This window comes from Agrococcus jenensis, assembly GCF_003752465.1.
In the GTDB taxonomy this organism is placed as follows: domain Bacteria; phylum Actinomycetota; class Actinomycetes; order Actinomycetales; family Microbacteriaceae; genus Agrococcus; species Agrococcus jenensis.
The window spans coordinates 2,516,004-2,571,526 of record NZ_RKHJ01000001.1 but is presented as its reverse complement, the minus strand read 5'-3'; the positions used below and the strand labels follow the sequence as shown (position 1 = coordinate 2,571,526).

Here is a 55,523-nt window from a genome sequence, read left to right as displayed (position 1 = left end):
AGACGTCGTACTCGAGGTAGGTCCGCAGGTACACGATCGAGAACGTCACGACCAGGTAGTAGAGGACGTTCTCGGCGAAGCGCAGGCCCATGGCCGTCAGCACGCCCTTGGGGTAGCGCTTGAGCACCTCGAGCACGCCGTAGGACTGCGCCTGCGACTGCGCGACCTCGTCGCGGACGGCCTGGTAGATCGGTGCATCGGTGACGCGCGTGCGGATGTAGTAGCCCACCGCGACGATGACGACCGAGAGCCAGAACGCGACGCGCCAGCCCCAGCTGAGGAACGCCTCGTCGTCGAGCGTCCACTGCAGCACGAGCAGCACGACGGTGGCGATGAGGTTGCCGGCAGGCACGGCGGCCTGCGGGAACGACGACCAGAAGCCGCGCTCCTTGTTGGGGGAGTGCTCCGCGACGAGCAGCACGCCGCCGCCCCACTCGCCGCCGACCGCGAAGCCCTGCGCGAAGCGCAGCAGCACGAGCAGTGCGGGTGCCCAGTAGCCGATCTGCGCGAACGTGGGCAGGCAGCCCATGAGGAACGTGGCGACGCCGACCAGGATGATGGCGAACTGCAGCATCTTCTTGCGGCCGTACTTGTCGCCGAAGTGGCCGAAGACGATGCCGCCGAGCGGGCGTGCGATGAAGCCGACCGCGTAGGTCAGGAACGCGCTGATGATGGGGAAGTACGGATCGTCGTTCGCGGGGAACATGATCAGGTTGAAGACGATCGTGGACGCCGTGGCGTACAGGAAGAACTCGTACCACTCGACGACCGTGCCGGCCATGGCGGCGGTGACGACCCGGCCCAGGCCCTTGCGGTCGTTGTCGCGCGTGGTGTCGTGCGCGGATGCTGTCATGCCTACCTCCTTGTAGGTGCACGGGACTGTGCGCGGTGAATCTAACATGACGAAGCGTTCAGGTGGGACGCGAGTGCCCGCGACACGCCAGAGGGAGGGCGCCCATCGGGCGGCCCTCCCTCTGCACTGCGTGCGGTGCGGCTAGCGGTCGTCGTCCGTGCGGCTGCCGAACACGATCTCGTCCCAGCTCGGCATGGACGCGCGCGAGCCGCGCTTGCGGCCGCCGACGGGCCCGGTCGCCGCGGCGCGCTGCGGACGCTGCGCCTCGGGCTCGGGCTCTGCCGCCTGCTCGGCCTGCGCCGGCTCCGGCTCGTAGCGGACGGGCTCGCTCTCGGCCGTGCGCAGCGCGGCCTCGCGCTCGCTCCGGCGACGGCGCAACGCGTCCAGCAGCTCGGCCGTGTGGTTGGGCTGCGTCGAGGCAGCCGGCCGGTTGATGGCAGCGGCCTGCACGTTCTCGGGCTGGCTGCCGACCTCGCCGCCGCGACGGCGGAGCCACGGGTTGTCGGCCTTCGTCGGCTCGCGGCGCTCGTCGACCGAGCTCTCGACCGCGGCGGAGGAGGCGACGGCGTCCTCGAGGCCGATGCCGGGCTCGACCGGTGCGGGCGCCGACCGCGTCGCACCGCGCTGGATGCGGAAGGCATCCGAGTCGAAGCGGCCGGTGTCGGTCGCCGCGCGCTGCGAGATCGGGGGAGCGGGCTCGTCGGCCGGCGACGGCGCGGAGCCCGCTGCCGGCGCGGAGCCCGCAGCGGGTGCCGCCTCAGACGGCGCGGGTGCGCCTGCCGGTGCGGACGGACGGGACTGGCGGTCGATCGCGCGCAGCCGCGGCACGAGCACGCTCGACGCGTCGCCCGACTGGCTCAGCGAGATCGCCTCCTTGCTGCGCGGCGTGAGCGTGGCCTTCTTCGACTCGTAGCCCCACAGCGCCTCGTGCTGGATGCCCTCGGTCGTGAAGCGCAGGCGCACGGTCCAGGCGCCGCCCTCGGCGTCCTTCCACGACGCCCACGAGCGGTCGGAGGCGCGCAGGTCGTCGAGCCGCTCCTCGATCGCCGCGCCGAAGGTCGTCTCCTGCGCGAGCGGGTCGATGTCGCCGGAGGCGACCGGGATCGAGAGCGCGGAGTCGAGCACGTGCGCGCGCTCGGCGAGCACCGGGCCCTCGAACCGCTCGATGTAGGCGAGCTCCTCGCCGGTCGACGAGGCGACCTGCTCGGCCGTCATGCCGCCTCGGATGAGGGACTGGATGTCGCGGGGGGTGGCCTTACGCTCCCGGTGGGGGATCGCGCTCGGCTGCTTCCTGCGCTCGGGCAGTGCTTCGACGGGCACGCTGAAGCGCTCGCCGGAGTCGGACTCGAGGATGAGCACGTCGTCCTCGACGCCGATGACGCTCAGCTGCTGCATGATTCGTCGGTCCTTCCTGGCGGTGTCGGTATCGAGCCAGCATCCCACGCTGCAGGGGCGCCGCGCGGGAATGGAGCGGGCGCGCCGCGTGTTCTGGGTGGGGCACGGACGCATGACGGCGCTCATCGTCCGCGCGCCTCGGAACGGGATATCTGATTTGCCATGCGGTCCCGTTTCGTGCAGACTGTGCGCCGACGCCGCTCCAACCCCAAGCAAGGACACCTTCATGGCCACCGATTACGACGCCCCGCGCAAGACCGACGACACCGAGAACGAGTCGATCGAGGCGCTCAAGGAGCGCGTCCCCGCGAAGAGCGTCTCGACCGACGAGGATGCCGACAACCCGGGCAGCTTCGACCTCTCGGCGGCCGACCTCGCCGACGTCGAGCTCGACGTCGTGGTGCTGCCGGCGCAGGAGGACGAGTTCACCTGCGTCAACTGCTTCCTCGTGAAGCACCGCCTGCAGTTCGACCACGAGACGAAGCTCGGCCCGATCTGCCGCGAGTGCGCCCACTGACCTGATCCGATCGTCGCAACGCCCGTCGCCTGCTGGCGGCGGGCGTCGCTGCGTCCGGGGGCCTGCTGCGCAGGGGTCGGCGCTAGGCGGCCGCGGTGCCGCGAGGCGTGCTGCGCGCCGCCTCGATCGCCGCAGCGAGGCGTCGCGGGTCCCGCGAGCTCACGACCCACGCGCCGGTCGGATCGCTCGGGTCCTCCACGCTCGCCCGCACGACCGAGCGCGTCCACGGCGAGATGACGTGGTGGTCGGTGGGGTCCCAGCCGCCGCGCAACGCGGCCGTCGCGTCCGCGCCCTCGAGCGCATCCGCCGCGCCCAGGTGCACGACGTCGATCCGCGCCCGTCCCGCCCGCAGCACACCGCCCTGCACCTCGACGACGGGCGCCGCGAGCCAGAGGATGCCCAGCACGGCGACGTAGAGCCCGATCGCGACCGCGATCCCGACGTTGATGTCGACCGGCAGGAACACCAGCAGCGCGGCGGGCACGATGAGCAGCAGGAGCAGGGGCATCCACCACGGCGGCCCGAGCCGCTCGCGGTACGAGGGGGCGGAGGTCATGCCTCCATCATCCCGTGCCCGCGGTGCGCGTTTCCGCCCGGCGGCCCGCTCGGCTAGCCTCGACAGCGATGGAGCAGGTAGAAGTCCTCGTCACCGGATCGCCGGTGCCGTCCTACGCGCACCCTGGCGATGCCGGTGCCGACATCCACGCCGCCGAGGCGGTCACGCTCGAACCCGGCCAGCGCGCGCTCGTCGGCACGGGCGTCGCGATCGCGCTGCCGGACGGCTACGCCGCGTTCGTGCACCCGCGCAGCGGCCTCGCGGCCAAGCACGGCATCACGATCGTGAACGCGCCCGGCACCGTCGACGCGGGATACCGCGGCGAGATCAAGGTGAACCTGCTCAACACCGGCACCGAACCGCACCGCATCGAGCCCGGGGACCGCATCGCCCAGATCGTCGTGCAGCGCGTCGAGCGCGTGCGCTTCATCGAGGTCGAGCGGCTGCCGGGCTCCGATCGGGGCGAGCGCGGGCACGGATCGACCGGCCGAGGCGCCGTCCAAGAGGGGATCGCACGATGACCGACACCACCGAGGGCCAGGAGCAGCTGCCCGACGACGAGGCGCTCGTCGAGAAGAGCGCGCCGGACGACCGGGCCGAGATCGGCCCGCTCGACGAGTCCGAGGCGCCCGTGCGCCCCTACGTCGACCTCGGCGGGCTGCGCATCGTGCCCCGCCCGGGCATGCAGATGCGGCTCGAGGTCGAGGAGAAGTCGAAGCGCATCGTCGCGGTCACGCTCGAGCACGAGGGCTCCACGGTGCAGCTCCAGCCGTTCGCCGCGCCCCGCAGCGAGGGCATCTGGGCGCCCGTGCGCGAGGTGCTGCGCGCGCAGCTGGAGCGCCAGGGCGCGACGGTCGAGGACGCCGACGGCCAGCTCGGCCCAGAGCTGCTCGCGCGCCTGCAGTCCGGCCCCGACGGCGCGCCGCGCGCGGTGCGCATCATCGGCGTCGACGGCCCGCGCTGGATGCTCCAGGGCCTCATCGGCGGCAAGGCGGCGCTCGACGACGACGAGGCCGCGAAGGCGATCGAGCTGTTCCGCTCGACCGTCGTCTGCCGCGGCGTGCAGCCGATGCCGCCGCGCGAGCTCATCCCGCTCTCCGCCCCGAAGACCGTCTGATGGCGGACGAGCCCGGCCGGCCGGCATCGTCCGAGCCGGCGCGCGACCCTGCGAGCCAGCCGGAGCCCTCGTTCTCGGAGCAGGTCGGCGCCGCCATCCGCGGCTCGGCGCTCGGGCACCTCGACCCGAGCGCGCCCCCCTCCGGGAACGCCATGCTCGCCGCGATGGGCGGCGTCCGCGGCCTCGTCGAGTCGCTGCTGCCGGGCATCCTCTTCCTCGTGCTCTACGCCACGACGAAGGACGTCTGGCTCGCCGTGCTCGTGCCGCTCGCCGTCTCGGTGGGCTTCGTCGCCTGGCGCGTGCTGCAGAAGGGCCAGCCGGTGCTCGCGTTCGCCGGGCTCATCGGCGTCGGCATCTCGGCCGCGGTGGCGCTGCTCACCGGCCAGGGCGAGGACAACTTCCTCTGGGGCTTCGCCGTCAACGGCATGCTCATCGCCGTGCTCGTCGTGAGCATGCTGCTGCGCCGCCCGCTCGTCGGCGTCATCGCGGGCTCGCTCACGGGCACGCCCCACGCGTGGCGCACCCAGAGCGCGAAGCGCGCGGTGGCGTGGCGGGCGACCATCCTGTGGCTCGCCGTCATCGCGCTGCGCCTCGTCGTCCAGGTGCCGATGTACTTCGCGGCCGATGCCGGCACGCCGGGCGCGGTCGAGCTGCTCGCCGCGACGAAGCTCGCGATGGGGATGCCGCTCTACCTCGCGGCGCTCTGGGTCTCGTGGCTCATGGTGCGCGCCGTGCTGGACACGCCCGCAGATGCGGCGGAGGCCGACGCGCGATAAGATATCTTGACGTCAAGATATCTCGCCCTCAGGCCGACCGGAACGCCGGCACGAGGCATACACTCGAGGCGCAGTCAGCGCATCCCAGAGACCCCTGAGGAGTCATGATGGCGAACCCGAACAGCTTCGGCAGCAAGGACACGCTGTCGGTCGGCGGCACCGATTACACGGTGTACCGGATCGACACGGTGGAAGGCCACGAGCGGCTGCCGTTCAGCCTCAAGGTGCTGCTCGAGAACCTGCTCCGCACCGAGGACGGCGCGAACGTCACGCGCGAGCAGATCCAGGCCCTCGGCTCGTGGGACGCCGACGCCGACCCGAGCGTCGAGATCCAGTTCTCGCCGGCGCGCGTCGTCATGCAGGACTTCACCGGCGTGCCCTGCATCGTCGACCTCGCCACCATGCGCGAGGCCGTCGCAGAGCTGGGCGGCGACCCCAAGAAGATCAACCCGCTCGCGCCCGCCGAGCTCGTCATCGACCACTCCGTCATCGCCGACCTCTTCGGCACGCCCGACGCGTTCGAGCGCAACGTCGAGATCGAGTACCAGCGCAACGGCGAGCGCTACCAGTTCCTCCGCTGGGGCCAGACGGCGTTCGACGACTTCAAGGTCGTCCCCCCGGGCACCGGCATCGTGCACCAGGTGAACATCGAGAACCTCGCGAAGGTCACCTACTCGCGCACCTTCGGCGGCGAGCTCACCGCCTACCCCGACACCGTCGTCGGCACCGACTCGCACACCACGATGGTCAACGGCCTCGGCGTGCTCGGCTGGGGCGTCGGCGGCATCGAGGCAGAGGCGGCCATGCTCGGCCAGCCCGTCTCGATGCTCATCCCGCGGGTCGTCGGCTTCAAGCTCACCGGCGCCATCCCCCCGGCCGTCACGGCCACGGATGTCGTGCTCACGATCACCGACATGCTCCGCAAGCACGGCGTGGTCGGCAAGTTCGTCGAGTTCTACGGCACGGGCGTCGCCTCGGTGCCGCTCGCGAACCGCGCCACGATCGGCAACATGAGCCCGGAGTTCGGCTCCACCGCCGCGATCTTCCCGGTCGACGACGTCACGCTCGACTACCTGCGCTTCACCGGCCGCACCGAGGAGCAGATCGCGCTCGTCGAGGCCTACTCGAAGCAGCAGGGCCTCTGGCACGACCCCGCGGTAGAGCCGACGTTCTCGGAGTACATGGAGCTCGACCTGTCCACGGTCGTGCCGTCGATCGCCGGCCCGAAGCGCCCGCAGGACCGCATCGAGCTGACGAACGCGAAGCAGCAGTTCTCCGCCGACCTGGTGAACTACGCCACGGCGCCCGAGCAGGCACCGGTCCCCGAGAAGGACGTCGTCGACGAGGCCGTGGAGGACACCTTCCCGGCATCCGACCCCGCCTCGTTCTCGGCCGACACCGACGAGGAGCTCGTCGCGCCGACGCCCGCCGTGCCGGTGGGGGCGCCGACGCCGTCGCGCATCTCGCAGCCCGTGCAGGTCGAGGTCGATGGCGAGACCTTCGAGCTCGACCACGGCCACGTGGCGATCGCGGCGATCACGTCGTGCACGAACACGTCGAACCCGTCGGTCATGCTCGCCGCGGGCCTGCTCGCGCGCAACGCGGTCGAGCGCGGCCTCAGCTCGAAGCCGTGGGTCAAGACGACGATGGCGCCGGGCTCGAAGGTGGTCACCGACTACTACGAGAAGGCCGGCCTGTGGGGCGACCTCGAGTCGCTCGGCTTCTACCTCGTCGGCTACGGCTGCACGACGTGCATCGGCAACTCGGGCCCGCTGAAGGAGGAGATCTCGGCGTCGGTGAACGACAACGACCTCGCCGTCACCGCCGTGCTCTCGGGCAACCGCAACTTCGAGGGCCGCATCAACCCCGACGTGAAGATGAACTACCTCGCGTCGCCGCCGCTGGTGATCGCCTACGCGCTCGCCGGCACGATGGACTTCGACTTCGACCACCAGCCGCTCGGCAAGGGCAAGGACGGCCAGGACGTGTTCCTCGCCGACATCTGGCCCTCCGCCGAGGAGGTGCAGGCGACGATCGACTCGTCGATCGACACCGAGATGTTCACGACCCAGTACGCCGCGGTCTTCGACGGCGACGAGCGGTGGCAGAACCTGCCGACGCCCGCTGGTGACGTGTTCGAGTGGGATGCGTCGTCGACGTACGTGCGGAAGCCCCCGTACTTCGACGGCATGACGATGGAGACGACCCCGGTCGCCGACATCACCGGCGCCCGCGTGCTCGCGAAGCTCGGCGACTCGGTCACGACCGACCACATCTCGCCGGCCGGCAGCATCAAGGCCGACAGCCCCGCGGGCCAGTACCTCACGGAGCACGGCGTCGCGCGCCCGGACTTCAACTCCTACGGCTCGCGCCGCGGCAACCACGAGGTCATGATCCGCGGCACGTTCGCGAACATCCGGCTGAAGAACCTGCTGCTCGACGGCGTGGAGGGCGGCTACACGCGCGACTTCACGACCGACGACGGCGCGCAGTCGTTCATCTACGACGCATCCGCGAACTACCAGGCGCAGAGCACCCCGCTCGTCGTGCTCGGCGGCAAGGAGTACGGCTCGGGCTCGAGCCGCGACTGGGCCGCCAAGGGCACGAGCCTGCTGGGCGTCAAGGCGGTCATCGTGGAGTCGTTCGAGCGCATCCACCGCTCCAACCTCATCGGCATGGGCGTCGTCCCGCTGCAGTTCCCCGCCGGCGAGACCTGGGAGTCGCTCGGCCTCGACGGCACCGAGGAGATCTCGATCACGGGCCTGACGCAGCTCAACGAGGGCGTCACCCCGAAGACGGTGCACGTGGTCGCCACCCCGACGGCGCACAGCCCCGAGGGCAAGCAGCCGGTCGAGTTCGACGCGGTCGTCCGCATCGACACGCCCGGAGAGGCGGACTACTACCGCAACGGCGGCATCCTCCAGTACGTGCTGCGCTCGCTCGTCTGAGCCGACGCGCACAGGAAGGCCCCCTCCCACGGAGGGGGCCTTCCTGGTTGCGGCGACTACGATGGTGGGCCTATGGCGATCCTCGAGCAGATCACGGGTCCGCGCGACCTCGACGGCCTCACCCGCGAGCAGCTGGTCGAGCTCGCGGCGGAGATCCGCGCGTTCCTCATCCGCGAGGTCTCGCGGACCGGCGGGCACCTGGGGCCCAACCTCGGCGTCGTCGAGCTGACGCTCGCCATGCACCGCGTCTTCGACTCGCCCCGCGACGCCTTCGTCTTCGACACCGGCCACCAGTCGTACGTGCACAAGCTGCTCACCGGCCGCCAGGACTTCTCGCGGCTGCGCCAGAAGGGCGGCCTCGCCGGCTACCCGCAGCGCGCCGAGAGCGAGCACGACATCGTCGAGTCGAGCCACGCCTCCTCGTCGCTGTCGTGGGCCGACGGCATCAGCCGCGCCTTCGACATCACGGGCCAGCACGACCGCACGGTCGTCGCGGTGGTCGGCGACGGCGCCCTCACCGGCGGCATGACGTGGGAGGCGCTCAACAACATCTCCGACGACAACCGGCGTCGCCTCGTGATCGTCGTGAACGACAACGGGCGCTCCTACGCGCCGACCATCGGCGGCATGGCGCGCTTCCTCAACGGCGTGCGCACCCAGCGCTCGTACACGAGCCTCCGCGGCACCTCCGAGCGGCTGTTCTCGCGCTTCGGGCACCCGGGCAGGGCCGTCTACCGCGGCGTCCGCGGCGCCACCCACGGCTTCCTCACCCGCTTCGTGAACAACGAGGTGCTCTACTCCAACCTCGACATCAAGTACCTCGGCCCCATCGACGGGCACGACCAGGAGGCGCTCGAGGAGGCGATGCAGCAGGCGCGCGACTTCGGCGCCCCCGTCATCGTGCACGTCATCACGCAGAAGGGGCAGGGCTTCGACCCGGCCATCAACGACGAGGCCGACCAGTTCCACGCGGTCGGGCAGATCGACCCCGAGACGGGGGAGTCGATCGCGAGCGCCGGTCGGCCGTCCTGGACCAGCGTGTTCGCCGACGAGCTCGTCTCGATCGCGCGCGAGGACGACCGGGTGGTCGGGATCACCGCCGCGATGCTGCGCCCGACGGGCCTCGACCGGCTCGCGGCGCTCGACGCCTCGCGCGTGCTCGACGTCGGCATCGCCGAGCAGCACGCCGTGACCACGGCGGCGGGGCTCGCGTTCGGCGGCCTGCACCCGGTCGTCGCGATCTACGCGACCTTCGTGAACCGCGCCTTCGACCAGGTGCTCATGGACGTGGCGCTCCACAAGGCGGGTGTGACGTTCGTGCTCGACCGCGCCGGCGTGACCGGCCCCGACGGCCCGAGCCACCACGGCATGTGGGACCTCGCGCTGCTGCAGTTCGTGCCCGGCATCCGCCTCGCCGCACCGCGCGACGCGGCCCGGCTCGAGGAGGCGCTGCGCGAGGCGGTCGCCGTCGACGACGCGCCCACCGTCATCCGCTACCCGAAGGGCTCGGTGCCCAACCAGCTCGACGCGGTCCGCCGCACCGACGACGGCGTCGACGTGCTGCTCGAGGCGCCGCACCGCGACGTGCTGCTCATCGCCATCGGCGCGTTCGCCCACCTCGCGATGGATGTCGCGCAGCGCGTGCAGGCGCAGGGCATCGGCGTCACCGTCGTCGACCCGCGCTGGGTCGTGCCGGTGCCCGCGTCGATCGTCGAGCTCTCGCGCGACCACCGGATCGTCATCACGCTCGAGGACGGCGTCCGCGTCGGCGGCATCGGCACGCGCGTGCGGCAGGACCTGCGTGCCGCCGGCGTCGACACCCCGGTCGACGAGCTCGGCCTGCCGGATGCGTTCATCGACCACGCGGAGCGCGGCGAGATCCTCGAGGACGCCGGGCTCTCGGCCCAGGTGATCGCTCGCAACATCATCCAGCAGGTGCTCGGCACCGGCCGCGTGCCGATCGCCCGTCCGCTGCCGGACGAGCAGGAGCTGCGGCTCGAGTCGGACGCGAGCGTGCAGGAGCCCGCGGCCGACTGACGTCCTCCACAGCCGCGCAGTCCGCTGGAGCGGCCGCGGTGCCGGATGCGGTTCCATGCCGGGCATGGACGAGATGACCAGATCCGAGGCCGCGCGATCGCGGCTCACCGTCGAGCGGCTGCTCGAGCTGGGCGACCTCCCGATCGACGACGATGCCTCGCTGCTCGAGCGGGCGAGGAGCGTGGTCCGCGAGGGCCTCGTGCGGCGGCTGTGGCTGCTGCTGCTCGACGGCGGCGGGCTGCTCGTGCCGCGCCTCACGCTCATCGACGACACGCCGATCACCCCCGAGGCCGAGGCGCCCGCGGCGCTCAGCAGGATCCTCGGCGGCATCGCCGACGCCGGCTGCTCCGTCGCCGTTGTGCTCGAGCGGCCGGGGCCGCCGTGGGCGTCGCCCGACGACTGGGCGTGGCACGACGCGCTGCGGCGCGCCGGGGCGGCGCACGAGGGCACGCTCCGGGCGGTGCTGCTCGCGCACAGCGGCGGCGTCGACCTGCTCGGCGACAGGACCGCCGACGGGTGACCGCACCGCTCGCCGTGCGGCCATGGCTACGCCGTGCGACGCTGGAGGCATGCGCGCTCCCGGATCCGATGACGTGGGATCCGACCTCGTCGTGACGCCGACGCTGTCGATCCCCGCGTCGGAGCTGCGCTGGCGCTTCTCGCGCTCGTCGGGGCCGGGCGGGCAGCACGTCAACACCTCCGACAGCCGGGTGCAGCTCTCGTGGAGCGTCGCGGACTCGACGGCGGTCTCCGAGGAGCAGCGGGCGACGCTCCTCGCCCGCCTCGCCGCGCGGCTCGTCGACGGCGCCCTCACGGTGACGGCATCGACCGAGCGGTCCCAGCTGCGCAACCGGGTGATCGCGTCAGGCAGGCTGGCGGCGCTGCTGGCCGCCGCGCTCGCCCCCGAGGGACCTCGACGCCGCGCGACGACGGCGACCCGTGGCGCGCACCGCCGCAGGCTCGCCGCGAAGCAGCAGCGGTCGGCGACCAAGCAGCAGCGGCGCCGCCCCGACGCCGAGTAGCCCGGCCGCCGACGAGCCAGGCCGCCGACGAGCGCGGCCGGCTCGGTATCGTGGCGGCATGCTCTGGACCGAGGCCGACACCGCCGCGCGCATCGCGGTGCCCGACGCCTTCGCCGACAAGCACCGCCGCGGGGTGCTGGGCGCGATCGTCGGATCGGAGCGCTACCCGGGCGCTGCCGTGCTCGGCGTGGAGGCCGCGCATCGCACGGGGCTCGGCATGGTGCGGCTCATCGCTCCGCGCCGCGTCGAGGACCTCGTGCTCGCGCGCAGACCGGAGGTCGTGACGGGCGACGGCCGCGTCGAGGCCTGGCTGGTCGGCAGCGGCCAGGACGCGCGGCTGCGGTCGCCGTCGCTCGCCGCGACGCTCCATGCGGCGCTCGGCAGCGGGGCGCCGATCGTGCTCGACGCGGGCGCCCTCGACCTCGCCGCGCAGGCCGCCGGCGCCGCCGTCGTCACCCCGCACCACGGGGAGCTCGTCCGCATGCTCGCGCACGTCGGGATCGAGACGCACGCGGATGCCGTGCGAGGTGCCCCCGCCGAGTGGGCGGGGCGCGCCGCAGAGTCCTTCGACGCGGTCGTGCTGCTGAAGGGCGCCGAGAGCGTCGTGGCAGCCCCCGACGGGAGCGTCATCCGGCTGCCGCCCGCCACCCACTGGCTCGCGACCGCCGGCTCCGGCGACGTGCTCGCCGGCATCCTCGGCGCGCTCGTCGCGACGCACGCGGGCGAGGTGCACGCCGACGCTGCCAGGCTCGCCGAGCTCGCCGCCTCCGCGGCCGTCGTGCACAGCCTCGCGGCAGCACGCGCGAGCGGCGGGGGACCGCTCGTCGCCCTCGACGTCGCCGAAGCCGTGCCCGCGACGATCGCGGCGCTGCTCGCCGCCTGACGGGCGCTGCATCGTCAGGCGGCGAGCCGTCAGGCCGCGCGCAGGAAGCCCGTCAGCACGAGCTCGCGGACGCGCGGCAGCAGGTCCGCCGCCAGGATCGGCTCGTCGACCTCCAGCAGGCCCGCGATCGCGCCGATGAGCACGCCCACCGGCAGCTCGCCGTCGCACGCGCCCACGAGCGCCGCGAGCGCGGTGTCGACCGAGAGGGTGCGGCCGAGCGCGCCGCCCTGGCGCAGCTCGATGACGTTCGGCCCCGCGGCGCCCGGCAGCTGGTGGTGCGCCTCCGTGACGTCGGGCGCACGCTCGAGGCGCTCGAGGGCGAGGGCGCCGTCGTCGAGCCCGGCGAGCCAGGCGGCCGCGTCGAACGCCGCCGCGAGGTGCGCGCCCGCGTGCTCGAGCGCGATCGCCTGCGGCAGCCGCTCGAAGCGGTCGAGACTCGCGCCGCCGGTCGCGGGCAGGCGCAGCGCCAGCCAGCCCATGCCGACGGCCGAGACCCCGCGCGCCTCGAAGTCGTCGAGCCAGGCGTCGAGCAGCGCGTCGTGCGCCTCGTCGCGGGGGAGCGTGCCGCCGTCGCGCAGCCACAGCTCGGCGTAGCGCACCGGATCGAGCGACTCGCGCTCGATCGCCCATGCGTCGAGCCCGGCTGCCCACGCCCGCACCCGGTCGATGCCTGCCTCGTCGGCGACCGTCTCCCAGTTGCCGAGCAGCCGTGCGTCGCCGCCCGGCGCGAGATGCGCGGCGAGGCCGCCCACCACTGCCGCCATGAGCCCGTCACCGGTCGCGCCGCCGTCGCGGTACTCGTAGGCCGGCACGCCCTCGGCGCGCGGGGTGATGACGAAGGGCGGGTTGGAGGCGATGAGGTCGAAGCGCTCGCCGGCCACCGGCGCGAAGAGCGACCCGAGCCGCGTCTCGATGCCGTCGACGCCGTTCAGCCGGGCGTTGAGGCCGGTGAACCAGAGCGCGCGCTCCGAGATGTCGGTCGCCACGACGCGCGACGCGAGCCGTCGCAGGTGCAGCGCGATGACGCCGCAGCCCGTGCCGAGGTCGAGCGCGCGGTCGACGGGGAGGGGCGGCAGCAGCGACGCGAGCGTGCGGGCGGCGCCGCCGACGCCGAGCACGTGGTCGGGGCGCAGCGGTGCGACGCCCGCGAGCTCGTCGAGGTCGCTCGCGATCCACCACTCGCCCTTGCCGAGCGCGTCGCGGAACGCATGCGGACGGATGGCGACGAGCGGCGCGACCAGCGGCACCCGCCCGGCGCGGCGCCCGACGATGCCGAGCGCGAGGGCGCCGTCGACGCCCATGGCGGGCAGCGCCTCCGCCATCGCGGCCTCCGGCACGGGGTCGCCGAGCACGAACGCCTGCAGCAGCGTCGAGCGCGCACCGGGCCGACGCAGCGCCGCCCGGCGCGCCGGCTCGGCCACCATGCGGGCGAGCGCCGCGTCGGCGTCGTCGCCGACGAGCGCACGGACGCCCTCGCTCGTGAGCCCCGCTGCAGCGAGGTCACGGGCGAGGGCGTCGATGGCGGCGTGCATCCCGCCAGTCTGCCGGATGCGGCCGGTCAGGCCTTCGGCCCGGCGACGCGGGGGTCGTGGAAGGTGCCGCCGAAGACCCGCTCGGAGGCGCCGACCCGGTCGAGGTACGGCGTGATCCCGCCCATGTGGAAGGGCCACCCGGCGCCGAGGATCATGCAGAGGTCGATGTCCTCCGCGGCCTCGACGACTTGCGTCTCGAGCATCCGCTTGATCTCGTCGGCGAGGCCGTCCTCGATCCGCAGCCGCAACTCGTCGACCGAGAGCGCGACCGCACCCGCGGGCCTGTGCTTCGCGACGATTTTGCGGGCCCGCTTGTCGATGCCCTTCGGCTCGCCCTTGCCGTCCTTCTCGAGCAGCACGCCCTCGGCGGCGAGCTCGTGGAGCGCCGGCGACTCGAAGAAGCGGTCGGGGAAGGCGCCGTGGTGGGTGTCGAGCACGTGCGCGCCGACCTTGAGCCCGACGAGGTCGAGCAGCACGAACGGGTCCATCGGGAAGCCGAACGCGCGCTGCGCGGCGACGACGTCCTCGAACGACGAGCCCTGCTCGACGGCGTGCATCGCCTCGCCGAGCAGCTTGGCGAGCACCCGGTTGACCACGAAGCCGGGGGTGTCGCGCGTGATGACCGCGTTCTTCCTGAGGTCCTTCGCCACCCGCATCGCGGTCGCGAGGGTCGCGTCGTCGGTGGCCGGCGTGTTGACGACCTCGATGAGCGGCATGACGGCGACCGGGTTGAAGAAGTGGAAGCCGACCAGGCGCTCCGGGTGGGCGAGCTTCGCACCGATCTGCTCGACCGAGAGGCTCGACGTGTTCGTCGCCATGACGGCCGTCTCGGAGAGGTGCGGCTCGACCTCGGCGAACACCTGCTGCTTGACGCCGAGCTCCTCGAAGACCGCCTCGATGACCCAGTCGCAATCGGCGAAGTCGGCCTTGTCGACCGTGCCGGAGATGAGCGCGGTGAGGCGCTTGCCCTCGTCGTCCGAGATGCGGCCCTTGCCGACGAGCGTGGTGATCTCGCGGCGGATGCCGGCGACGGCCGTGTCGACGCGGGCCTGGTCGAGGTCGGTGATGACGACCGGCACCTGCAGGCGGCGCACGAACAGCAGCGCGAACTGGCTGGCCATGAGGCCGGCGCCGATGATGCCGACCTTCGTGACCGGCTTCGCGAGCGCCTTGTCGGGCGCGCCCGCCGGGCGCTTCGCCCGCTTCTGCACGAGGTTGAACGCGTAGATCGATGCCGCGAACTGGTCGCCGCCGCTCAGCTCGGCGATCGCGTCGTCCTCGGCGGCGAAGCCGAGCGAGCGGTCGTTCTTCCGCGCGAGCTCGAGCAGGTCGAGGGCGCGGTAGGGCGACTGCGGGACCGTGCCGAGCTTCTTCTCGACCGTCTCGCGCGCGATGCGCACCGCGATCGGCCACTTCACCGCGCGCTCGATGGCGCCCGGGACGTGCGGTCGGTCGACCTTCTTGCCGCCGAGCACCTCGTCGGCCCAGCGGATCGACGACTCGAGGAACGTGGCAGGGACGAACATCGCGTCGGCGATGCCGAGCTCGAGCGCCTCCGCGGGCTTCAGCACGCGGTTCTGCTTGAGCGGGTTCTCGATCACGACCTTGAGCGCGCGCTCGATGCCGATGAGGTTCGGCAGGATCGTCGCGCCGCCCCAGCCGGGGACGAGCCCGAGGAAGACCTCGGGCAGGCCGACCGCGGGCGCCGCGGCGTTGATCGTGCGGTAGTCGGCGTTCAGCCCGATCTCGAGCCCTCCGCCGAGCGCGAGGCCGTTGATGAAGACGAACGTCGGCACGGGCGCCTGGTGCAGCAGGCCGAGCACGCGGTGGCCGAGGCGGGGCAGCTCGGCCGCCGTCGCACGGTCGGGGATGTCGGCCACGTTGCTGAGGTCGACGCCCGCCGCGAGGAAGTAGGGCTTGCCGGTGACCGCGATGGCGTCGATCTCGCCCTTCGCGGCGCGGTCGCGCTGCGCCTCGAGGGTGTCGCCGAGCTCGAAGAGCGTGGCGGGGCCGAGCGTCGACGGGCGCGTGTGGTCGCGGCCGTTGTCGAGCGTGATGAGGGCCATCGTGCGCCCGGAGCGCAGCGCGATGTCGCGCACGTGGCTGTGCGTGATGACCTCGTCGAGCTCGGCGGCGGCCAGCAGGGGGAACTCGTCGCGGACGGCCATCAGATGCCCTTCCCGTAGCGCTTGTGGTTGGGGTTCTCCCAGATGACGGTGCCGCCCTGGCCGAGGCCGACGCACATCGCCGTGATGCCGAAGCGCACGTCGGGGCGCTGCTCGAACTGGCGCGCGAGCTGCAGCATGAGGCGCACCCCGGAGGAGGCGAGCGGGTGGCCGATCGCGATCGCGCCGCCCCACGGGTTGATGCGGGGATCGTCGTCGTCGATGCCGAAGTGGTCGGTGAAGGCGAGCACCTGCACCGCGAACGCCTCGTTCAGCTCGAAGAGGCCGATGTCCGAGATGTCGAGGCCCGCCTTGCGCAGCGCCTTCTCGGTCGACGGCACCGGGCCGATGCCCATGATGTCGGGGTCGACGCCCGCGAACGCGAACGAGACCATGCGCATCCTGGTCGCCAGGCGGAGCTCCTTCGCCGCCGACGACGAGGCGACGATCGACATCGTCGCGCCGTCGTTGAGGCCGGATGCGTTGCCGGCCGTCACGCGGCCGTGGTCGCGGAACGGCGTCTTGAGCGCCGCGAGGCCCTCCATCGTCGTGCCGGGGCGCGGCGCCTCGTCTGCGGTGGCGAGCCCCCAGCCCTCTGCCGTCTGCGTCGCGACCGGGACGAGGTCGTGCTGGATGTGCCCGGCCTCGAGCGCGGCGGCGTACTTGTGCTGCGACGCCATCGCGTAGCGGTCGGACCGCTCCTTCGTCAGGTGCGGGTAGCGGTCGTGGATGCGCTCTGCCGTCTTGCCCATGTTGAGCGCGTCCATCGAGACCAGCTTCTCGGCGACGAAGCGAGGGTTCGGGTCGGCGTCGAGGCCCATCGGGTGGCGGCCCATGTGCTCGACGCCACCGGCGATCGCGACGTCGTAGGCGCCGAAGGCGATGCCGCCCGCGACGGTCGTGACGGCCGTCATGGCGCCGGCGCACATGCGGTCGAGCGCGTAGCCCGGCACGGTGACGGGGAGGCCGGCGAGCATGCCGACGGTGCGGCCGAGCGTGAGGCCCTGGTCACCCGTCTGCGTCGTCGCGGCGATCGCGACGTCGTCGATGCGGTCGAGCGGCAGGCTCGGGTTCCGCTCGAGCAGACCGGTGAGCGCCTTGACCGCGAGGTCGTCCGCTCGGGTCTGCCAGTACATGCCCTTCTCGCCCGCGCGCCCGAATGGGGTGCGGACGCCGTCCACGAACACGACGTCGTCGTCAGCCACGATGCCTCCTGATTGGGGGTGATTGCGGCATCAGTGTAGGAATGCGCGCCGAGGGCGCGCTCCGCGGTTGCCGCTTCCTACGAGGGGGCGTCGGCGGGGTCGGGACCGGCTTGGTCGGCCTCTACAAATGCAGCAGCGATCCTCTGTGCAGTCGCGGCAACCTGCCAGGGCCGTGCATCGCGCTCCCGGAGCGCCTCGGCGACCGCCTCGGGGGTCGACTCGACGCGCTCCCATGCGAGGCGGCGGATCGTGTCGGGCGCCAGCAGGTTCTCGGCCGGCATCGACAGCTCCTCGGCCGCGGCCTGCACGGCCGCGCGGGCGTGCTTGAGCCGCACGTCGGCCTCGGGCTTGCGCGAGCGCCAGAAGCGCGGGGGCGGCGGCTCGTCGGACCTCGCCCGCAGCGCGGGAGGATCGTCCGTGGCGCGGCCGGCCTCGATGGCGGCCCACCAGCGGTCGAGCTCGCTGCGGCTCGCGCGGCCGGTGAAGTCCTTGCGCGCCGCGAGGCGGCCCTTGGCGTCGACATCGGCGAGCGCGGCGGCGAGCAGCGACCGATCGGGCACGAGCCGGCCGGGCGCGGTGTCGGTGGAGCGCGCGAGCTCGTCGCGGGCGAGCCACAGCTCGCGCGCGACGGCGAGCTGCCGTCGGTCGCGGATCGCCTGGATGCCGGAGAGCCGGCGCCACGGCTCGGCAGCCGGCGGCTTGGGACGGCGCTCGAGCGCGTAGGCGAACTCCTGCGCCGCGAGCTCCTCCTTGCCCTGCCGGGCGAGCTCCTCGGCGAGCGCGTCGCGCGCATCCGGCAGCACCTCGACGTCGAGCGCGGCGTACTCGAGCCAGGAGCGGGGGATCGGCCGGGTCGACCAGTCTGCCGCGCCGTGCTCCTTGCGGAGGCTCAGCCCGACGAGCCGCTCGGTGACCGCGGCGAGGCCGACGCGCTCGAAGCCGGCGAGGCGGGCGCCGAGCTCGGTGTCGAAGAGGGTGGCGGGCTCGAGGCCCACCTCGCGCAGGCACGGCAGGTCCTGGCTCGCGGCGTGGATGATCCACTCCTCGCCGCCGATCGCGTCCTGGAGCGGCGAGAGGTCGTCGATCGTCGTCGGGTCGACGAGCACGGTGCCCGCGCCGCGGCGGTGCAGCTGCACGAGGTACGCCCGCTGCGAGTAGCGGAAGCCGCTCGCCCGCTCCGCGTCGACGGCGACCGGCCCCGTGCCGGCCGCGAGCCGATCGGCTGCCTCCCGCAGGGCATCCGGGTCGGCGATGACGTCGAAGGGACCCTCCGCGACGGCCTCGCGCAGCTCAGCCACGCGTGCGCCTGTGCGCGTCGAGGCCCGTGGCGCCGGGCTGCACCGGGAGGCCCGCGATGGCGCAGAGCAGGTCGGTCCAGGCGGTGAGGTGGGCGCCGAAGTCGTGACCGGTGGGCGTCCAGGATGCGCGGAGCTCGATCTGCGCGCCATCGCCCTGCGCGGCGAGCTCGCCGAAGCCGCTCGAGAGGATCTTCGTCGCGGTGCCCGACTCCGAGTGGTGCTCGGCGCCGCGCTGCTCGAGCGCCTCGAGCAGGTAGGTCCAGGTGACCTCGGCGAGGAACGGGTCGACGCCGATCTCGGGATCCTGCGACGCCTGCGTGAAGCTCACGATGCGGAAGTCGCCGCCCCAGGCCTCGGGCTCCTCGGGGTCGTGCATGAGGATGAAGCGGCCGGTGCCGAGGTCGGAGTCGTGCCCGTGGCTCGTCACGCCGACGTCGGCCGCGATCGCGAAGGAGTGCGGCGCGATGCGCCCGGGTGCCGGGATCTCGCGCACCGACAGCTCGGAGCGGAGCTCCGCGCGCCGCAGCTGGTCGACGGCAGCGCGGAACGCCTCGGGTTCGGGGGCGGGGGCTCCACTGCTCGTGTCCACCCGGCAAGACTACGATTCCCCCGTGACCACCCGAGCGAGGCGCGCCGCCACCGCCCCCGCGCCCGCCGCCCGGCGTGCCACCCGCGCCTCCCGCCGCGCCGGCGCGATCGCGCTCGCCGGGGCCGGCGTGCTCGTCGCGGGCGCAGGCCTCGCCATCACCGGTGCCTCGGCGGTGCTCGCGTCGATGCTCGTCACGCCGCCGCGCACGCAGCCCGACGACATCCGGATCCTCGGCGTCGACGCGCGCGGCGTGCGGCTCGGCCGCACGCCGGACACCGGGCTGCCGGGCACGTACGCGCTGTGGGTGGGGGAGCGGCACGCGGTGCTCGGCCCCGTGGTCGCGGAGGACGCGGACAGCGTCACCCGCGCGATCGACGAGCCCGCGCGCGAGCTGCTCGCCGGGGCGACGAGCGCCCGCTGGTCCGGATATGTGCTGCACCTGCCGCAGGAGGTGACCGACGACGTCGAGCGCGTCGACGTGCCGACCGAGCTGGGGCTCGCGCCCGCGTGGATCATGGGCGATCAGGAGGCGCACACCTGGTGCATCCAGGTGCACGGCCGCGGCGTCACGCGACGCGAGACCATCCGTGCCGTGCCGGCGTTCCTCGAGCGCGGCATCCCCTGCATGGCCGTCTCCTACCGCAACGACACCGAGGCGCCGCCGAGCCGCGACGGCAAGTTCCGGCTGGGCCTCGACGAGTGGCGCGACGTCGACGATGCGATCGGCTTCGCGGTCGCCCGCGGCGCGCGGCACATCGTGCTCATGGGGTGGTCGATGGGCGGGCAGATCGCGCTGCAGGTGGCGCGCCGCTCCCGCCACCGCCGACGCATCGTGGCGATCGTGCTCGACTCGCCGGTGGTGCGGTGGCAGCCGACCCTGCGCCTGCAGGTCGCGCTGGTGCGGAAGCCGGCATGGCTCGTCGACACGGCGATCGGCCTGCTCGAGTCGCCCGCGGCACTGCTCTCCGGCAGCCGCAGCCTCGACTTCGACGAGCTCGACAACGTGCTGCACGCGGATGCGCTGACGCAGCCGATCCTGCTGCTCCACTCCGCCGACGACGGCTTCGTGCCGCCGGACGCCTCGCGAGCGCTCGCCGAGGCGCGTCCCGACATCGTCGACTACCGCGAGTGGCGCACGGCGCGGCACACGAAGCTGTGGAACCTCGACCGGGCGCGCTACCTGCGCGAGCTGGGCGGCTGGCTCGACGAGCGGGGCATCGCCGCGTTCGACTGACGGGGCGCCCCGTCCGGTCCTCCGAGTGGTCGCTGGTGGCGGTGCGGGACTTCGATTGGTCGCTCGTGGTGGTCCACGGGGGCGCTGAGCAGCCACTGGCGACCAATCGATCACCCGCGGGGGCGGGAGCGACCAAACGAGAACCCGCGGCGTGCGGCAGCGACCAATCGAGGACTCGTCGGCAGCGCGAGCGAGCGGTCGATCAGCGGGCCGCGGCGCGCTCCCGCACCTGGCGCTGGATGCGCCCCAGCATGCCGGCCATGCCGCGCAGGCGCAGCGGCGAGACGACGCGGTCGAGCCCGAGGAGGCGCGGCATGTCGGTCGGCACCGCGAGCGCCTCGTCGGCGCTCGCGCCCTCGAGGCCCTGCGCGAGGATCGACGCGAACCCGCGGGTGGTCGGCGACTCCGCCGGAGCGGTCGCGTGCACATGCACGCGCTCGTCGACCTCGACGAAGAGGAACACCGGCGACTGGCACTCGGCGACGCGCTCGAGCAGGTCGGGGTGGTCGGCGTAGCGCTGCGGCAGCTCGGGCAGCTCGTCGGCGAACTCGAGCAGCAGCTGCAGCCGGTCGCCCTCCTCCATCGCCTGGAAGTCGTCGACCGTCCGCTGCAGGGCGGGGGTGAGCGTCATCGAGCCGGCACCTCGCCGGGCTCGGCGCCGACGGCGATCGGCACGCCCACGAGCGAGCCCCACTCCGTCCACGAGCCGTCGTAGTTGCGCACGCCCGGCAGGCCGAGCAGGTGGGTGAGCACGAACCAGGTGTGGCTCGAGCGCTCGCCGATGCGGCAGTAGGCGATGACGTCGTCGGCGCCGCGGAGCCCCGCACCGTCGAGGTAGATCGCCTCGAGCTCGGCGCGCGAGCGGAAGGTGCCGTCCTCGTTCACGGCGCGGCCCCACGGCACGCTCGCCGCGGTGGGGATGTGCCCCGCCCGCAGCGCGCCCTCCTCCGGGTAGGCCGGCGCGGTCGTGCGCTCGCCCGAGTACTCCTCGGGGCTGCGCACGTCGACGAGCGGCCGGCCGAGGTGCGCGAGCACGTCGTCGCGGAACGCGCGCAGCGTGCGGTCGTCGCGCTCGACGACCGGCACATCCACGGCGGGACGCCTCGCGGGCTCGCGGGTGAGCTCGCGGCCCTCGGCGATCCAGGCATCCCGGCCGCCGTCCATGATGCGGGTGCGGTCGTGGCCGTACAGGGCGAAGACCCAGAGCGCGTAGGTGGCCCACCAGTTCGCCTTGTCGCCGTAGAACACGACGGTCGAATCGCGGCCGATGCCCTTGCGGCGCAGCAGGTCGGCGAACGCCTCCGCGGAGATGTAGTCGCGCTGCACCGGGTCGTTGAGCTCGGTGTGCCAGTCGACCTTGACGGCGCCCGGGATGTGGCCGACCTCGTAGAGCAGCACGTCCTCGTCCGACTCGACGATGACGACGTCCGGATCGTCGAGGTGCGCCGCGACCCACGCCGTGGAGACCAGGCGGTCGGGGGCTGCGTACTCGGCGAAGCGGGGCTCGGACTCGGTCACGGCGTCTCCTTCTCCTGGCTCTCGGCCCAGGGGGTTCGTGTGCCTGACTAGGCTCGGTGAGGGGGAACGCCATCCTCCCACCGAATCTTCCCGCCGGCCCTCCCGGCGCCGCCGAAGGAGCGCCCATGCCAGCACCGATCTCGCTCGTCGAGCGCCGACCGCAGGTCGGCGCGGAGCAGATCGTCGCGAGCCTCGTGCCGCCGCCGCAGTTCGACGGCGCGACGTTCGCGTCCTACCGGCCCGACCCCGCGCATCCGTCGCAGGGTGAGGCGCTGCAGCGGATGCAGGAGCTCGTCGAGGCGTGGACGAAGCCGAAGCGCGGCCTGTTCCGGAAGGCGCCGGAGGTGAAGCCCGGCATCTACCTCGACGGCGGGTTCGGCGTCGGCAAGACGCACCTGCTCGCGTCGCTCTGGAAGGCGATGCCCGGTCCGAAGGTCTTCGGCACGTTCATCGAGTACACCGCGCTCGTCGGCGCACTCGGCTACGCCGAGACCGTCCAGCAGCTGCAGGGATCGCGCATCGTCTGCATCGACGAGTTCGAGCTCGACGACCCGGGCGACACGATGGTGATGACGCGCCTGCTCGGCGAGCTCGTCGCGAGCGGCACGAAGCTCGCCGCCACGAGCAACACCCCGCCGAACGCGCTCGGCGATGGCCGCTTCGCCGCTGCCGACTTCCTGCGCGAGATCACCGCGATCGCCGACCGCTTCCAGATCATGCGGATCGACGGCGACGACTACCGCCACCGCGACATCACCGGCCACGCGCCGGTCGTCGCCGACGACGCCGTCGAGACCGAGCTCGCCACGATCGCGGGCGAGACGGCGCTCGACGACTTCGACGCGCTCATCGCGCACCTCGCCCATGTGCACCCGTCGCGCTACATCGGGCTCGTCGAGGGGCTGCGGGGGCTGGGCCTCCGCGGCGTGCGCGTGCTCACCGACCAGAACGACGCGCTGCGCTTCGTCGCGCTCGTCGACCGGCTGTACGACGCGCAGGTGGCCCTGCGGGCGAGCGGCACGAGCCTCGACCTCGTCTTCAGCGAGGAGATGCTGGGCGGCGGCTACCGCAAGAAGTACCTGCGAGCGATCTCGCGGCTCGTCGCGCTCGCGAACGAGTAGCGCCTAGACGCCGTCGGTGCGGTGCAGCTGCTCCTCGGCGTTCAGCGCGCGGATCGCGGCCGTCTCCACCGGCGGGTACCTGCGGTTCAGCACCGTGAGGTAGATCGCGCCGAGCACGGCCGCGATGAGCGAGCCGGCGAGCACGCCGAGCGTGCCCTCGACGATGAGCTCCTCGGTGGTGCGGTGCGCGAGCTCGTTCATGAGCAGGGAGACCGTGAAGCCGATGCCGCCGAGCAGGCTGATGCCGATGAGCTCGCTGAACCGCACGCGCTCGAGCTTCGGCACCCGCAGCGCCGCCTGGCCCAGCAGCCCCGCGGCCGTGATGCCGAAGAGCTTGCCGACCGGCAGCGCGACGACGATCGCCCAGAACACGGGGCTGAGCTCGCTGATCGGCACCTGCGGGATCGCGACCGAGGCCGACGTGAAGGCGAAGAGCGGCAGCACGATGCCGTTCGACAACGGCTCGAGCTTCTCGCGCGCCGACTCCGCGGGCGCGGGGGAGAGCACGAGCCCGAGCGCGACGCCGGCGATCGTGGCGTGGATGCCGCTCGAGGCGACGAGCCACCAGGTGACGAGCGCGACGGCGAGCAGGGCGATCCGCAGCGGCCAGCTCCCGCGCTTCCCCCGGTAGATGCGCCCCAGCAGCCAGAACGCGACGACGCCGATCGCGGCGAGCCCGAGGTGGCCGAACGAGACCGATTCGGTGAAGAAGACGGCGATGAAGAGGATGCCGATGAGGTCGTCGATGACCGCGAGCGCGAGCAGGAGCGCCCGGACGTTGGACGGCAGCCGCTTGCCGACGAGCGCGAGCACGCCGAGCGCGAAGGCGATGTCGGTCGCGGTCGGGATGGGCCAGCCCTGCGCGCCGTCGGAACCGGCGAGGTTGAAGTAGAGGATCGCGGGCACGGCGACGCCGCCGAGCGCGGCGATCGTCGGGACCGCGGCCTTCGAGACGCTCGAGAGGTCGCCCTGCGTGAACTCGTAGCGCAGCTCGATGGCGACGACGAAGAAGAAGACGACCAGCAGGCCGTCGGTGACCCAGTGGGCGGCCGAGAGGTCGAGGCCGAAGACCGAGAAGGGCAGGTGCGCGTGCTTGAGCGCGTCGAGGCCCGGGCCGAGCCCGGTGTTCGCGATCACGAGCCCGAGGATCGCTGCCCCGAGGAGGAGCATCGCCGACACCTGGGGGTTCCGGATCCACGTCATGCCGTCATCCTCCCATCCGGCCAGCACCGGGCCGCACGGCGAAACGCGCCCGAAACACGGGTGCCCATCCGTAACCGTCGCGAAACGTGAGGACGAGGGCTGGTGAAACGGGCCTGGTGCAACCTCAGCAGTAGTCCCACTTCGGATACCCCCAAGGAGCACCTCTCATGGATGCAGGCAGCATCGCCTTCGGTGTCATCGCGACAGCCCTCGTGCTGTTCATGACGCCCGGGCTCGCGTTCTTCTACGGCGGCCTCGTGCGCGCCAAGAGCGTCATCAGCATGATGATGATGTCGTTCGGCGCCATCGGCCTCGTCGGCACCCTCTGGATCCTCTACGGGTTCAACATGGCGGCCGTCGACTCGCCCTTCGCGTTCTCCGGCAACCCGTTCAGCGACTTCGGCCTCGCGGCGCTCGCCGCCGGTGAGAGCGCCAACACCGACCTCGTCGGCGTCGCCTACGGCTCCACCTTCGCGATCATCACGGTCGCCCTCATCTCCGGCGCCATCGCCGACCGCGCCAAGTTCGGCGCCTGGATGCTCTTCGCGGGCGCCTTCGCCACGCTCGGCTACTTCCCGATCGCCGCCTGGGTCTGGGGCGGCGGCTGGGTGTTCTCGCTCGGCGAGCTGCTCGGCCTGCCGGCCGTCATCGACTACGCGGGCGGCACCGCGGTGCACATCAACGCCGGCGCAGCCGCGCTCGCGCTGACCTTCGTCCTCGGCAAGCGCATCGGCTTCACGAAGGGCGCCCACAAGCCGCACAACGTGCCGTTCGTCATCCTCGGCGCGAGCATCCTCTGGTTCGGCTGGTTCGGCTTCAACGTCGGTGCGGAGTGGCTGAACGGCCTCGGCAACGCCGGCCTCATCACGCTCAACACGCTCGGCGCGACCGCTGCAGCGATCTGCGCCTGGCTGCTCGTCGAGAAGTTCAAGGACGGCAAGCCCACGTCGGTCGGCGCCGCCTCCGGTGCCGTCGCGGGCCTCGTCGCCATCACCCCGGCGTGCGCCAACCTGACGCCCGGCTGGGCGCTCCTGCTCGGCGCCATCGCCGGTGCGGTCTGCGCGCTCGCCGTGGAGCTGAAGTGGAAGCTCGGCTTCGACGACTCGCTCGACGTCGTGGGCATCCACCTCGTCGGCGGCCTCATCGGCACGATCTACCTCGGCTTCTTCGCCACCGACACCGGCCTCTTCCTGGGCGGCGGCGCCGGCCAGCTGGCCGTGCAGGTCATCGCCGCGGTGGGCGTGATGGTCTACGCCTTCGTGATCGCCTTCGTCATCGGCTTCGCGATCGAGAAGACGATCGGCTTCCGCGTCAAGAACGAGGACGAGCTGGCCGGTGTCGACCAGACCGTGCACGGCGAGGACGCCTACGGCTACGAGCTCGAGCGCGAGCGCGTCTGACACGCATCACGCAGCGAAGGGGGCCGGCGCGAGCCGGCCCCCTTCCGCGTGCGCTCCGCGTGCACCCTGCGATGGACCCGAAGCCGGATGGTGGACCCCAGATCTGGGGTCCACCATCCGGCATGGGATCCATACGATGCGTCAGAGTGCGACGGCGCCCCGCACCCTGTGGCCGACGGCGATCGACTCGGACGAGATCGCGGATCGGGGCGAGAGCAGCGGCAGCACCGCGAACGCGACCTGCTCGGGCGAGGAGTCGCCGGGCTTGCCCGCCGCCACGTCGGCCTTCGGCGACTCGGTCACCGGGCCGGGGTTCACCACGTTGACGGCCACGCCCGTGCCGGCCAGCTCGTCGGCGAGGCTCTGCGCCGCGATGATGAGGGCGGCGTTCCGCACCGCGCCGGTGATGTTGCCGGTGATGAGCGCGTTCTGGCCGCTCAGGCCGACGATGCGGCCGTAGCCAGCCGCGCGCATGGTCGGGATGACGGCGTTCGCGATGCGCAGGAACGTCATCGCCTTGCCGTCGACGGCAGCGGCCACCTGCGCCGGGTCGCCCTGCTTCGCGGGGTCGAGCGACTGCGCCGGCGGTGCGGCTGCGATCACGAGCGCGTCGATCCGCCCGTGCTGCTCGAGCACGCGGGCGACGGCGGCGTCGACGGATGCGTCGTCCGCCCCGTCGAGGCGGACGTCGGCACCCTCGCCGCGCGCGGCGGTGACGACGGTCGCGCCCTCGGCGCGCGCCGCATCAGCAACCGCGCTGCCGATGAGGCCGGTGCCGCCGACGACGAGGACGACATGGTCGGAGATCTGGAGGTCCATGCCGGCCACGCTAGCGGCGGCACCTCTCGGTCGGCGCCGAGTCTCCGGGCGTACGGTCACCCGCACGATGCGCGGGCAGCCCAGCCCGCCGAGAGGAGGCACGGATGCACGAGGGACACGAGCACGGAGCCCACGGTGCCGGCGGGCCGCACGTCGGCACGTTCGGCGCGCACGTGGCCGAGCTGGAGGCGTGCGCGGCCGCCTGCCGCGACTGCGCGCGCGCCGACCGCGAGGAGGGCATGGACGACTGCGCCGTCATGTGCGAGGCGTGCGCCGACCTCTGCGAGGCGGCAGCACGCATCCTCGCCCGGGCGACGCTGCCGCAGGAGGCGAGCGCGGCGCTGCTCGCCGCGTGCGCCGCGATGTGCCGCGCGTGCGCGGCCGAGTGCCGGCGGCACGACAGCGAGCACTGCCGGCGCTGCGCCGAGGCCTGCGAGGAGTGCGCCCGGATGTGCGAGGCGGCCTGACCGACGCGGCGGCATGGCGCTGGGAGCGACGACGAAGGCCCCGGCAGCTGCCGGGGCCTTCGCGGTGGTGGGCGATACCAGACTCGAACTGATGACCTCTTCGGTGTGAACGAAGCGCGCTACCAACTGCGCCAATCGCCCGTGCCCGCCAGGCGGGACGCATCGATTCTGCCACAGACTGCGCGCGCTCGATGACCACGCGCGCCCCGATCCGGGCGCCAGGGGGTCGATTTGGAATCACCCCGCGAAGCGGGTTATAGTCATCAGGTGCTCAGCGATGAGCCCCGCGGATGTGGCGCAGTGGTAGCGCATCACCTTGCCAAGGTGAGGGTCGCGAGTTCGAATCTCGTCATCCGCTCGACAGGAATGTCACGACAGCAACGTCATGACAGATGTCACGTGTGAATCTCACACCACCTGGTGGGGTGGCCGAGTGGTGAGGCAGCGGCCTGCAAAGCCGTCTACGCGGGTTCGAATCCCGTCTCCACCTCGAGCATCACCGAAGGGCGATTGGCGCAGCGGTAGCGCGCTTCCCTGACACGGAAGAGGTCACTGGTTCGAACCCAGTATCGCCCACCACGAAGCCCCCGGCACAGCCGGGGGCTTTCTTCGTGCGCGGAGCGCCGGCTAGCGCGTGCGCATCCACGCGCCCTCGACGAGCGCGAACTCGACCCAGCCGCCGCCCGGCGTCCTGCCCGGCAGACGCACGGAGCTGAGCGCCTTGCTGGCGCGCACCATCGCGGTGTGCACCTCGCGGCGGCCTGCCCAGCGGCGCAGGACGAGCGGATCGGTGCCGCAGGCCGTCAGCTCCGTCAGCACTGCAGCGATGTCGGCGGGGGAGTAGACGGGGTGCTGCGTGGGATGGTCCATCTTCTGAGGGTACGCCCGCCAGGGCGCTTCGAGCGGTTCGACCTTCCGCGGCCCGCACGTGCGTGCGCGCAACTCCTGAGCGGCACCTCGGCCTTACCTGACGGGAATCACGGCGCCGTGGCGACATGATGACCGAAACCGACGCCGGGACCGAGGAGCGTACATGCAGTCGACGAAGCCTGATCGGGCCGGATGGTGGCAGCGGGTCGACCCGCTCGGCGTGGTGGCCGTCACGCGCGAGCGCGCGTCGCTGCTCGTGCTGCTGATGCTGCTGGGCGCAGACCTCTACTACGCCGTCAGGCACATCCGCACGGCTGCGGAGACGGACGAGGAGTCGCTGCACTTCCTCGATGCGCCGCTCGGCTACCCCGAGGCGTTCCAGACGCTGCAGTGGCTGTGGTCCATCGGCCTCATCGTGCTCATCGCGGTATTCCTGCGCCGCTGGGCGTTCGCCGCGCTGCTGCCGCTCTTCGCGTTCCTCGTGCTCACCGACACGTTCGAGCTGCATGAGCGCTTCGGTCGGCGCCTCGCAGAATCGGTCGGCATCCCCCCGATGCTCGGGCTGCGGTCGCAGGACATCGGCGAGATGGTGGTGTTCGGCGGCGCTGGACTCGTGACGATCCCGATCGCGCTCGTCGGCCTCTGGCTCGCGCGCCGCGAGGACCGCGGGCACTTCCTGCGCGTCTTCTCGCTGCTGTTCGTCATCCTCTTCTGCGGCGTCGTGCTCGACGCCGTGCACATCCTCGTGATCGAGGACCCGGGCCCCGGCGACGCGTTCGGCCTGTTCGAGGACGGCGGCGAGATGCTGGCCGCTTCGCTGCTCGTGGCGTACCTGTCCTGGGTCTGGCTGCGGGGCGGTCGAGCGGCGCAGCCGCCGTCAGCGGCGCCGTCGTCGGTCGTGGCCTCGACGCCCGAGCCGCAGCCGGCAGCTGCGGTGCCCGCGCGCGCCGACGATTCCCTGGTCCCGCCCGGGAGGCGGGAGTAGCCTCCCGGCGTGACCACGATCCCGTCCGCGACCGTCGCGCTCGGCGGCAGGTTCGCCACCGAGCTGCCGGAGCTCGCCGTGCCTTGGCGCGGCGCCGAGGCCGCCGAACCGCGGCTGCTCGTGCTCAACGAGCCGCTCGCCGCCGAGCTCGGCCTCGACCCGGCTGCGCTGCGCAGCGAGGCCGGCCTGCGGCTGCTCACGGGCAGCGCGGTGCCCGACGGCGCGACGCCGGTCGCGCAGGCGTACGCGGGCCACCAGTTCGGTGCGTACTCGCCGCGCCTCGGCGATGGCCGAGCGCTGCTGCTCGGCGAGCTCGAGGGCGACGACGGCGCGCTGCGCGACCTGCACCTCAAGGGCTCCGGGCGCACGCCCTTCGCGCGCGGGGGCGACGGCCTCGCCGCGGTCGGGCCGATGCTGCGCGAGCACGTGATCAGCGAGGCGATGCACGCGCTCGGCATCCCGACCACGCGCTCGCTCGCGGTCGTGGCGACCGGGCGCTTCGTGCGCCGCGACGAGTGGCTGCCGGGTGCCGTGCTCGCGCGGGTCGCGAGCAGCCACCTGCGCGTCGGCACGTTCCAGTACGCCCGCGCGACGGGCGACCTCGACCTGCTGCGGCGGCTCGCCGGCCACGCCATCGCCCGCCATGCTCCCGACGCCGCTGGCACCGAGCATCCGCACCTCGCGCTGCTGCGCGCCGTGATCGCCGCGCAGGCGTCGCTCGTCGCGCGATGGATGCTCGTGGGCTTCGTGCACGGCGTCATGAACACCGACAACATGACGATCTCGGGCGAGACGATCGACTACGGCCCGTGCGCCTTCATGGAGGGCTACGACCCCGAGACCGTCTTCAGCTCGATCGACGAGCGCGGCCGCTACGCCTACGGCAACCAGCCGGCGATCGCCGAGTGGAACCTCACCCGGCTCGCCGAGGCGATGCTGCCGCTGCTCGACGAGCAGGAGGAGCGGGCGGTCGCGATGGCGGTCGAGGCGCTCGACGGGTTCGCGCCGCTCTACCGCGCTGCGTGGTCGAGCGGCATGCGGGCGAAGCTCGGGCTCCCGGCGGACGTCGACGACGACGCGGCGTCGCTCGTCGTCGACGAGCTGCTCGCGCTCATGGAGTCGGGCCGGGTCGACCTCACGTCGTGCTTCCGGGCGCTCGGAGCGCTCGCCCGCGGCGGCGAGCCGACCGCGCCCTTCGCCGCCGAGATCGTGCCGCTCCGCGACCTCTTCGTGCACCGGGAGGCGTTCGACGCGTGGGCGCAGCGCTGGCTCGCGCTCGGCCCGGACGCCGCCGCGATGGACCGCACGAACCCCGTCTACGTGCCGCGCAACCACCTCGTCGAGGAGGCCCTCGCCGCCGCGACCGATGGCGACCTCGCCCCGCTCGAGCAGTTGCTCGACGCGGTGCAGCGGCCCTTCGACGAGCGCCCCGGCCTCGAGCGGTACGCCGCGCCGAGCCCGGAGCGGAGCTTCCGCGCCTACCGCACCTACTGCGGCACGTGAGGCACGTCGCCGCGCCTACGATGGAGCAGTGACCACAGGATTCGACCTCTTCACCGACCGTGCCGTCGTCGCCATGCGCGTCGACGGTGAGCTGCAGGATCTCGCGCGCGAGCTGACCGAGACGCAGACGGTCGAGTCGGGGTCGGTCGAGCCGGTCACGATCGACAGCCCCGACGGTCTCGACATCCTGCGCCACTCCGCGGCCCACGTGCTCGCCCAGGCGGTGCAGCGGGTGAACCCCGACGCGCGGCTCGGCATCGGCCCACCCGTGCAGGACGGCTTCTACTACGACTTCGACGTCGCCGAGCCCTTCTCGAGCGACGACCTGAAGGCGCTGCAGAAGGAGATGGAGCGGATCGTCAAGGCCGGGCAGCGCTTCGTGCGCCGCGTCGTCACCGACGACGAGGCGCGCACCGAGCTCGCCGACGAGCCCTACAAGCTCGAGCTCATCGGGCTCAAGGGCGGCGCGGGCAAGGCCGCAGAGGGCGCTTCCGTCGAGGTCGGCGCGGGCGAGCTGACGATCTACGACAACGTCGACCCGAAGACCGGCGAGGTGGCCTGGAAGGACCTGTGCCGGGGACCGCACCTGCCCTCGACGCGGCTGATCGGCAACGGCTTCTCGCTCATGCGGGTCGCCGGCGCCTACTGGCGCGGCAAGACCGATCTGCCGCAGCTCCAGCGCATCTACGGCACCGCGTGGCCGTCGAAGGACGAGCTGCGCGCCTACCAGCAGCGCCTCGAGGAGGCCGCGAAGCGCGACCACCGCAAGCTCGGGCGCGAGCTCGACCTCTTCTCGTTCCCCGACGAGGTCGGCTCCGGCCTCTCGGTGTGGCACCCGCGCGGCGCGATCGCGCGCGGCGAGATGGAGCAGCACGCCCGCACGCGGCACATCGAGCAGGGCTACAGCTACGTCTACACGCCCCACATCACGAAGCAGGACCTCTTCGCCACCTCCGGCCACCTCGCCACCTACGCCGAGGGCATCTGGCCGCCCATCCACATGGACGAGGAGCGCGACGAGGCGGGCAACGTCACGAAGCAGGGCGTCGACTACTACCTCAAGCCGATGAACTGCCCGATGCACATCCTCATCTACAAGGACCGTGCGCGCAGCTACCGCGACCTGCCGCTGCGGCTCGCCGAGAACGGCACCGTCTACCGCAACGAGCTGTCGGGCGCGCTGCACGGCCTCACCCGCGTGCGCGGCTTCACGCAGGACGACGCGCACCTGTTCGTCACGCCCGAGCAGCTCGAGGAGGAGACCACGAAGGTCCTCGAGTTCGTGCTCTCGCTCCTCAAGGACTTCGGGCTCACCGACTTCCGCCTCGAGCTGTCGATGCGCGACGACGAGAAGTCGAAGTGGATCGGCGACGAGGCGGTCTGGGCGACGGCGACGGATGCGCTCCGCCGCGTCGCGCGCGCGTCCGGCCTCGAGGTCGTCGAGGAGCCCGGCGAGGCCGCGTTCTACGGGCCGAAGATCGACCTCAAGGTGACCGACGCGATCGGCCGCTCCTGGCAGCTCTCGACGGTGCAGCTCGACTTCAACCTGCCCGAGCGCTTCGACCTCGAGTACACCGCCGCCGACGGCTCGAAGCAGCGGCCCATCATGATCCACCGCGCGCTCTTCGGCTCGATCGAGCGGTTCTTCGCGATCCTGCTCGAGCACTACGCCGGCGCGTTCCCGGTCTGGCTCGCGCCCGTGCAGGTCGTCGGCGTGCCGGTCGCCGCCGACTACGCCGACTACCTCGACGACATCGCGGCGCAGCTGCGCTCCAAGGGCGTGCGCGTCGAGATCGACCGCAGCGACGAGCGGATGCAGAAGAAGATCCGCACGCACACGCTCATGAAGGTGCCGTTCCAGCTCATCGCCGGCGGCCAGGACCGCGACGCCGGCAGCGTCTCGTTCCGGTTCCGCGACGGCACGCAGGACAACGGCGTGCCGGTCGACGAGGCCATCCGCCGCATCGTCGAGGCCATCGACACGAAGGCCCACGTGTGACCGAGCACGCGCACGACGAGGCGGCGGAGCGCGCTGCGGTGCAGCGCGACGCACTGCCGCCGTTCGACCCCGCGGAGGCGCAGGAGCCGCCGCTCGTCGGCGAGCACGCGTGGGGCGCCCCCACGCAGATGTCGAGCGAGCTGCCGGGCGTGCCCGACCACTTCCAGCGGCTCTGGACGCCCTACCGGATGGTCTACATCCAGCAGGGGCAGATGCCCGACGAGGAGGCGTGCCCGTTCTGCCGCGCCCCCGAGCTCACCGACGACCAGGGCCTCATCGTGCACCGCGGCGAGACGTGCTTCGTGCTGCTCAACCTGTTCCCCTACAACACCGGGCACATCATGGTCTGCCCCTACCGGCACGTCGGCATGTACGACCAGGCGACCACCGAGGAGGTCGCCGAGATGGCCGTGCTCACGCAGACGGCCATGCGCGTGCTGTCGCAGGTGACGCGCTGCCAGGGCTTCAACATCGGCCTCAACCAGGGCCGCATCGCCGGCGCCGGGATCGCCGACCACCTCCACCAGCACATCGTGCCGCGCTGGAGCCTCGACTCGAACTTCTTCCCGATCATCGCGAAGACGAAGGCGCTGCCCATCCTGCTGGAGGACATGCGCCGGGACATCCAGGCAGCCTGGCCGGCCTGATGCCCCTCACCACCACCGGCCGGCGATCAGAGAGCACACAATGAGCGAGTCCACCACCGGCTCGGCACGCGTCAAGCGCGGCCTGGCCGAGATGCTGAAGGGCGGCGTCATCATGGACGTCGTCACCCCCGACCAGGCGCGCATCGCCGAGGATGCCGGCGCCGTCGCCGTCATGGCGCTCGAGCGCGTGCCGGCCGACATCCGCGCGCAGGGCGGCGTCGCCCGCATGTCGGACCCCGACCTCATCGACGCCATCAAGGCAGAGGTCTCGATCCCCGTCATGGCGAAGGCCCGCATCGGCCACTTCGTCGAGGCGCAGGTGCTTGAGGCCCTCGAGGTCGACTACATCGACGAGTCCGAGGTGCTGAGCCCGGCCGACTACGTCAACCACATCGACAAGTGGCCCTTCACGGTGCCGTTCGTGTGCGGCGCGACGAACCTCGGCGAGGCGCTCCGTCGCATCACCGAGGGCGCGGCCATGATCCGCTCGAAGGGCGAGGCCGGCACGGGCGACGTCTCCGAGGCGACGAAGCACATCCGCACGATCACCGGCGAGATCCGCCGGCTGCGCGGGCTCTCGAAGGACGAGCTCTACGTGGCCGCCAAGGAGCTGCAGGCTCCGTACGAGCTCGTCGCCGAGGTGGCGGAGCGCGGCGCGCTCCCCGTCGTGCTCTTCACGGCCGGCGGCGTCGCGACCCCCGCGGACGCGGCGCTCATGATGCAGCTCGGCGCCGACGGCGTCTTCGTCGGCTCCGGCATCTTCAAGTCGGGCCAGCCCGAGCGCCGCGCGGCCGCGATCGTGAAGGCGACCGCGGCGTTCGACGACCCGAAGGCGATCGCGGCAGCATCGCGCGGCCTCGGCGAGGCGATGGTCGGGATCAACGTCGCCGACCTCCCGGCGCCGCACCGGCTCGCCGAGCGCGGCTGGTAGCGGTGGCACGGCCGGCGCCTCGCGTCGGCGTCCTCGCCCTGCAGGGCGACGTGCGCGAGCACGTCGCCCTGCTCGAGGCGCTCGGCGCCGACGTGTCGCTCGTGCGCACCCCGGCGCAGCTCGAGGCCGTCGACGGCCTCGTGCTGCCCGGCGGCGAGTCGAGCGTCATCGACAAGCTCTCGCGGCTCTTCGAGGTGCGCGAGCCCATCGTCGCGCGGATCGCCGACGGGATGCCCGCCTTCGGCACGTGCGCCGGGCTCATCCTGCTCGCCGACCGCATCCTCGACGGGCTGCCCACGCAGCTGCCGTTCGGCGGCCTCGACGTCGACGTCCGCCGCAACGCGTTCGGCAGCCAGGTCGACTCGTTCGAGGCCGAGCTCGCCGTGCCGGCGCTGGGGGAGGAGCCCGTGCGGGCGACCTTCATCCGCGCGCCCGCGGTGGAGCGCGTGGGCGACGGCGTCGAGGTGCTCGCGCACGTCGACGGCCGCGTCATCGCGGTCGAGCAGGGCAACCTGCTCGGCACCGCCTTCCACCCCGAGGTGAACGGCGAGCTGCGCTTCCATCGACGGTTCCTCGCGACCGTCGAGCGCGTCGGCGGTGCATGATCTGATGCGGCGATGCAGCGCAGAGGGAGCGATGAGATGACCGACGGCACACGCTCGGCGGGCCGCATGGGCCGGATGCCGTGGCAGGTCCTGTGGATCGGCCTCGCCGTCATCTGGGGCTCGTCGTTCCTGCTCATGAAGCTCGGGCTCGAGGCGCTGCACCCGATGCAGATCGCGACGCTCCGCATCGGCATCGCGGCCATCACGCTGCTCGCGCTCGCCGCCGCGACCCGCACCCGGCTGCCGCGCGACGGCGGCACCTGGGGGCTCCTCGCGATCTGCTCGTTCTTCCTCACCGCCCTGCCCTTCACCGCGTTCGTGGTGGCGGAGACCCGCATCTCCTCGGGCCTCACGGGCCTCGCGAACGCGTTCACGCCCGTCGCGACTGTGCTCTTCGCGCTGCTGCTGCTGCCGAGCGACCGACTGACGCCGCGCAAGCTCCTCTCGGTGCTGCTCGGCTTCGTCGGCGTCGTGCTCATCGCGCAGCCGTGGACGTCGGGGCAGGGGCCCGACCTGCTCGGCATCGCGATCGCGGTGCTCGGCGCGGCCTCGTACGGCGTGGGGTGGACGCTCAACCGCCGGCTGCTCGGGCAGCGTGAGGTGCCCGGCCTCGCGCATCCGACCGCGCTCATGGTGACGGGGCTCCCCATGACCCTCGTGGCGCTGCTCGTCTGGGCCGGCGCGGAGGGATGGTCGCCGGTCGCGACGCACGGCGCGGCCGAGGCCCTGCCGCTCGCGCTCGTCGCGGTCGTGCTGCTCGGCGTGATCGGCACCGGCGTCGCCTACGTGCTGCAGTTCGAGGTCGTGCGGGCGGTCGGTCCGACGGTCGCGGCGACCGTCACCTACCTCATCCCGATCGTGGCGGTCTCGCTCGGCGTCGTGGTGCTCGGCGAGGAGGTCGGCCCGTGGCAGCTCGTCGGTGCGGCGATCGTGATCGGCGCGGGCGTGCTCGTGCAGTCGAAGCCGCGAGCCCGCGCGCCGCAGCCTGCTTGAATCGAGCCGTGCAGCTCTACTCCAGCCGTCCAGGGCAGGCCGTCTGGCAGGCCGTCGGCGACCTCGTCGCGATCGGCACGATCATCGCCGCCGTCTGGCTCTCGCAGCAGGTCGGCGCAGCGATCGCCTCGCTCGGCGGCTTCGGCGAGCAGGTCGCGGCGGCCGGCAGCGGCTTCTCGACGACGCTCGCCGACGCGGGGGAGGCGCTCGCGCAGGTGCCGCTCGTCGGCGAGGGCGTCGCGCAGCCCTTCCGCGACGCCGCAGGCTCGGCCACCGAGCTGGAGGCGGCCGGCTCGGCGCTCACGGACGCCGTCGACATGCTCGCCGGCGCGGTCGCGACGGCGCTCTGGCTGCTGCCGCTGCTGCTCGTGGTGCTCGTCTGGATCGTGCCGCGGCTCCGCTTCGCGACCCGCGCGGGCGCCAGCCGCGCGCTCGCGCAGAGCCGCGAGGGACGCGACCTGCTCGCGATGCGCGCGATCGTCGGGCAGCCGATGGCCGCGGTGCTGCGGGCGGTGCCGGACCCGGTCGCCGCGCTCCGCGCCGGCGACGAGGACGCCCTCCGCGCGCTCGCGTCGCTCGAGCTGCGCAGCGCCGGCGTGCGCGACCCTCGCCTCCGTCCGTAGCCTCGGCGCGCACGCGTAGGATGGGATCCTCCCGTCTCGCGATCAGGAAGCAGCATGTCCGGACATTCCAAGTGGGCCACGACGAAGCACAAGAAGGCCGTCATCGACGCCCGTCGCGCCAAGTCGTTCGCGAAGCTCATCAAGAACATCGAGGTCGCCGCGAAGATCGGCGGCGCCGACCTCTCGGGCAACCCGACCCTCGTCGACGCCGTGCAGAAGGCGAAGAAGACCAGCGTCCCGAACGACAACATCGATCGCGCCATCAAGCGCGGCGCCGGGCTCACGGGCGAGTCGATCGACTACACGACGATCATGTACGAGGGCTACGCCGGGAGCGGCGTCGCGCTCATGGTCGAGTGCCTCACCGACAACAAGAACCGCGCCGCCGCCGAGGTCCGCACGGCGATGACCCGCAACGGCGGCACGATGGCCGACCCGGGCTCGGTCGCCTACAACTTCACCCGCAAGGGCGTCGTCTCGGTGACGAAGACCGACGACGTCACCGAGGACGACATCCTGCTCGCCGTGCTCGACGCCGGCGCCGAGGAGGTCACCGACCAGGGCGGCGGCTTCGAGATCCTCTCCGAGCCGAGCGACCTCGTCGCGGTGCGCACGTCGCTGCAGGAGGCGGGCATCGACTACGACGCCGCCGACGTCGAGTTCGTGCCGAACCTCAAGGTCGAGGTCGACGCCGAGACCGCCCGCAAGGTCATGCGCCTCATCGACGCGCTGGAGGACAGCGAGGACGTGCAGAACGTCTACGCGAACTACGACCTCACCCCCGAGGTGCAGGCGCAGCTCGACGAGGACGAGTAGCCCGTGCCGGCGTCGGTGCGCGTGCTCGGCGTCGACCCCGGCCTCACGCGCTGCGGCGTCGGCGTCATCGACGTCGAGCGCCGCACGCCCACGCTCGTGCACGTCGAGGTGGTGCGCTCCGAGCCCGACGAGGCGATCGAGCAGCGCCTCCTGCGGATCGGCCGCGGCGTCGAGGCCGCGATCGACGAGCACCGGCCCGATGCGATCGCGCTCGAGCGCGTCTTCGCCCAGGCCAACCTGCGGAGCGTCATGGGCGTCGCGCAGATCTCGGGCATCGTGCTGCGCGCCGCCGCGGAGCGCGGCATCCCGGTGGCGATGCTCACGCCGAGCGAGGTGAAGGCCGCCGTCACGGGCTACGGCGCGGCCGACAAGCAGCAGGTGGCCGAGATGGTGCGACGGCTGCTGCGGCTCGACGCGGCGCCGAAGCCGGCCGACGCGGCGGATGCGCTGGCGATCGCGATCGCGGAGGGCTGGCGCACGCGCGTGCCCCGCGCGAGCACGTCGACGCCCGCGCAGCAGGCGTGGGCGGCAGCCGAGGCGGCTGCCAGGTCGCGGCGCTGAGCGCGCCGCGCGGCGACGATCAGCGGTGGCGGAGCCCGCGACGCCCGATCTCGATCGACACGACGAACGACAGCGTGAACATCAGCAGGCCCGCGATGAAGATGAACGCCTCGATGCCCGGGAACGCGAACGCATAGCCCATGACGAAGAACGAGGCGACGAGCATCAGGAACAGGACGAGGAACTGGACGTAGCGCATGCGATCTCCGAGTCGGTCGGCGGGCCGGACCAGGCTATCAGCGCGACGCCCGCCCGACGGCGTGCCAGCGGCCCGAGCGCGCCGCCGCCGCCTAGGCTGACGAGGTGATCTCGAGGCTCGACGGAACGGTGCTGTCCGCACGCGGACAGCGGCTCGTCGTCGGTGTCGGCGGCGTCGGCCTCGCGGTGCACGTGACGCCGCAGTGCTCCCTCGCCGCGCGGCCGGGCGCGGGCGTCGCCCTCCACACCCACCTCGTCGTGCGCGAGGACGACCTCGCGCTCTACGGCTTCGAGACCGAGGCGGAGCTCGAGGCGTTCGAGCTGCTCATCGGCGTCACCGGCGTGGGGCCGAAGTCGGCCCTCGGGGTGCTCGCGCACCTCACGCCGGCCGAGCTCGCGAGGGCCATCGACAGCGGCGACGAGCGCGCGTTCAAGGCCGTGAGCGGCATCGGTCCGAAGACGGCGAAGCTGCTCATCCTGCAGCTGAGCGGCAAGCTCGTCGCGCCCGCCGTCGCCCGCGCCGCGGCGCCGGATGCCCGCGCCGACGTGCTGACGGCGCTCACCGGCCTCGGCTGGCCCGAGCGCACGGCGGCCGACGCGATCGAGCGCGCCGCGGTCGCGGCGCCCGACGCCGCCGCCTCGAGCGGCGCGCTGCTGCGCGCTTCCCTCGCCATCCTCGGTCCGGCGGCGCGCCCGTGAACGACCCGCTCATCGATCCCGCGTCGACGCCGGAGGAGCTCGCCTTCGAGGGCGCCCTGCGGCCCACGACGCTCACCGACTTCGTCGGGCAGCCGAAGGTGCGCGGCCAGCTCGAGGTGCTGCTGCAGGCCGCCCGGATGCAGGAGCGCGCGCCCGACCACATCCTGCTCGCCGGCCCGCCGGGGCTCGGCAAGACCACGCTCGCGATGATCATCGGGCACGAGACGGGCAGGCCCATCCGCTTCTCGTCCGGTCCCGCGATCCAGCACGCGGGCGACCTCGCCGCGGTGCTGTCGGCGCTCGTGCCGGGCGAGGTGCTGTTCGTCGACGAGATCCACCGCATGGCGCGCTCCGCCGAGGAGATGCTCTACCTCGCGATGGAGGACTTCCGGATCGACATCATGGTCGGCAAGGGCGCGGGGGCCGCCTCCATCCCGCTCGAGCTCGCACCGTTCACGCTCGTCGGCGCGACGACGCGCTCTGGCATGCTGCCCGCGCCGCTGCGCGACCGCTTCGGCTTCACCGCGCACCTCGAGTTCTACGAGACGGCCGACCTCGAGCGGGTGCTTGCGCGGTCGTCGCGCCTCATGGACCTCGACCTCGAGGCCGCGGCCCTCGCCGAGCTGGCGAGCAGGTCGCGCGGCACGCCCCGCATCGCGAACCGGCTGCTGCGCCGCGTGCGCGACTGGCTGCTCGTGCACGCCGGCTCGAGCGACATCGACGGCGTGCGCGCGGCGCTCGAGCTCTACGACGTCGACGAGGCGGGCCTCGACCGCATCGACCGCGCCGTGCTGCATGCGATCGCGCACCGGTTCGGCGGGGGACCGGTGGGGCTGTCCACGCTCGCCGCCGCCGTGGGCGAGGAGGCCGACACGATCGAGTCGGTCGTCGAGCCGTTCCTCGTGCGCGAGGGCCTCATCGGCCGCACGCCGCGCGGCCGGATCGCGACGGCCTCCGGGATGCGCCACGCGCGCGCGCTCGCGCCGGACGACACGCTCGACGGGGTATGATCAGTCCTTGGTCCCGCGCGCAGCCGCGCAGGACGGACACCCCCCGAGAGGCTCCTTCCGAATGCTGTTCCTGCAGACGACGACCACCGCCCAGCAAGGGTTCGCGCTCGACCCGCTGACGATCATCATGCTCGTCGTGCTCGCGGCGATGATCTTCTTCATGTTCCGCAGCAACAAGAAGCGGAAGGCGCAGGCCGAGGACCTCCAGACGAAGATGGTCCCGGGTGCAGAGGTGATGACGAACTTCGGCGTGTTCGGCGAGCTCGTCGCGATCGACGAGGAGCGCAACGAGGCGCACATCGAGATCGCGCCCGGCACCGTCATCCGCGTGCACCGCCAGACCCTCGCCCGCGTGGTCGACGACCACGCCGAGGTGACCGAGGCCGCCGACGACCGCACGGACGACCTCGGCGACGCGGACGAGCCGCGCGACCGCGCCTGATCCGTGGCGAAGGCTCGCGCGCGGGGCGGCCGCGCCCTCATCTGGCTGGCGGTGCTGATCGCCGGCCTCATCGGCGTCAACCTCTCGGCCGTCCAGTGGGGTGACGGCGCCTGGACGCCGCAGCTCGCCCTCGACCTCGAGGGCGGCACGCAGATCGTGCTCGAGCCGCAGGTGGCCGAGGGCACCTCGGTCACCCAGGAGCAGCTCGACCAGGCGGTGGCGATCATCCGCCAGCGCGTCGACGCCTCCGGCGTCGCCGAGCCCCAGATCACCACGCAGGGCGGCCGCAACATCGTCGTCGCCCTCGCGGGCGAGCCCGACCAGGCGACCCTGCAGCGCATCCAGGCGAGCGCCAAGATGGAGTTCCGTCCGGTGCTGCAGTCGGCCCCCGCGAACGCGCCCGGCGCGACCCCGACGGCCGAGCCGTCGGAGGAGAGCGAGCCCGCCACGACGCCCGCGAACGCGTGGGACCAGGCGTGGATCACGCCCGCCCTGCAGTCGGAGTTCGACGCCTTCCAGTGCGCCGACGTCGACACGACGGTGCAGGCGCCCGGCGACCAGCCCTACATCACGTGCTCGACCGACGGCAGCGCGCGCTTCATCCTCGGGCCGGTCTCGGTCGAGGGCGCCGACATCGCCGACGCGCAGGTGAGCGCCGCGACGAACAGCCAGGGTCAGGCGACCGGCGGCTGGGGCGTCAACCTCGAGCTCGACGGCGAGGGTCCCGCCGCGTTCGAGGCCGTCACCCGCGCGATCACGCAGCTGCCCGAGCCGCAGAACCAGTTCGCGGTCGTGCTCGACTCGACCGTGCTCATGCCGATCACGTCGAACGCCGTCATCACCGACGGCAACGCGCAGATCACCGGCGGCTTCACGCAGGAGGGCGCGCAGAGCCTCGCCGACCAGCTGCGCTTCGGCGCGCTGCCCATCGGCTTCCAGGTGCAGTCGAACGAGACGATCTCGCCCACGCTCGGCGCGAGCCAGCTGCAGGCGGGCCTGCTCGCAGGCCTCATCGGCCTCATCCTCGTCGTGCTCTACTCGGTGCTGCAGTACCGCGCGCTCGGCCTCGTGGTAATCCTCTCGCTCGCCGTCGCCGGCGTGCTGACGTACCTCGTGGTGACGTTCCTGTCGAGCACCGAGGGCTACCGCCTGTCGCTCGCCGGCATCGCGGGCCTCGTGATCGCGATCGGCATCACGGCCGACTCGTTCATCGTCTACTTCGAGCGCATCCGTGACGAGCTGCGCGAGGGCAAGCACCTCTCGTCCGCGCTCGAGACGGGCTGGAAGCGCGCCTTCCGCACGATCCTCATCTCGGATGCGGTGAGCTTCCTCGCGGCCGTAATCCTCTACCTGCTGTCGGTCGGCAACGTGCGCGGCTTCGCCTTCACGCTCGGCATCACGACCTTCATCGACATCGTCGTGGTCGCGCTGTTCACCCACCCGCTGCTGCGCATGCTGTCGCGCACGTCGTTCTTCTCGTCGGGCCACCGCCTCAGCGGTCTCGACCCGAACGCGCTCGGCGCGGTCTACCGGGGTCGCGCGAAGTTCCGCGAGCCCGTCGCCGCCGGTCGTCCGGCGCGGTCGTCGAAGGAGGCGCAGAAGCGCCAGACCATCGCCGAGCGCAAGGCATCCGTCGGCGCAGGCGTGGGCGCGGGCACTGGCGCGAGCGTCGCTCCCCGCCCCGGCACCGGCAAGGAGAACTGATGGCATCGCTCACCACGATCGGCAACGAGCTCTACACCGGCGAGCGGTCGATCCCGGTCGTCGCGAAGCGCCGCCTGTGGCTCTCGATCGCGGCCGCCTTCCTGATCCTGCTCGCGCTCGGCACCGCGCTGCGCGGCGGCTTCGTCTTCGGCATCGAGTTCACCGGCGGCAGCGAGTTCCGCGTCACCGGGCTCACCCAGTCCAGCGTCGAGGGGGCCGCCGAGGCGGTCGAGTCGATCGTGCCCGACTCGGAGGCCCGCGTCGCGACGGTCGGCGCCGACGCCGTGCGCGTCCAGACCGACGTCGTCACCGAGCAGCAGGCGACCGACATCCGCGCCGCCCTCGCCGAGGCGTACGGCGTCGAGACGGGCGAGGTCGCGTTCTCGTTCGTCGGCCCGTCGTGGGGGCAGGACGTCACGCAGCAGGCGCTGCAGGCGCTCGTGACCTTCCTCGTGCTGGTCTCGATCGTGCTCGCCATCTACTTCCGCACGTGGAAGATGGCGGTCGCGGCACTCGCCTCGCTCGCCTTCGACCTGCTCGTGACCGCGGGCGTCTACGGCATCATCGGCTTCGAGGTCACGCCCGCGGCCGTGATCGGCTTCCTGACGATCCTCGGCTACTCGCTCTACGACACCGTCGTGGTGTTCGACAAGGTGCGCGAGAACACCGCGCCCGGCGTCAGCGGCGACCTGCTCGGCAACATCAACCTCGCCGTGAACCAGACGCTCGTGCGCTCGATCAACACGTCGATCGTCGCCACCCTGCCGATCGCGTCGATCCTCTTCATCGGCGCGCTGCTGCTCGGCGCCGGCACGCTCCGCGACATCTCGCTCGCGCTCTTCATCGGCACGATCGTCGGCACCTGGTCGTCGATCTTCGTCGCCGCGCCCGTGTACGCGTGGCTGCGCCAGGGCGACACCATCGCCCCGGAGGCCGTGAAGCCGCGGAGCGAGCGCGGGGCGGTCGTCTGATCGTGGCAGCGGTCTGACCGACCCGGCCCGACAGACGAGCAGCAGAGGAGGAGCGGCATGAGCGAGACCCAGCCATCCGGTGGCTTCCGCACGCTCCTGCCCTTCCTCTTCTCGCGCTCGCACCGCGCCGGCGCGGTCGACGAGCTCATCCGCACGGTCAAGTCGCAGCATCCGAAGGCCGACACCGGGCTGATCCAGCGCGCGTACATCGTCGCCGAGGAGGCCCACAAGGGCCAGTACCGCAAGTCGGGCGAGCCCTACATCACCCACCCGGTCGCGGTCGCGCAGATCCTCGCCGACCTCGGCATCGGCGCGATCACCGTCGCGGCGGCGCTGCTGCACGACACCGTCGAGGACACCACCTACACGCTCGAGCAGTGCCGGGCCGACTTCGGCGACGAGATCGCGATGCTCGTCGACGGCGTCACGAAGCTCGACAAGCTGAAGTACGGCCAGAGCGCGCAGGCGGAGACGGTGCGCAAGATGGTGGTCGCGATGTCGCAGGACATCCGCGTGCTCGTCATCAAGCTCGCCGACCGGCTGCACAACGCGCGCACCTGGGGCTTCGTCTCGGATGAGTCCGCGCAGCGCAAGGCGCGCGAGACGATCGAGATCTACGCCCCGCTCGCGCACCGGCTCGGCATCCAGACCATCAAGGTCGAGCTCGAGGACCTCTCGTTCGCGGTGCTGCAGCCGAAGGTCTACCTCGAGATCAAGAACCTCGTCGAGGCGCGTGCGCCCGAGCGTGAGCGCTACCTCGACGACGTCGTGGCCGGCCTCACGGAGGACATGAAGGCCGCGAAGATCCGCGGCCGCATCGCCGGCCGGCCGAAGCAGTACTACTCCATCTACAACAAGATGCAGCTGCGCGGCCACGACTTCGCCGACATCTACGACCTCGTCGGCGTGCGCGTGATCGTGCCGAGCGTCCGCGACTGCTACGCGGTGCTCGGCGCGATCCACGCGCGCTGGCAGCCGATGCCCGGTCGCCTCAAGGACTACATCGCGACCCCGAAGTTCAACCTCTACCAGTCGCTGCACACGACGGTGATCGGCCCGCGCGGCCACCACGTCGAGATCCAGATCCGCACCGAGGAGATGCACCGCCGCGCCGAGTACGGCGTCGCGGCGCACTGGAAGTACAAGCAGGGCGGCGGCGCGATGTCGTCGACCGACATGGCGTGGCTCGCGCACATCAACGACTGGCAGGAGGAGACGACCGACCCGGGCGAGTTCCTCGACTCCCTGCGCTTCGAGATCGGCGCGAAGGAGCTCTACGTCTTCACGCCCAAGGGCAAGGTCATCGGCCTGCCCGCCGGCGCGACGCCCGTCGACTTCGCCTACGCGGTGCACACCGAGGTCGGGCACCGCACGATGGGCGCGAAGGTCAACGGCCGGCTCGTGCCGCTCGACACGAGGCTCACCACCGGTGACATCGTCGAGGTGCTGACGTCGAAGAACCCGGATGCCGGGCCGAGCCAGGACTGGCAGGGCTTCGTCACGTCGCCCCGCGCGCGCAGCAAGATCCGTCAGTGGTTCCAGCGTGAGCGCCGCGACGAGGCGGTCGAGGTCGGCAAGGAGGCGATCGCCAAGGCGATGCGCCGGCACGACCTGCCGCTGCAGAAGCTCATGGGGCGGGACGCGTTCGCGCAGGTCGCCGCGCAGCTGAAGTACGACGACGTCACCGGCCTGTACGCGGCGGTGGGCGAGGGCCACGTCTCCACCCAGTCGGTGCTCGAGAAGGTCGTCGCCGCGATCCGCGCCGACGAGGGCGGGGCCGACGACGAGCCGCAGGCCGCGCTGCCGACCCGCACGGCGACGCGCGTGTCGACGAGCTCGTCGGGCGTGCTCGTGCGCGGTGCCGACGACATCCTGGTCAAGCTCTCGAAGTGCTGCACGCCCGTGCCCGGCGACGAGATCGTCGGCTTCGTCACGCGCGGCCAGGGCGTGAGCGTGCACCAGCGCTCGTGCCCGAACGTGCAGGGGCTCCTCGCCGAGCCCGAGCGCATGATCGAGGTCGAGTGGGCGCCGACGTCGAAGGGCCTCTTCCTCGTCAACATCCAGGTGGAGGCGCTCGACCGCTCCGGCCTCCTGAGCGACATCACGCGCGTGCTCACCGAGCACCACGTGAACATCCTCTCGGCGAGCGTGCACACCGGCACCGACCGGCTCGCGCTCAGCCGCTTCGCCTTCGAGATGGGCGACGTGACGCACCTCGACCACGTGCTGAACGCGGTCCGCCGCATCGACGGCGTCTACGACGTCTACCGGATCACGACCGGCTGACCTCCCACGACGAAGGGGACCCGCGCGATGCGCGGGCCCCCTTCGTCGATCGGCTCGGTCAGCCTGCGGCTGCCACGACCTCGAGCCAGGAGCGCTTCGTCGCGAGCTCGGCCTCGAGCTCGGCGCGCTGCTTCGGGTCCGTCGCCGCGGCGATCTCGCCCTCGAGCTTCTCGATGGCGTCCTCCAGCTGGCCGGCGAGCCCCTCGGAGCGCGCCTTGCGCTCGGGGTTCGACGACTTCCAGTGCTGCTCGTCGAGCTCGCGCACGTGCGTCTCGATGGCGCGCATGCGGTCCTCGACCTCGCGCAGCGCCTCGCGCGGCACGCGGCCGAGCTCGTCCCAGCGGCGCTGGATCGGCAGCAGCGCCTCGCGGGCGGCGGCGCGGTCCTTGAGCTGCAGGATCGGAGCCGCCTCCTCGAGGAGCGCGCGCTTCGCCTCCAGGTTGGCGGTGTACTCCTCGTTCTCGACCGTCGACTGCTCGGCCTTGGCCGCGAAGAGGACGTCCCCGGCCTCCTTGAACTGCGCCCAGAGCGCGTCGTCGATCTTGCGGCCGGCGCGGCCGGCGCCCTTCCACTCGTCGAGCAGCGACCGGTAGGCGGGGATGCCGTCGACGCCCTTGGGCGCGAGCGCCTGCGCACGCTCGACGAGCGCCTGCTTGCGCGCGCGGACGTCCTTGTGCGAGGCGTCCAGGTCGGCGAAGAAGCGGCGGCGGGCGCCCTCGAGCGTCGCGCGGGCGTCGCGGAAGCGCTTCCAGAGCGCATCCGCCTGACCCTTCGAGAGGCGGGGGCCGTCCTTCTGCAGGCGCTGCCACTCGGCGAAGAGCTCGTCGACGCGCTGCATCGTCTGCTTCCACTGCACGTTCTCGAGGTCGGTCGAGGCGAGCTGCTCGATCGACTCGACGACGCGCGTGCGCTCGGCGATCGCCGCGTCGACCTCGGCGCGGCTCGCGGCCTGCTGCTTGGCCTCGAGCTGCCCGAGCTCGCCGCGCAGCGCGTCGAGGCGGGTGAGCAGCGACGGGACGTCGCCGACGGCGTTCGCCTCCTGCACGGTGGCGTGGAGGTGGGAGGCGGCCTTCGCGACGTCGCGGGCGCTGGCGCCGCCGCGGATGCGCTGCTCGAGCAGGCGCACCTGGCCCTCGAGGTCGGCGAACTTGCGCTCGAAGTAGGCGAGCGCCTCCGTGGCCTCGACGTCGGGGAACTGGCCGACCACGCGCCAGCGCTCGCCCTCCTTGACGGCGACCGTGCCGGTCGCATCGACTCGCCCGAGGCCGCGCTCGATGACGGCCTCGCCCATCTCGGGCTCGGGGGCGGGTGCCGGCTCGGCCTCCGGGGCTGCCTGCTCCGAGGTCGCCTCGCCGGGCTGCTCGGCGGCCTGCTCGGCCGGCTGCTCGGCGGGCTCGACCGGCGCCTCGTCGGCTGCGAGCTCTGCGACGGCCTGCTCGGCGGGGATGCCGGTGGCGGCGTCGGCGGCGGCGGTCAGCTCGGCTGCGAAGAGCTCGGCGTCATCGGCGGGGACGTCGTCCTCGGCCAGGAGGGCGGCGGCGTCCGGGGCCGAGGGACCCTCCTCGGCGGGAGCCTCCTCGGCGGGAGCCTCCTCGGCGGGGGCCTCGGGCGCAGCGTCGGCGCTGGCCTCGGCGACCTCGGATGCGCTGGCATCCTCGATCGGGGCGTCCTGCACGGACTCCTCCGAGTTCTCGGAGTCGGTGGGCTGGATGGGCTCGGGCATGGAGGAGTCTCTCGTACGAGGGAACGGGCAGGGAGAGCCTAGCGCGGCGGAGCCAGCGCCGGACCCGCTACTGCAGGACGAAGTCGTCGATCGCGACGGGCTCCGCGGGCGGTCCGTCGGTGACGCCGCCCTCGGTGCCGAGCGAGATCACGTCGGCCGTCAGCTGGTCGAGACCGGAGGTCACGCGGCCGATCACGCTGTAGCCGCCGGCGGTGTCGGAGGGGATGGTGGTGTCGCCGTAGACGATGAAGAACTGGTGGCCGTTCGACTCGGCGTTGTTGCCCTGGCGCGCCATCGCGATGGTGCCCTCGGTGTAGACGTCGTCCTCCGGCGCGTTCTCGATCGGGCCGTACATGTAGGAGGGGTCGCCGCCGCCCTCGCCGTCTGTCGAGCCGCACTGCAGCACGCTGAAGCCCTCGCTCGTCGTGAGCCGATGGCACGTCTTGCCGTCGTAGTAGTCGCCCTGCGTGTCGGCGAGCACCGCGGAGACGGCCTGCGGCGCGGCCGCGCCGTCGAGCTCGACGCCGAGCTCGATGCCGTTGATCGTCAGCGCACCCGTCCAGGTACGGCCCTCGGCGAGCGAGGGGTCGGGCACGGTCGACTCGGCGGCCGTCGTCTCGGTGGGCGAGGGCGGTGCGGTCGCCGCGGGGTCGGTCGGCGGCTGCAGGGTCGAGAGCAGTGCCGTGCCGCCCGCGAGGACGACGAGCGCGACCGCGCCACCGATGATGGAGTCGCGGCGCTGGCGGCGCTGCCGGCGCTGGTGCACCGTCTGCCGTGCGCGATAGTCGCGCACGCGGCGCTCCTGCTCCTGCTTCGTGACCACGGATTCTCCTCGCATGTCCGCCGCGCGCTGCGTGCCACATCCGGGCTGTCGCGCGACCGCCGTTCAGGCTACCTGCTCCTCGCCATCGCGCCGTGCCGGTGCCGGTCAGGCCGCGGTCCAGCTCGCCGCGAGCGCGAAGCTCCCGACCGCGAACGCCGCCGTCACGAGCGTCACCCATGTGGAGGCGCCCAGGCGCCGATCCTCCATCCAGCGATGGACGGCCATCAGCAGCGCTCCCAGCGCGAACAGGCTCCAGCCTGCCCCCATCACGGCCGCCGCCCACGGATCGCGAGCCAGCATGCGCACGACCCCCAGCGCGAGCCACGGGCCGATCGCGCCCAGGGCGACCAGCACCGCAGTGACCGCGACGAGCGCCTCCTCGCGCCGAGCGGCGCGCGAGGCGGGGCTGTGCTTCCCATCCGCGGCGGCCGTGCGGCGGCGCGCCTCCGCTCGCTCGCCGTGCTGCCCGCGCAGCTCGAGCACCGCCGGGAGATCGGCCGGCTCCGGTGCCCCTGCCGCGAGCGACAGGAACGCCCGCGGCTCGTGGTACCAGATGAGGGCGCGCGCCAGGCGGTCCCGCTCGAACGCGGAGGTCCACCCGTCGATCACGACGCCCCAACGCCCTGCCTGGTCCGGCGCCCCGAGGTCGCGGTAGAGCTCGGCGAGCGCACGGCGGGCCGCGTACGGCGGCTGCTCCCCGGTCGCGAGGGGCTTGAGCAGGTCGATGGCGGCCCTCGTGCGGCCGTACGCGGCGTGCGCGCGTGCCCGTGCGATGGCGTCCATCCCGCCAGTGTCCCGGAGCCCCGTGCCCTGGGCAACGCGAGCGGGGGTCGGCGTGCCGGGGCCCGTGGGCGGCCCCGCCTAGCATGGAGGCATGGCCAGGGGGACGACAGCGCCGCTCGCGGTGCGCATGCGCCCCACGAGCCTCGACGAGGTCGTCGGGCAGCGGCACCTGCTCGGCCCTGGCTCGCCGCTGCGCCGCCTGGCCGGATCGAGCGCCGCCGCGAGCGGCCAGAGCGTCATCCTGTGGGGGCCGCCCGGCACCGGCAAGACCACGCTCGCCCAGTCGATCGCGCACTCGTCCGACCGCCGCTTCGTCGAGCTGAGCGCCGTGACCGCCGGCGTCAAGGACGTGCGCCAGGTGATGGAGGAGTCGCTCGCCGAGCGCGACCTGTTCGCGCGCTCGACCGTGCTGTTCCTCGACGAGATCCACCGCTTCACGAAGGCGCAGCAGGACGCGCTGCTGCCGGGCGTCGAGCAGGGGTGGGTCACGCTCATCGCCGCGACGACCGAGAACCCGTCGTTCAGCGTCGTGAGCCCGCTGCTGTCGCGTTCGCTGCTGCTCACCCTCGAACCCCTCGGCGACGACGACATCGCCGAGCTCATCGCGCGCGCGATCGCCGACCCGCGCGGCTTCGACGGGCGCGTCGAGCTCGACGACGACGCCAGGGCCCAGCTCGTCCGCCTCTCCTCCGGCGACGCGCGACGCGCGCTCACCGCGCTGGAGGCGGCCGGCGAGCACGCGCTCGAGGCGGCGGGCGATGCAGACGGGCCCGCCCTCATCACGGCGGATGCGGTGGCGAGCGCGGTCGATCGCGCGCTGCTGCGCTACGACCGGCAGGGCGACGAGCACTACGACGTCATCTCGGCGTTCATCAAGTCGGTGCGGGGCTCCGACCCCGACGCCGCGCTCCACTACCTCGCGCGCATGATCGAGGCGGGGGAGGACCCGCGCTTCATCGCCCGCCGCATCATCGTGCTCGCGAGCGAGGACATCGGCATGGCCGACCCCCAGGGGCTCGTCATCGCCACAGCCGCGGCGACCGCGGTGCAGATGATCGGCATGCCGGAGGGACGCATCCCGCTCGCCGAGGCCGTCGTCTACCTCGCGACGGCACCGAAGTCGAACCGCTCCTACCTCGGCATCGACCGGGCGATCGCCGATGTGCGTGGCGGCGACTTCGGGCGCGTGCCCAACCACCTGCGCGACGCGCACTACGCCGGCGCCAAGCGGCTCGGCCACGGCAAGGGCTACCGCTATGCCCACGACGCGCTGCACGGCGTCGCCACCCAGCAGCACCTGCCCGACCCGCTCATCGGGCGCCGCTACTACGAGCCGAGCCAGCACGGGTTCGAGCGCGACATCGCGGCGCGGCTCGAACGCATCCGCCGGATCCTGGCAGGCGACGCCTGATCTGGTAGCCTGGTCGCTGGTCCACCGGCCGGCATCGCCGCGCCACCCGGGCCCGCCCCCCTCCTTAGGTCCCGGCACTGTGCCGGGACAGCCGCTCGCGCGGCAGCGACTCAGCGAAGGAAGTCATGTCCACGAAGTCCCGTACCCGTTCGAAGACGCGCCTCTCGCGCGCCCTCGGCATCGCCCTCACCCCGAAGGCGGCGCGCTACCTCGAGAAGCGCCCCTACGGCCCCGGCCAGCACGGCCGCACCAAGCGCAAGGCAGACAGCGACTACGCCGTCCGCCTCCGCGAGAAGCAGCGCCTGCGCGCCCAGTACGGCATCCGCGAGGCGCAGCTGCGCACGACGTTCAACGAGGCGCGCCGCCAGTCCGGCCTGACGGGTGAGAACCTCGTCGAGCTGCTCGAGATGCGCCTCGACGCGCTCGTGCTCCGCTCGGGCTTCGCCCGCACGATGTCGCAGGCCCGCCAGATGGTCGTGCACCGCCACATCATGGTCGACGGCCAGCGCGTCGACCGCCCCTCCTTCCGCGTCAAGGAGGGCCAGACGATCCACGTCCACGAGCGCTCGTCCGGCATGGAGCCCTTCCAGGTCGCGGCCGCCGGCGGTCACGCCGGTGTGCTCCCGCCCGTCCCGCCGTACCTCGACGTGCAGCTCGACCGCCTGCAGGCGCGCCTCGTGCGCCGCCCGAAGCGCGCAGAGGTGCCCGTCGTCGCCGAGGTCCAGCTCGTCGTCGAGTACTACGCCGCGCGCTGATCCCAGCGTCGCACGAGAGGGGTCGCCGGAAGGCGACCCCTCTCGTCGTTAGACTGTCGAAGCCCCGGAGCCGACCGGTCCGGGGGAGAGCGTGACACGAGGAGACCCCGCTGTGAAGAAGCTCCTGTTCCTGGCCATCGGCGTCGTCATCGGCGTCTTCGCCGCCCGCCGCATCGAGGAGACCGAGAAGGGCAAGGCGCTGCTCGACAACGTCGACGCCCGCAGCCGCGAGTTCACCGACGCGGTCAAGGACGGCTACCAGGCTCGCGACCGCGAGCTGCGAGGCGAGTGACGAGACCCGTCCCGAGCCCGGGCGCGACGCGCCCGGGCTCGTCATGCCGCCACCCGGCACGCCCCCATCCGTTCCGCCCCCATCCGTCAGGCCCACAGCGGGCTGGAGAGACCTGACCCCCATGCAGACCGCAGACATCCACAGCCGCTTCCTGAGCTACTTCGAGCGCCGCGACCACCAGATCGTGCCCTCGGCATCGCTCGTGAGCGACGACCCGGCGATCATGTTCACGATCGCCGGCATGGTGCCGTTCATCCCGTACCTCTCGGGCCGGGTGCCCGCGCCGTGGCCGCGCGCCGCGGACGTGCAGAAGTGCATCCGCACGAACGACATCGAGGAGGTCGGCCGCACGCCGCGCCACGGCACGTTCTTCCAGATGGCGGGCAACTGGTCGTTCGGCGACTACTTCAAGCGCGAGGCGATCGGCTACGCGTGGGAGCTGCTCACCGGCTCCGAGGCCGACGGCCACTTCGGCTTCGACCCGCAGCGGCTCTGGGTCACCGTCTTCACGACCGATGACGAGGCGGAGCGCCTCTGGCTCGAGACGACCGACATCTCGGCCTCGCGCATCCAGCGCCTCGGCCTCGAGGACAACTACTGGATGACCGGCCAGCCCGGCCCCGCCGGCCCCGACTCCGAGATCTTCTACGACCTCGGCCCCGAGTACGGCCCCGAGGGCGGTCCCGCGACCGGCAGCGACCGCTACGTCGAGATCTGGAACCTCGTCTTCATGCAGGACGAGATCGCCGACGTGCGCTCGAAGACCGAGTTCACGATCGTGCGCGAGCTGCCGAGCAAGAACATCGACACCGGCATGGGGCTCGAGCGCATCGCCTTCCTCAAGCAGGGCGTGCAGAACATGTACGAGATCGACCAGGTGCGCCCCGTGCTCGACCTCGCGAGCGAGCTCTCGGGCCGCCGCTACGGCGCCGTCCACGAGGACGACGTGCGCATGCGCGTCATCGCCGACCACATCCGCTCATCGCTCATGCTCATGGGCGACGGCGTCACGCCCGGCAACGACGGCCGCGGGTACATCCTGCGCCGGCTCATGCGCCGCTCGATCCGCTCGATGCGGCTGCTCGGCGTGCAGGACGCGACGTTCCCGACGCTGTTCCGCGCGAGCCGCGACGCCATGGTCGCCGCCTACCCGGACCTCGAGCAGTCGTACCCGCGCATCGAGCGGATGGCCGTCGCCGAGGAGGAGACGTTCCGCTCGACCCTCGAGTCCGGCTCGACCGTGCTCGACGTCGCGATCGCCGACGTGCGCAAGGACGCCGGCAACGTCGTGCCCGGCAGGACCGCGTTCCTGCTGCACGACACCTACGGCTTCCCCATCGACCTGACGATGGAGATCGCCGAGGAGGCCGGCCTGCAGGTCGACCGCCCGACGTTCGAGACGCTCATGAGCGAGCAGCGCACGCGGGCGAAGGCCGACGCGAAGTCGCGCCGCCGCCAGCTCGCCGACCTCTCCGTCTACGCCGACCTGCGCGCGAAGGGCGAGACCGCGTTCCTCGGCTACGACGAGCTCGAGGCCGACGGCGAGGTGATCGGCATCATCGTCGACGGCGCGCAGGTGCAGACCGCGGGCGTGGGTCACGAGGCGGAGGTCGTGCTGACCGCCACCTCGCTCTACGCCGAGTCGGGTGGCCAGGACAGCGACCAGGGCCGCCTCGTCGGCCCCGGCTTCGAGGCCGACGTGCTCGACGTGCAGCGCCCGATCTCAGGGCTCGTCAGCCACACCGTGCGCGTCACCTCCGGCGAGATCGCCGTCGGCGACCTCGCGCACGCGGTCGTCGACCCGCTCTACCGCCGCTCTGCGAACCAGGCCCACTCGGCGACGCACGTCGTGCACGCGGCGCTGCGCCAGCTGCTCGGCCCGGATGCGCACCAGTCCGGCTCGTACAACAAGGCCGGCTACATGCGGCTCGACTTCTCCTGGTCCAGCGCGCTCTCGAGCGACATGCGCCAGGAGCTCGAGGGCATCGCGAACACCGCGATCCGCGACGACCTGCCGGTCGAGACGCGCGTGATGCCGATCGACGAGGCACGCGCGCTCGGCGCGATGGCGCTGTTCGGCGAGAAGTACGGCGACCGGGTGCGCATGGTCGACATCGGCGGCCCTTGGTCGCGCGAGCTGTGCGGCGGCACGCACGTGGCCGCGTCGAGCCAGATCGGGCTCATCTCGATCACGAGCGAGTCGAGCGTCGGCTCGACCAACCGCCGCGTCGAGGCCGCGGTCGGTCCGGACGCGTTCCGGCAGCTCGTCGCCGAGCGCTCGCTCGTGAGCGAGCTCACGTCGATGCTGAAGACGCCCAAGGAGCAGCTGCCCGGCCGCATCCAGGAGCTCGTCGCCTCGCTCAGGACGGCCGAGAAGCGGATCGCGGAGTTCCAGTCGCAGCAGCTCGCCGGCCGCGTGCAGCCGATCGCCGACGCGGCAGAGCGGGTCGGGGCGGTGCGGTTCGCCGCGGTCGACCTCGGCGCGGTCGGGTCGGCCGACGACCTGCGGTCGCTCGCCGCGCAGGTGCGCGAGCGCCTCGGCAGCGAGGCCGCGGTCGTCGCGATCGGCGGCTCGGTCGACGGCAAGCCGGCGATCGTCGTGGCCACGAACCAGGCCGCGCGCGACGGCGGCGTCGTCGCGGGCCCGCTCGCCAAGGCTGCGGCCGGCGCGCTCGGCGGCGGTGGCGGCGGCAAGCCCGACATGGCGCAGGGCGGCGGCCAGGACGCGAGCGCGATGCCCGCGGCCATCGCCGCCGTGCGAGCAGGGCTCGACCGCTGAGCGGCACCGGGATGCGTCGCGGCGTGCGGATCGGCGTCGACGTCGGGCGCGCCCGCGTCGGCGTCGCGCGCTGCGACCGCGACGGCCTGCTCGCGACCCCGGTCGAGACGATCCAGCGCGCGTCCACCGACGTCGTCGCACGCCTGCGCGAGATCGCCGAGGAGCTCGAGGCGATCGAGGCGGTCGTGGGGCTGCCGATCTCGCTCTCGGGCGGCGACACGCCGAGCACGCAGGACGCGCGCGACGTGGCCGCGCTGCTCGCCGCCGCGCTGCCCGTGCGGCTCGTCGACGAGCGGCTCTCGACCGTGACGGCCTCGGCCGGCATGCGGGCGGCCGGCAGGTCGAGCCGGCAGCAGCGCTCGAGCATCGACCAGGCGGCCGCGGTCGTCATCCTGCAGCACGCGCTCGACAGCGAGCGCACCGCCGGGCGAGCGCCCGGCGAGCTGCTGCCCAGCCGCGACGATGCGCAGGGCTTCGACGACCGCGGCGAGGCCGCGACCCGGGAGGACTGAGATGGCTGGACGTCGCGCGCGAGAGCGCAAGCAGCGGGTCCGCAGGCGGCTGATCGGCGGCATCATCGCGCTCGTCGTGCTCGTCGGCCTCGGCATCGCCGCGGCGTGGGGCATCCCGCGCATCGCCGACCGCTTCAGCGGCCCCGAGGACTACCCCGGCCCCGGCACCGGCGAGGTCGTCGTGCAGGTCCAGTCGGGCGACAACGGCTACGACGTCGCCGCGACGCTGCTGGAGCAGGACGTCATCGCGAGCGCCGAGGCGTTCACCGACATCCTGGTCGCCGACTCGTCGATCCAGCTGCAGCCGGGCGCGTACCGGCTCATGCAGCAGATGTCGGCGCAGGGCGCGGTCGACGCGCTGATCGACCCCGCGAACAAGGTGGAGCTGCGCGTCACGGTGCCCGAGGGCTACACGCTGCCGCAGGTCTACGAGCGGCTCGAGCGCGACATCGGCATCCCGCAGGCCGACTTCCTGCAGGCGGCCGGCGACCTCACGCAGTTCGCCCTGCCCGAGAACGCCATCTCGCTCGAGGGCTGGCTGTTCCCCGCGACCTACACGTTCGACGAGGGCGTCACCGCGGTCGACGTGCTCACGACGATGGTCGAGCGGCAGCGGGAGGCGCTCGAGTCCGCGGGCGTCGCGGAGGCCGACCAGGAGCGCGTGCTCATCATGGCGTCGCTCGTGCAGCGCGAGGCGCGGCTGCCGGACGACTTCGGCCGGGTCGCGCGGGTGTTTCAGAACCGCCTCGACGTGAACATGCCGCTGCAGTCCGACGCGACCGTCGCGTACGGCACCGGCAACCTCCACGTCGTCACGACGACGGCCGAGGAGCGCGCGGACGCGAGCAACCCGTACAACACGTACGCGAACCCGGGCCTTCCGGTCGGGCCGATCGGCGCGCCCGGCGACGCGGCCATCCAGGCGGCGCTCGCCCCGACCGAGGGCGCGTGGCTCTACTTCGTGACCGTGAACCCCGAGACCGGTGAGACCGTCTTCTCGGAGACGCTCGCCGAGCACGAGGTCGGCGTCGCGCAGTTCCAGCAGTTCCTGCGCGACAACCCGGGCTGGGGCGGCTGACGTGACGGCGGCCGGTGGGCGCCGGCTCGCCGTCGTCGGCTGGCCGGTCGAGCACTCGCTGTCGCCCGCGCTGCACGGCGCCGTCGCCCGCGAGCTCGGCCTCGACTGGGACTACGGCCGCAGCGCGGTCGAGCCCGGCGCGCTGCCGGCCTTCGTCGGCGCGCTCGGTCCCGAGTGGCTCGGGCTGTCGGTGACAGCGCCGCACAAGGACGCCGCCGCCGACCTCGCGGACGAGCTCGATCCGCTCGCCCGCGCGACCGGCACGGTCAACACGCTGCTGCTCGGTGCGCCGACCTCCGGCCGGCGCGCGCTGCGGGGCTGGAGCACCGACGTCGGCGGCATCGTGCGGGCGTTCGCGGATGCCGGCCTCGATCGGGCGCGCGCCGCCGCGATCGTGGGCGCGGGTGCCACGGCCCAGACCGCGCTCGTCGCGCTCGCCTCGATGGGCGTCGAGCGCGTCACCGTCGCGCTCCGCACCCCGGCGAAGGCGCAGCGGCTCCGCGAGCTCTCGGCGTCGCTCGGAGTCGCGCTCGAGGTGCAGGCGCTCGAGGCGCCCCTGCCCGTCGTCGACGCCGCGGTCTCGACGCTGCCGGCCGCCGCCGCCGCCGTGCCGACCTTCGCCGCGCCCCCGACGCGCCTGCTCGACGCCGACTACGCGCGACCCGACGGCTCGCGGTACCTCGCGTCGCTGCCGCGCCGGCACGTGATCGACGGGCGCGAGATGCTGCTCGGCCAGGCGGTGCTCCAGGCGCGGATCTTCACGCAGGGCGACGTCGACGCGCCGCTGCCCGACGAGCCGCGCGTGGTCGCGGCCATGCGCCGGGCGCTCGGTGCGAGCGCGTCCGGTCCTGGGGCATCCGGGACTCTGG

53 protein-coding genes and 4 tRNA genes (2 of these 57 cut by a window edge) are annotated in these 55,523 nt (G+C 72.7%); 39 read left to right on the top strand and 18 right to left on the bottom strand.

All coding sequences use genetic code 11. The features are described from left to right. Together EDD26_RS12655 and sepH are read right to left on the bottom strand one after the other, a co-directional pair. Nucleotides 1-853: the 5' portion of an MFS transporter gene (locus EDD26_RS12655; protein ID WP_123698035.1), read on the bottom strand. It extends 515 nt beyond the left edge of the window; the window shows 853 of its 1,368 coding nt (coding positions 1-853); the start codon lies at nt 851-853; its stop codon lies beyond the left edge, outside the window. 141 nt (nt 854-994) lie between these two features. Continuing rightward, on the bottom strand, nt 995-2,248 hold the full coding sequence (sepH, locus tag EDD26_RS12650) for a septation protein SepH (protein WP_170165636.1): 1,254 nt from the start codon (nt 2,246-2,248) through the stop codon (nt 995-997). A 226-nt stretch (nt 2,249-2,474) separates the two neighbouring features. Here sepH and EDD26_RS12645 point away from each other — a divergent pair, with 226 nt between their 5' ends. Then, nucleotides 2,475-2,765, top strand: a complete 291-nt coding sequence (locus EDD26_RS12645) for a DUF4193 domain-containing protein (protein ID WP_123698033.1) — start codon at nt 2,475-2,477, stop codon at nt 2,763-2,765. Nucleotides 2,766-2,847: 82 nt separating this feature from the next. Here the strand turns inward: EDD26_RS12645 and EDD26_RS12640 are convergent, their stop codons facing one another. Beyond that, complete coding sequence (locus EDD26_RS12640; RefSeq protein WP_123698032.1) at nt 2,848-3,321, bottom strand: DUF3093 domain-containing protein; 474 nt, start codon at nt 3,319-3,321, stop codon at nt 2,848-2,850. Between the two features lie 68 nt (nt 3,322-3,389). Here EDD26_RS12640 and dut point away from each other — a divergent pair, with 68 nt between their 5' ends. The 8 genes from dut (at nt 3,390) to EDD26_RS12600 (ending at nt 12,104) form a co-directional block, all read left to right on the top strand. Then, the gene (gene dut / locus EDD26_RS12635) at nt 3,390-3,842 is read left to right on the top strand and encodes a dUTP diphosphatase (RefSeq protein WP_123698031.1); all 453 of its coding nucleotides are present in this window, start codon (nt 3,390-3,392) and stop codon (nt 3,840-3,842) included. Beyond that, nucleotides 3,839-4,438, top strand: a complete 600-nt coding sequence (locus EDD26_RS12630; protein WP_123698030.1) for a DUF3710 domain-containing protein — start codon at nt 3,839-3,841, stop codon at nt 4,436-4,438. The genes dut and EDD26_RS12630 overlap by 4 nt, the downstream gene beginning before the upstream one ends. Continuing rightward, the gene (locus EDD26_RS12625; RefSeq protein WP_123698029.1) at nt 4,438-5,214 is read left to right on the top strand and encodes a DUF3159 domain-containing protein; all 777 of its coding nucleotides are present in this window, start codon (nt 4,438-4,440) and stop codon (nt 5,212-5,214) included. The genes EDD26_RS12630 and EDD26_RS12625 overlap by 1 nt, the downstream gene beginning before the upstream one ends. Nucleotides 5,215-5,318: 104 nt before the next feature. Continuing rightward, nucleotides 5,319-8,162, top strand: coding sequence for an aconitate hydratase (locus EDD26_RS12620; RefSeq protein WP_211333865.1), 2,844 nt, complete (start codon nt 5,319-5,321; stop codon nt 8,160-8,162). 72 nt (nt 8,163-8,234) lie between these two features. Further along, entirely contained in the window at nt 8,235-10,199 is a 1,965-nt protein-coding gene (gene dxs, locus EDD26_RS12615; protein WP_123698027.1) for a 1-deoxy-D-xylulose-5-phosphate synthase, read from the top strand. Nucleotides 10,200-10,263: 64 nt separating this feature from the next. After that, nucleotides 10,264-10,719: a hypothetical protein gene (locus EDD26_RS12610; RefSeq protein WP_123698026.1), complete on the top strand. Its 456-nt coding sequence runs from the start codon at nt 10,264-10,266 to the stop codon at nt 10,717-10,719. Between the two features lie 49 nt (nt 10,720-10,768). Beyond that, nucleotides 10,769-11,221 (top strand): alternative ribosome rescue aminoacyl-tRNA hydrolase ArfB, encoded by a 453-nt coding sequence (arfB, locus tag EDD26_RS12605; RefSeq protein WP_123698025.1) that lies wholly within the window; start codon nt 10,769-10,771, stop codon nt 11,219-11,221. 58 nt (nt 11,222-11,279) lie between these two features. Then, entirely contained in the window at nt 11,280-12,104 is an 825-nt protein-coding gene (locus EDD26_RS12600; protein ID WP_123698024.1) for an ADP-dependent NAD(P)H-hydrate dehydratase, read from the top strand. Between the two features lie 29 nt (nt 12,105-12,133). Here the strand turns inward: EDD26_RS12600 and EDD26_RS12595 are convergent, their stop codons facing one another. From EDD26_RS12595 to EDD26_RS12575, 5 genes are all read right to left on the bottom strand, one after another. Continuing rightward, a complete protein-coding gene (locus EDD26_RS12595) occupies nt 12,134-13,636 on the bottom strand; it encodes a DUF7059 domain-containing protein (protein ID WP_123698023.1) in 1,503 nt (500 codons plus the stop codon). A gap of 26 nt (nt 13,637-13,662) precedes the next feature. Beyond that, complete coding sequence (locus EDD26_RS12590; RefSeq protein ID WP_123698022.1) at nt 13,663-15,804, bottom strand: 3-hydroxyacyl-CoA dehydrogenase NAD-binding domain-containing protein; 2,142 nt, start codon at nt 15,802-15,804, stop codon at nt 13,663-13,665. Then, nucleotides 15,804-17,009, bottom strand: coding sequence for a thiolase family protein (locus EDD26_RS12585; RefSeq protein ID WP_123698021.1), 1,206 nt, complete (start codon nt 17,007-17,009; stop codon nt 15,804-15,806). Before EDD26_RS12585 ends, EDD26_RS12590 begins: the two co-directional genes overlap by 1 nt. Nucleotides 17,010-17,083: 74 nt before the next feature. Further along, nucleotides 17,084-18,304 (bottom strand): HRDC domain-containing protein, encoded by a 1,221-nt coding sequence (locus EDD26_RS12580; RefSeq protein WP_425453448.1) that lies wholly within the window; start codon nt 18,302-18,304, stop codon nt 17,084-17,086. Further along, nucleotides 18,297-18,893: a DUF3000 domain-containing protein gene (locus tag EDD26_RS12575; protein WP_123698020.1), complete on the bottom strand. Its 597-nt coding sequence runs from the start codon at nt 18,891-18,893 to the stop codon at nt 18,297-18,299. Before EDD26_RS12575 ends, EDD26_RS12580 begins: the two co-directional genes overlap by 8 nt. 22 nt (nt 18,894-18,915) lie before the next feature. Between EDD26_RS12575 and EDD26_RS12570 the strand changes: the two genes are divergently transcribed. Further along, nucleotides 18,916-20,127 (top strand): alpha/beta hydrolase family protein, encoded by a 1,212-nt coding sequence (locus tag EDD26_RS12570; protein ID WP_123698019.1) that lies wholly within the window; start codon nt 18,916-18,918, stop codon nt 20,125-20,127. A gap of 202 nt (nt 20,128-20,329) precedes the next feature. Here EDD26_RS12570 and EDD26_RS12565 read toward each other — a convergent pair whose 3' ends face one another. Both EDD26_RS12565 and EDD26_RS12560 read right to left on the bottom strand, forming a co-directional pair. Then, complete coding sequence (locus EDD26_RS12565) at nt 20,330-20,758, bottom strand: SufE family protein (protein WP_123698018.1); 429 nt, start codon at nt 20,756-20,758, stop codon at nt 20,330-20,332. Next, complete coding sequence (locus EDD26_RS12560) at nt 20,755-21,645, bottom strand: sulfurtransferase (RefSeq protein WP_123698017.1); 891 nt, start codon at nt 21,643-21,645, stop codon at nt 20,755-20,757. Before EDD26_RS12560 ends, EDD26_RS12565 begins: the two co-directional genes overlap by 4 nt. Nucleotides 21,646-21,770: 125 nt before the next feature. On the opposite strand from EDD26_RS12560, the gene zapE reads away from it, so the two are divergent. Next, complete coding sequence (gene zapE / locus EDD26_RS12555) at nt 21,771-22,766, top strand: cell division protein ZapE (RefSeq protein ID WP_123698016.1); 996 nt, start codon at nt 21,771-21,773, stop codon at nt 22,764-22,766. A 3-nt stretch (nt 22,767-22,769) separates the two neighbouring features. Here the strand turns inward: zapE and EDD26_RS12550 are convergent, their stop codons facing one another. After that, a complete protein-coding gene (locus EDD26_RS12550) occupies nt 22,770-23,969 on the bottom strand; it encodes a Na+/H+ antiporter NhaA (protein ID WP_123698015.1) in 1,200 nt (399 codons plus the stop codon). Between the two features lie 167 nt (nt 23,970-24,136). Here EDD26_RS12550 and EDD26_RS12545 point away from each other — a divergent pair, with 167 nt between their 5' ends. Then, nucleotides 24,137-25,369, top strand: a complete 1,233-nt coding sequence (locus EDD26_RS12545) for an ammonium transporter (RefSeq protein ID WP_123698014.1) — start codon at nt 24,137-24,139, stop codon at nt 25,367-25,369. 141 nt (nt 25,370-25,510) lie between these two features. Here EDD26_RS12545 and EDD26_RS12540 read toward each other — a convergent pair whose 3' ends face one another. Further along, on the bottom strand, nt 25,511-26,188 hold the full coding sequence (locus tag EDD26_RS12540; RefSeq protein WP_123698013.1) for an SDR family NAD(P)-dependent oxidoreductase: 678 nt from the start codon (nt 26,186-26,188) through the stop codon (nt 25,511-25,513). Nucleotides 26,189-26,292: 104 nt separating this feature from the next. Here EDD26_RS12540 and EDD26_RS12535 point away from each other — a divergent pair, with 104 nt between their 5' ends. Further along, nucleotides 26,293-26,655, top strand: coding sequence for a four-helix bundle copper-binding protein (locus tag EDD26_RS12535; RefSeq protein WP_123698012.1), 363 nt, complete (start codon nt 26,293-26,295; stop codon nt 26,653-26,655). 65 nt (nt 26,656-26,720) lie between these two features. Here the strand turns inward: EDD26_RS12535 and EDD26_RS12530 are convergent. Continuing rightward, nucleotides 26,721-26,796: transfer RNA gene (locus EDD26_RS12530), tRNA-Val, on the bottom strand. A gap of 145 nt (nt 26,797-26,941) precedes the next feature. On the opposite strand from EDD26_RS12530, the gene EDD26_RS12525 reads away from it, so the two are divergent. The 3 genes from EDD26_RS12525 to EDD26_RS12515 all read left to right on the top strand — a co-directional run bounded on the left by EDD26_RS12525 (nt 26,942) and on the right by EDD26_RS12515 (nt 27,234). Next, nucleotides 26,942-27,013, top strand: a tRNA-Gly gene (locus tag EDD26_RS12525). Between the two features lie 61 nt (nt 27,014-27,074). Beyond that, nucleotides 27,075-27,145, top strand: a tRNA-Cys gene (locus EDD26_RS12520). A gap of 14 nt (nt 27,146-27,159) precedes the next feature. Continuing rightward, nucleotides 27,160-27,234: transfer RNA gene (locus EDD26_RS12515), tRNA-Val, on the top strand. 48 nt (nt 27,235-27,282) lie between these two features. Here the strand turns inward: EDD26_RS12515 and EDD26_RS12510 are convergent. Beyond that, nucleotides 27,283-27,525, bottom strand: a complete 243-nt coding sequence (locus EDD26_RS12510) for a hypothetical protein (protein WP_123698011.1) — start codon at nt 27,523-27,525, stop codon at nt 27,283-27,285. A 163-nt stretch (nt 27,526-27,688) separates the two neighbouring features. On the opposite strand from EDD26_RS12510, the gene EDD26_RS12505 reads away from it, so the two are divergent. The 10 genes from EDD26_RS12505 to ruvC all read left to right on the top strand — a co-directional run bounded on the left by EDD26_RS12505 (nt 27,689) and on the right by ruvC (nt 37,188). Beyond that, a complete protein-coding gene (locus EDD26_RS12505) occupies nt 27,689-28,510 on the top strand; it encodes a hypothetical protein (RefSeq protein ID WP_123698010.1) in 822 nt (273 codons plus the stop codon). A gap of 9 nt (nt 28,511-28,519) precedes the next feature. Next, complete coding sequence (locus tag EDD26_RS12500; RefSeq protein WP_123698009.1) at nt 28,520-30,013, top strand: protein adenylyltransferase SelO; 1,494 nt, start codon at nt 28,520-28,522, stop codon at nt 30,011-30,013. 73 nt (nt 30,014-30,086) lie between these two features. After that, nucleotides 30,087-32,012, top strand: coding sequence for a threonine--tRNA ligase (gene thrS / locus EDD26_RS12495; RefSeq protein ID WP_245990111.1), 1,926 nt, complete (start codon nt 30,087-30,089; stop codon nt 32,010-32,012). Between the two features lie 128 nt (nt 32,013-32,140). Continuing rightward, a complete protein-coding gene (locus tag EDD26_RS12490; protein WP_123698591.1) occupies nt 32,141-32,659 on the top strand; it encodes an HIT family protein in 519 nt (172 codons plus the stop codon). 40 nt (nt 32,660-32,699) lie between these two features. Next, entirely contained in the window at nt 32,700-33,590 is an 891-nt protein-coding gene (pdxS, locus tag EDD26_RS12485; protein WP_123698007.1) for a pyridoxal 5'-phosphate synthase lyase subunit PdxS, read from the top strand. Between the two features lie 2 nt (nt 33,591-33,592). Beyond that, entirely contained in the window at nt 33,593-34,195 is a 603-nt protein-coding gene (gene pdxT / locus EDD26_RS12480; protein WP_123698006.1) for a pyridoxal 5'-phosphate synthase glutaminase subunit PdxT, read from the top strand. A 36-nt stretch (nt 34,196-34,231) separates the two neighbouring features. After that, nucleotides 34,232-35,188 (top strand): DMT family transporter, encoded by a 957-nt coding sequence (locus EDD26_RS12475; RefSeq protein WP_245989901.1) that lies wholly within the window; start codon nt 34,232-34,234, stop codon nt 35,186-35,188. Between the two features lie 8 nt (nt 35,189-35,196). Beyond that, nucleotides 35,197-35,811 carry a hypothetical protein gene (locus EDD26_RS12470; RefSeq protein WP_123698005.1) on the top strand — a complete coding sequence of 205 codons (615 nt, stop codon included), beginning with the start codon at nt 35,197-35,199 and terminating at the stop codon, nt 35,809-35,811. Between the two features lie 54 nt (nt 35,812-35,865). Next, the gene (locus tag EDD26_RS12465) at nt 35,866-36,627 is read left to right on the top strand and encodes a YebC/PmpR family DNA-binding transcriptional regulator (protein WP_123698004.1); all 762 of its coding nucleotides are present in this window, start codon (nt 35,866-35,868) and stop codon (nt 36,625-36,627) included. A 3-nt stretch (nt 36,628-36,630) separates the two neighbouring features. After that, nucleotides 36,631-37,188 (top strand): crossover junction endodeoxyribonuclease RuvC, encoded by a 558-nt coding sequence (gene ruvC, locus EDD26_RS12460; RefSeq protein ID WP_123698003.1) that lies wholly within the window; start codon nt 36,631-36,633, stop codon nt 37,186-37,188. A 19-nt stretch (nt 37,189-37,207) separates the two neighbouring features. Here the strand turns inward: ruvC and EDD26_RS12455 are convergent, their stop codons facing one another. Then, the gene (locus EDD26_RS12455; RefSeq protein WP_123698002.1) at nt 37,208-37,387 is read right to left on the bottom strand and encodes a hypothetical protein; all 180 of its coding nucleotides are present in this window, start codon (nt 37,385-37,387) and stop codon (nt 37,208-37,210) included. 104 nt (nt 37,388-37,491) lie between these two features. Between EDD26_RS12455 and ruvA the strand changes: the two genes are divergently transcribed. From ruvA to EDD26_RS12425, 6 genes are all read left to right on the top strand, one after another. Then, nucleotides 37,492-38,085 (top strand): Holliday junction branch migration protein RuvA, encoded by a 594-nt coding sequence (gene ruvA, locus EDD26_RS12450; RefSeq protein ID WP_123698001.1) that lies wholly within the window; start codon nt 37,492-37,494, stop codon nt 38,083-38,085. Next, on the top strand, nt 38,082-39,095 hold the full coding sequence (gene ruvB / locus EDD26_RS12445) for a Holliday junction branch migration DNA helicase RuvB (protein ID WP_123698000.1): 1,014 nt from the start codon (nt 38,082-38,084) through the stop codon (nt 39,093-39,095). The genes ruvA and ruvB overlap by 4 nt, the downstream gene beginning before the upstream one ends. Before the next feature lie 61 nt (nt 39,096-39,156). Next, complete coding sequence (gene yajC, locus EDD26_RS12440) at nt 39,157-39,537, top strand: preprotein translocase subunit YajC (protein WP_123697999.1); 381 nt, start codon at nt 39,157-39,159, stop codon at nt 39,535-39,537. A 3-nt stretch (nt 39,538-39,540) separates the two neighbouring features. Next, nucleotides 39,541-41,241 carry a protein translocase subunit SecD gene (gene secD / locus EDD26_RS12435; protein ID WP_123697998.1) on the top strand — a complete coding sequence of 567 codons (1,701 nt, stop codon included), beginning with the start codon at nt 39,541-39,543 and terminating at the stop codon, nt 41,239-41,241. Beyond that, nucleotides 41,241-42,212, top strand: coding sequence for a protein translocase subunit SecF (gene secF, locus EDD26_RS12430; protein ID WP_123697997.1), 972 nt, complete (start codon nt 41,241-41,243; stop codon nt 42,210-42,212). The genes secD and secF overlap by 1 nt, the downstream gene beginning before the upstream one ends. A 57-nt stretch (nt 42,213-42,269) precedes the next feature. Then, on the top strand, nt 42,270-44,498 hold the full coding sequence (locus EDD26_RS12425; protein WP_123697996.1) for a RelA/SpoT family protein: 2,229 nt from the start codon (nt 42,270-42,272) through the stop codon (nt 44,496-44,498). Between the two features lie 58 nt (nt 44,499-44,556). Here the strand turns inward: EDD26_RS12425 and EDD26_RS12420 are convergent, their stop codons facing one another. The 3 genes from EDD26_RS12420 to EDD26_RS14870 all read right to left on the bottom strand — a co-directional run bounded on the left by EDD26_RS12420 (nt 44,557) and on the right by EDD26_RS14870 (nt 47,827). After that, nucleotides 44,557-46,221 (bottom strand): DUF349 domain-containing protein, encoded by a 1,665-nt coding sequence (locus tag EDD26_RS12420; RefSeq protein ID WP_245989900.1) that lies wholly within the window; start codon nt 46,219-46,221, stop codon nt 44,557-44,559. A 67-nt stretch (nt 46,222-46,288) separates the two neighbouring features. After that, a complete protein-coding gene (locus EDD26_RS12415) occupies nt 46,289-47,044 on the bottom strand; it encodes a peptidylprolyl isomerase (RefSeq protein WP_245989899.1) in 756 nt (251 codons plus the stop codon). Nucleotides 47,045-47,149: 105 nt separating this feature from the next. Beyond that, complete coding sequence (locus EDD26_RS14870) at nt 47,150-47,827, bottom strand: DUF6584 family protein (protein ID WP_211333864.1); 678 nt, start codon at nt 47,825-47,827, stop codon at nt 47,150-47,152. Between the two features lie 91 nt (nt 47,828-47,918). Between EDD26_RS14870 and EDD26_RS12405 the strand changes: the two genes are divergently transcribed. The 7 genes from EDD26_RS12405 to EDD26_RS12375 all read left to right on the top strand — a co-directional run. Further along, the gene (locus EDD26_RS12405) at nt 47,919-49,238 is read left to right on the top strand and encodes a replication-associated recombination protein A (protein ID WP_123697994.1); all 1,320 of its coding nucleotides are present in this window, start codon (nt 47,919-47,921) and stop codon (nt 49,236-49,238) included. A gap of 125 nt (nt 49,239-49,363) precedes the next feature. Next, entirely contained in the window at nt 49,364-49,993 is a 630-nt protein-coding gene (gene rpsD, locus EDD26_RS12400; protein ID WP_123697993.1) for a 30S ribosomal protein S4, read from the top strand. 112 nt (nt 49,994-50,105) lie between these two features. Beyond that, nucleotides 50,106-50,285, top strand: a complete 180-nt coding sequence (locus tag EDD26_RS12395) for a hypothetical protein (protein ID WP_123697992.1) — start codon at nt 50,106-50,108, stop codon at nt 50,283-50,285. Nucleotides 50,286-50,406: 121 nt separating this feature from the next. Then, nucleotides 50,407-53,064, top strand: coding sequence for an alanine--tRNA ligase (gene alaS / locus EDD26_RS12390; protein WP_123697991.1), 2,658 nt, complete (start codon nt 50,407-50,409; stop codon nt 53,062-53,064). Nucleotides 53,065-53,075: 11 nt separating this feature from the next. After that, entirely contained in the window at nt 53,076-53,576 is a 501-nt protein-coding gene (gene ruvX / locus EDD26_RS12385; protein ID WP_123697990.1) for a Holliday junction resolvase RuvX, read from the top strand. A 1-nt stretch (nt 53,577) separates the two neighbouring features. Continuing rightward, a complete protein-coding gene (gene mltG / locus EDD26_RS12380) occupies nt 53,578-54,654 on the top strand; it encodes an endolytic transglycosylase MltG (RefSeq protein WP_170165635.1) in 1,077 nt (358 codons plus the stop codon). Between the two features lies 1 nt (nt 54,655). Continuing rightward, on the top strand, nt 54,656-55,523 hold the 5' portion of the coding sequence (locus EDD26_RS12375) for a shikimate dehydrogenase (RefSeq protein WP_170165634.1). The gene runs 11 nt beyond the window's last position; only the first 868 of its 879 coding nucleotides appear in the window; the start codon lies at nt 54,656-54,658; the stop codon falls past the right edge of the window.

What these genes read in the sequence shown, in the direction of transcription:
- arfB (WP_123698025.1), top strand. Translation starts at nt 10,769, where the DNA reads ATGCGCGCTCCCGGATCCGATGACGTGGGATCCGACCTCGTCGTGACG.
- zapE (WP_123698016.1), top strand. Translation starts at nt 21,771, where the DNA reads ATGCCAGCACCGATCTCGCTCGTCGAGCGCCGACCGCAGGTCGGCGCG.
- EDD26_RS12475 (WP_245989901.1), top strand. Translation starts at nt 34,232, where the DNA reads ATGACCGACGGCACACGCTCGGCGGGCCGCATGGGCCGGATGCCGTGG.
- EDD26_RS12565 (WP_123698018.1), bottom strand. Translation starts at nt 20,758, where the DNA reads ATGACGCTCACCCCCGCCCTGCAGCGGACGGTCGACGACTTCCAGGCG.
- EDD26_RS12640 (WP_123698032.1), bottom strand. Translation starts at nt 3,321, where the DNA reads ATGACCTCCGCCCCCTCGTACCGCGAGCGGCTCGGGCCGCCGTGGTGG.
- sepH (WP_170165636.1), bottom strand. Translation starts at nt 2,248, where the DNA reads ATGCAGCAGCTGAGCGTCATCGGCGTCGAGGACGACGTGCTCATCCTC.
- secF (WP_123697997.1), top strand. Translation starts at nt 41,241, where the DNA reads ATGGCATCGCTCACCACGATCGGCAACGAGCTCTACACCGGCGAGCGG.
- EDD26_RS12630 (WP_123698030.1), top strand. Translation starts at nt 3,839, where the DNA reads ATGACCGACACCACCGAGGGCCAGGAGCAGCTGCCCGACGACGAGGCG.
- rpsD (WP_123697993.1), top strand. Translation starts at nt 49,364, where the DNA reads ATGTCCACGAAGTCCCGTACCCGTTCGAAGACGCGCCTCTCGCGCGCC.
- EDD26_RS12510 (WP_123698011.1), bottom strand. Translation starts at nt 27,525, where the DNA reads ATGGACCATCCCACGCAGCACCCCGTCTACTCCCCCGCCGACATCGCT.
- EDD26_RS12505 (WP_123698010.1), top strand. Translation starts at nt 27,689, where the DNA reads ATGCAGTCGACGAAGCCTGATCGGGCCGGATGGTGGCAGCGGGTCGAC.
- yajC (WP_123697999.1), top strand. Translation starts at nt 39,157, where the DNA reads ATGCTGTTCCTGCAGACGACGACCACCGCCCAGCAAGGGTTCGCGCTC.
- EDD26_RS12405 (WP_123697994.1), top strand. Translation starts at nt 47,919, where the DNA reads ATGGCCAGGGGGACGACAGCGCCGCTCGCGGTGCGCATGCGCCCCACG.
- EDD26_RS12545 (WP_123698014.1), top strand. Translation starts at nt 24,137, where the DNA reads ATGGATGCAGGCAGCATCGCCTTCGGTGTCATCGCGACAGCCCTCGTG.
- thrS (WP_245990111.1), top strand. Translation starts at nt 30,087, where the DNA reads ATGCGCGTCGACGGTGAGCTGCAGGATCTCGCGCGCGAGCTGACCGAG.
- EDD26_RS12595 (WP_123698023.1), bottom strand. Translation starts at nt 13,636, where the DNA reads ATGCACGCCGCCATCGACGCCCTCGCCCGTGACCTCGCTGCAGCGGGG.
- EDD26_RS12455 (WP_123698002.1), bottom strand. Translation starts at nt 37,387, where the DNA reads ATGCGCTACGTCCAGTTCCTCGTCCTGTTCCTGATGCTCGTCGCCTCG.
- alaS (WP_123697991.1), top strand. Translation starts at nt 50,407, where the DNA reads ATGCAGACCGCAGACATCCACAGCCGCTTCCTGAGCTACTTCGAGCGC.
- EDD26_RS12625 (WP_123698029.1), top strand. Translation starts at nt 4,438, where the DNA reads ATGGCGGACGAGCCCGGCCGGCCGGCATCGTCCGAGCCGGCGCGCGAC.
- EDD26_RS12425 (WP_123697996.1), top strand. Translation starts at nt 42,270, where the DNA reads ATGAGCGAGACCCAGCCATCCGGTGGCTTCCGCACGCTCCTGCCCTTC.
- EDD26_RS12610 (WP_123698026.1), top strand. Translation starts at nt 10,264, where the DNA reads ATGGACGAGATGACCAGATCCGAGGCCGCGCGATCGCGGCTCACCGTC.
- EDD26_RS14870 (WP_211333864.1), bottom strand. Translation starts at nt 47,827, where the DNA reads ATGGACGCCATCGCACGGGCACGCGCGCACGCCGCGTACGGCCGCACG.
- EDD26_RS12490 (WP_123698591.1), top strand. Translation starts at nt 32,141, where the DNA reads ATGTCGAGCGAGCTGCCGGGCGTGCCCGACCACTTCCAGCGGCTCTGG.
- EDD26_RS12420 (WP_245989900.1), bottom strand. Translation starts at nt 46,221, where the DNA reads ATGCCCGAGCCCATCCAGCCCACCGACTCCGAGAACTCGGAGGAGTCC.
- EDD26_RS12600 (WP_123698024.1), top strand. Translation starts at nt 11,280, where the DNA reads ATGCTCTGGACCGAGGCCGACACCGCCGCGCGCATCGCGGTGCCCGAC.
- EDD26_RS12550 (WP_123698015.1), bottom strand. Translation starts at nt 23,969, where the DNA reads ATGACGTGGATCCGGAACCCCCAGGTGTCGGCGATGCTCCTCCTCGGG.
- EDD26_RS12540 (WP_123698013.1), bottom strand. Translation starts at nt 26,188, where the DNA reads ATGGACCTCCAGATCTCCGACCATGTCGTCCTCGTCGTCGGCGGCACC.
- EDD26_RS12620 (WP_211333865.1), top strand. Translation starts at nt 5,319, where the DNA reads ATGATGGCGAACCCGAACAGCTTCGGCAGCAAGGACACGCTGTCGGTC.
- EDD26_RS12535 (WP_123698012.1), top strand. Translation starts at nt 26,293, where the DNA reads ATGCACGAGGGACACGAGCACGGAGCCCACGGTGCCGGCGGGCCGCAC.
- mltG (WP_170165635.1), top strand. Translation starts at nt 53,578, where the DNA reads ATGGCTGGACGTCGCGCGCGAGAGCGCAAGCAGCGGGTCCGCAGGCGG.
- dxs (WP_123698027.1), top strand. Translation starts at nt 8,235, where the DNA reads ATGGCGATCCTCGAGCAGATCACGGGTCCGCGCGACCTCGACGGCCTC.
- EDD26_RS12590 (WP_123698022.1), bottom strand. Translation starts at nt 15,804, where the DNA reads ATGGCCGTCCGCGACGAGTTCCCCCTGCTGGCCGCCGCCGAGCTCGAC.
- dut (WP_123698031.1), top strand. Translation starts at nt 3,390, where the DNA reads ATGGAGCAGGTAGAAGTCCTCGTCACCGGATCGCCGGTGCCGTCCTAC.
- pdxS (WP_123698007.1), top strand. Translation starts at nt 32,700, where the DNA reads ATGAGCGAGTCCACCACCGGCTCGGCACGCGTCAAGCGCGGCCTGGCC.
- ruvX (WP_123697990.1), top strand. Translation starts at nt 53,076, where the DNA reads ATGCGTCGCGGCGTGCGGATCGGCGTCGACGTCGGGCGCGCCCGCGTC.
- EDD26_RS12645 (WP_123698033.1), top strand. Translation starts at nt 2,475, where the DNA reads ATGGCCACCGATTACGACGCCCCGCGCAAGACCGACGACACCGAGAAC.
- EDD26_RS12465 (WP_123698004.1), top strand. Translation starts at nt 35,866, where the DNA reads ATGTCCGGACATTCCAAGTGGGCCACGACGAAGCACAAGAAGGCCGTC.